This is a genomic window from Ruegeria sp. AA3 (assembly GCF_056542905.1).
Genome location: NZ_JBQGAQ010000003.1, coordinates 335,838 through 382,086, shown reverse-complemented (window position 1 = coordinate 382,086; position 46,249 = coordinate 335,838). Strand labels below are relative to the sequence as shown.

Here is a 46,249-nt window from a genome sequence, read left to right as displayed (position 1 = left end):
TCGAATGACCGGGCCGTTTCTTTATTGGGGCTATGAATTCATGCTGTACAAGTCGGACAACATGCCGTTTCAAACCTGTACAAGTCGGACGATCAGATCAGTTCCCTGAATTTCGCTCTGCCTCGATCTCGCGCCACTTTGCGACGTTGCGATTGTGCTCTTGCAGGGTCTCTGCAAAGGCATGACCACCGGTCCCGTCTGCAACGAAGAAGATGAAATCCGTGTTGTCAGGTGCCACCGCAGCCTCAAGGCTCGCAAGACCCGGATTGGCGATCGGGGTGGGCGGTAACCCCTCGATGACATAGGTGTTCCAAGGCGTCGCGCGGCGCAGTTCGCTTTGCCGCAATCCGCGACCCAAGGTGCCCTGCCCCTTGGTCACGCCATAGATCACGGTCGGGTCAGTCTGCAGCCTCATACCTTGGTTCAGACGATTAACGAAAACGCTGGCCACTTGGCCGCGCTCTTCCGGTTGACCCGTTTCTTTTTCGATGATCGAAGCCAGAACCAGCATCTCTTCAGGGCTGTTCAAAGGCAAACCGTCCTGACGCCCCTCCCACGCCGCATTAATTCTAAGCTGCTGTTTTTCCTGCATTTCAGCAAGAATTGCATTCCGATCTTCACCGGGTCTGACCTCGTAGCTATCAGGGGCCAACATCCCTTCGGCAGGCAATTCGGCCACTTCACCGGTCAGCAAATCCATCGCTTTCAGCGACTCGACAATCTGCCAACTGGTGACGCCTTCGGCCAGAGAAATGCGATAGCGCGTATCCGCTTCGCTGCGTTTTTCTGCATAGGCTTCAGGCGCTTCCTCTTCACCGACTACGAAGGATGCGACTTCGTCGAAATCCAGCGTCGCCGGGTTCAGTTCGCGCACGCGGGTCTGCATACGGGTCACACCGATGCGGTATTCGATTTCGGTCCCGCAGGTGCTGGCGCCGCTATGGGTTATGTCGTCGACGATTTGTTCCATCGACGCGCCTTCGCGAACCAGAAAACTACCCGCTTTCAGCTGCTGAGATTTGTCTGCGTAATCAGCAGCTAAGCGGAAAATCAATCCGCTGCTGATCGCACCCTGATCCTCTAGATCACGGCTGACTCTTGTCATGTTAGAGCCCGGCTTTACCTGCAGGCAGATCGCAGTTTCTAGGGGACCTTCGGACTTGTACTGCGACTGCCCCCACAGGATGACGCCACCCATCAGGAACAGGCCAACGATCAGAATAGTCAACGCGTTCGAAGCGAGCGCTCGCCACATTTAGCTGACCTTTCCGAAGATCACACTTGCGTTGGTGCCGCCAAATCCGAACGAGTTTGACAAGGCCACATTGATCTCACGCTCGCGCTTGGCATTCGGGGCCAGATCGATCGGAGTTTCAACCGCCGGGTTGTCCAGATTGATGGTCGGCGGGGCGACCTGATCGCGGATCGCAAGGATCGAGAAGATTGCCTCAATCGCGCCAGCAGCGCCCAGCAGATGACCGGTGGCCGATTTGGTCGAGGTCATGGTCGCGTTGCTGGCGTGATCCCCCAGCAGGCGCTCGACCGCGCCCAATTCAATCGTATCCGCCATGGTCGAAGTGCCATGCGCGTTGATGTAGTCTAGGTCCTTCGGCTCAAGCCCCGCGCTGCGCAGCGCTGCTTTCATCGAGCGTTCGGCCCCGTCGCCATCCTCAGACGGAGCAGTGATGTGGTAGGCGTCGCCGGACATACCGTAACCCAGCACCTCCGCGTAAATTTTCGCACCACGAGCTTTAGCGTGTTCGTAATCCTCAAGAACCACGATACCAGCGCCCTCACCCATGACGAAACCGTCGCGGTCAATATCATAGGGGCGGCTCGCCTTCTTCGGGTCATCGGCATATTTGGTCGACAAGGCTTTGCAGGCGTTGAAGCCTGCGATACCGATTTCGCAGATGCAGCCCTCGCCGCCGCCCGCGATCATCACATCTGCATCTCCGGCGCGGATGATACGGCTAGCGTCGCCGATCGCATGGGCACCGGTCGAGCACGCGGTCACGACCGAGTGGTTCGGCCCTTTGAAACCATGCCGGATCGATACCTGACCCGAGGCCAGATTGATCAGCGCGCCCGGAATAAAGAACGGTGACACTCGACGCGGACCCTTGTCACGGATCAGATTTGCTGTGTTGGCAATCGACCCAAGCCCGCCAATACCCGAACCGATCAGAACGCCCGTGCGCAGGCGGTCTTCTTCGTCCTCGGGCAGCCAATTGGCATCCTTGCAGGCCATCTCGGCAGCCGCGATCGAATAGAGGATGAAATCCTCAATCTTGCGCTGCTCTTTCGGTGGCATCCAATCATCGGGATTGAACGTCCCGTCGGTGCCATCTCCGCGCGGCACTTCGCAGGCATAGGTCGTGGTGACCCCGCTTGCCTCAGCGTCGAAATGTGTGATCGGGCCTGCACCGGACTCGCCGTCCAGCAGCCGCGACCATGTTTCCTCAACCCCACTGGCCAAAGGAGTGACCAATCCAAGACCGGTTACGACGACTCTGCGCATGAAGTGCCTCTTGCCTGCTTCCTGTTATGAGAACCGCTCATACCCCGGCCCGGGGTGCGGGGGCAAGAGCAACGGCAGAATCTGGCTCGGCATCCCCAAACCGGAAATCGTTCAAAACTCTGCCATGTAATCTAAAATGCGTGAAAAAGTGAAAACCCGACCGACATCAAGCATATAACGGCCGGGTTTTTTGTTGCGCTATGTCTACTGGAATTCAGCGACCGGCTCGTGCGCCGATTTTGCAACTTCCAACGCTTCGGACAAATCAACTGTTTTGCGGAACAGTGCGCGACCAACGATTGCACCTGAAATATTCGATATATAGGCAAGGCGCGAAATATCATCTGCAGTACGGACGACGCCGCTTGCAATGATCGGTGTGCGTGATTTCTCGGCGAGACCCGAGATCAGCCCCAGCTGCGCCTCGACATCTTCCATGTCGCTATCGATGTCAGTGACCAAAATGGCCGCAAATGGTGTATCTGCAAATGCTTCAATGAACGCTTCCGGTGTAAAGGCGCTCTGGCTTCGCCAACCTTCGGTCATCACCTGGCCTTGCCAGACATCAACTGCCAATACGATCTGATCAGGATACAGCTTAGCCAGTTCTTTAACCAATTGAGGGTCCCAGGCCGCCAACGTCCCGATTACGATTCGTCCAGCGCCTTTGTTGATCCAATATTCAACCTGCTCGCGCGTCCGCATGCCACCGGCCAACTGCACGGACATTTCGGACGAACGAATGATCTCTTCAACCAGCTCTGCATTGGTGTCACGTCCTTCGATGGCATCGAAGTCCGTCAGTTGCATCCATGCTGCGCCTGCAGCCGACCAGCTTCGCGCGGTCTCTACCGGATTCACATGCCAGATCATCGCGTCATCCAGACGCCCCTTGTCCAGCGTCACACAGCGACCGTTCTGTAGTTCCATCGTGGGATAAATTCTCATGAGCCTTTTCCTCCGCTCACTCAAATGGCAATACCACGATACCATATCTCCGCCGCCCCTCCCATCTTTTCCCGGGATCGGCAAAGTAAATGCCGTTTGCGGCATTGCTCAAGTATAAGCGTTTCAGACCCGCGCCGGGGGTCCATCACGACGAAACAAATGAACCGCCGTGTCGAGGTACTCTGCCTCACGCAGCAACTTGTAGCCCAACTTCTCAGCCAGTCGCTGAGACGCTGCGTGGTCGGCATCAATCAGCGCGACAAGCGGGCCAGGTATGACGCGGTCGAACCAGTCATGCGCGGCTTGGGCGGCTTCGTGCCCGTACCCCTGCCCTTGCAACTCTGGGTCCAGAACCCATCCTGCTTCGGGGAAGCCATCAAAATCTTCTCCGAGCTCGCGGTTGCCGAAAAAGAACCCGGCCTGCCCAATCAGAGTGCGATTCGATTGCAGCAACACACCCCATTGACCGAAACCAGTCATCTGCCAGTGGCCAGCGTTGCGCAGGAAGGAATCCCAGGCCTCGCCACGCGTCTTCGGGGTGCCACCGATATGTCGCACAACTTTCGGATCACGCCAGATCTCGGCGAAACGGTTGAAATCCTCCGGGCGCATCGCACACAAGGTCAGACGCGCAGTATTGATCATCGGGATGGATCTTATCATGCCCTTACCCGCTCATTTTTTGCCTCAAGCGCCAGATTGCGAATTCTCAACAGATCAAGGCAAGCGCGAATTACGTCAGGCACAAAAAAACGGCGCTTCCGTTGCCCGGAAGCGCCGCTTTTGTCTTAGAACGATAAGCTTAGGAAGCTTCGCTGATGAATTTGACCGCGTCGCCAAAGGTCTGGATGGTCTCGGCAGCGTCGTCCGGAATCTCGATGCCGAACTCTTCTTCGAACGCCATTACCAGCTCAACGGTGTCCAGGCTGTCTGCGCCCAGATCGTCGATGAACGAGGCGTTTTCAGCAACCTTGTCCTCTTCAACACCCAGGTGCTCAACAACGATCTTCTTTACGCGATCTGCGACGTCGCTCATGTCTATTCCTCATTTCATTTCAGGGCTGTCCGCCCGGTTCTGCCCTTGCCCGTTCGGGATGGACTGGTTTTGCCCTTTCCGGGCGGTTTGGGTCCCGGGTCCCCGGGAAATCAGAGAACCGGCCCTTGGACCGGTTCCTGCGCATATGCGCCGCCTATAACACAGACTACGCACAAGGCAAACGCTTTCGCATCCGCCCCGAATTGCGACTACAACATGGCCATACCGCCATTCACATGCAAGGTGCTTCCGGTAACATAACCTGCTTCGGGGCTTGCGAGATACAACACAGCGGCTGCGATTTCCTGCGGATCACCCATACGACCGGCTGGAACCTTGAGCAGCAGACCCTTCTTTTGCTCATCTGTCAGCTTCTCGGTCATCGCGGTGGTGATGAAGCCCGGCGCAACCGCGTTCACGGTGATCCCACGGGTTGCAACTTCATGCGCCAGCGCCTTGGAAAAGCCGATCATGCCCGCTTTGGAAGCAGCATAGTTCGCCTGACCCGGGTTCCCGATTGCCGCAACAACCGACGAGACATTCACGATCCGGCCCCAGCGCGCCTTCATCATGCCGCGGATCACACCTTTGCACAGCTTCATCGTGGCGGTCATGTTCACGTCGATCACGCTCTGCCATTCTTCATCCGACATGCGCATGAACAGGTTGTCGCGCGTGATGCCTGCGTTGTTGACCAGAATATCAACCGAGCCCATCGCCTCAGCCGCCTGTTTCGGCAGGGCCTCGACGGCTTCGGGATCGCTCAGGTTACAAGGCAGGACATGCGCGCGTTCACCGAGGCTCTCGGCCAAGGCTTGCAAAGGCTCCACGCGCGTTCCGGATAGGCCTACCGTGGCACCAGCGTCGTACAGCGCGCGGGCAATATCGCCGCCAATGCCACCCGAAGCGCCAGTGATCAGCGCATTCTTACCTGTCAAATCAAACATCTATGTTCCCTCTCTGGCCGCTGTAACCGGCGGCTGTCCTTTGTTCATGCGCCGGGGTTAACGGCTTTTTGTACGTCTTCAGGCGATCCAACCGCCGTGCAGGACAGCGCACGATCAATCTTGCGGATCATGCCAGACAAAGCTTTACCCGCGCCGATCTCCCACACCTCGGTCACACCCTGTGCGACCATGTACTGCACGCTCTCGCGCCACCGAACCGAACCGGTGACCTGTTCCACCAGCAGCTGTCGGATCACATCCGGATCGGTCACAGCATCGGCCCGAACATTCGCGACCAACGGCACGGCGGGTGCCTTGATTTCCACGGCAGCCAGAGCGTCTGCCATTACATCTGCAGCAGGTTGCATCAGCGCACAGTGAAATGGAGCACTTACAGGCAACATAATCGCGCGTTTGGCACCTTTTTCCTTGGCAATCTCGGCAGCGCGTTCAACAGCGGCCTTTGCACCCGAGACGACGACCTGAGTCGGATCGTTGTCATTGGCAGCCTGACAAACTTCTCCCTGCGCGGCCTCTTCGGCCACCAGACGCACTGCTTCTAGGTCCAGACCCAGGACTGCGGCCATTGCGCCTTCACCTACTGGTACAGCGCTTTGCATCGCCTGTCCGCGCGTCCGCAACAGCCGTGCGGTATCAGCAACCGACAAAGCACCGGCAGCGGCCAAAGCCGAGTATTCACCCAGCGAGTGTCCCGCCACATAGGACGCCATCGAGATTGACGCCCCTTCAGCCTCCAGTGCACGCATCGCTGCCATCGATGTCGCCATCAACGCAGGCTGGGCATTTTGCGTCAGCGTCAATTCAGCAATATCGCCTTCCCAGATCAGATCGCTCAGCTTTTCGCCCAAGGCCTCATCGACCTCATCGAAAATGGCGCGCGCGGCGGGATAGGCGTCGGCCAGTGCTTTGCCCATTCCGATGGTCTGGGCGCCCTGCCCCGGGAAAACGAATGCGCGTGTCATTGCAACCTCATGGATGACGTTAGATTGCGGCGGGGTGTAAACTGACTGACGACGCTGCACAAGCGTTGCATGCGTTCTGCATCAGGACACCTTGACTGTGCATTTCTCCGCCTTGTGTCCGCACAGCATCCCTTTAACTTACCCGCAACCCAGAAATGCGGAGAGCTAAACAATGCCCCTGACAAATACCCAGTCCAGCTATGGTGGTGTAACCAAAGCATTTCATTGGTTGACTGCACTGCTGATCCTGACGGCTCTGCCATTGGGCTGGTTCGCGAATGAGCTGGCCCACGCGATATATGATCCAAACATCCAAACGACCGAGGAGGATATCGCCCGCGCGGCCCGGCTATTTTCGTTGCATAAGACCGTCGGGGTCACCGTGTTCTTCGTGGCTCTGGCACGAATCCTCTGGGCTCTAAACCAAACAAAACCCGGTCTGCTCAACGCCGATAACAAGCCCGAGGCCTTTGCCGCTGAAACCGTGCACTGGTTACTTTACGGTTCGCTGATATTAGTTCCACTCAGTGGCTGGATCCACCACGCCGCCGCCGAAGGCTTTGCTCCAATTCTCTGGCCGTTCGGTCAGAACCTGCCGTTTGTTCCAAAATCGGCATTTCTCGCCGAGCTAACCGCCGCCTTTCATTGGTTATTCATCTTGGTCCTGGCCGGATCGCTCTTGCTACATATCGCGGGCGCGTTGAAACACCATGTCGTGGACAGAGACAGCACTCTGCGCCGCATGCTGCCGGGTCGGTCCGAGGCGCCACAGCCACCAGCACAGCACCATTCGACCGTACCCGCGTTTGCCGCTTTGGCAATATGGGCTGCGGTGCTCGTCGTCGGCTGGGCCACTGGCGAGTTTGACGACCACGGCAAAGCCTCGGTGGACACTGCAGAGCTTGAAGATGTCCAATCAGAGTGGGAGGTTGAGGAAGGCACCCTGTCGATCACGATTTCCCAGTTGGGGAGCCCGGTGACCGGTGAATTCGCCGACTGGACTGCGGCGATTGCGTTCGAGGACCCCACCGAACCGGGACTGGCGGGATCGGTCGATGTGACCATTGCGATCGGATCACTCAGTCTTGGTACGGTCACCGATCAGGCGATGGGTGCGGATTTCTTCGACAGCAAGACATTTCCCACCGCTCAATTCAAAGCTGATCTTTTCAAAACAGAAACAGGCTACGAAGCACGTGGGCCTCTGACGATCCGGGATAAATCGGTTGATGTTGTTCTGCCGTTCACCCTAGAGATTGCGGACGACGAAGCGACCATGTCCGGCAGTCTGGAGCTCAACCGCATGAATTTCAACGTCGGCACATCGCAACCCACTGAAGATTCGTTAGGCTTCACTGTCGCTGTCACAGTTGAATTGACGGCAGAGCGCGACCAGGAATGAAAAAACCGCCGGAGGGTTGCCTCCGGCGGTAATAGAGTTCGTCAACGTCGGATCAGTCGGCCTTCTGGGCCTCTACCGAAATGCGAACCTCGACTTCGTCGCTGACGAAGGGTGCAAACTGGCCAAGATCGAACTCGCTGCGCACCAGTGTTGTGGTGGCGTCAAAACCGGCCCAGGGTTTGCCCGCCATTGGGTGTTCGCCCACTTGGTTCAGCTTGGCGTCCAGTACGACCGATTTCGTAACACCGTTCATGGTCAGATCGCCCGTGATGTTGGCAGTGTTTTCGCCGGTAACTTCAATACCGGTAGAGGTAAACGTGATCAGGTCGCCCTCGGTCACGCCAAAGAAATCTTCGGTCATGAAGTGATCTTCGCGAGGTTTCCAGCCGGTGATCATCTCGACGACCGGCATCGATACGGTCACGCTGGAAGCGGCGGGATCTTCCTGATCGAACATGATCTCGCCCTCAAAGCCCGAGAACATGCCGTAAGTGGTAGAAAAGCCAAGGTGATTATAGCTGAAAAGAACCTGGCTGTGGCTGGAGTCCAGCGTGTATTTTTCTGCGCTGGCAAAAGCAGTCGTGGCCGAAACGGCCAGAGCAGCGGCAAGAAGGGTGGATTTCATAACAATCTCCGCAATGGTGTTGTCGCAAACCGGGTGGGTTGCTCACCAACAAAAATGTGCTGCCCAAGGGCAGCACACAAGTTTTTTTGATTCACAGAATCTGTTCCTTTTTGAACAGAATAAAATTCAGGCGAAAATTGTTACGTTTTGGCTGAGTTGACCTTTCAGCGCTGAGCTGACATCCGCCGACTCTAGCGGCAGTTTCATCAGCAGGCTGCCATCCACGTCGAACAATTCAACCTGATCATCTGCAAACCGTGCACCACCCAGCGAGTCATAGCTGCGGCGCAGAACCGTTTGCGGGCGGCCGTTTTCATTCTTTTGCAGAATGCGGACCTCGCGGCGGATCGGGTCGAAATAGGCATCTGGGCGTGAATCCATGACCTCGATGGTCAGCAGGCTGACGCCAACAATTAGGAACATCATCGATGCGGCTAGTTTGATCGGCCAAACTTCGGCCCCCATAACAGAGCCAGGCATAAGCCACATTGAAAATGCCGAGAGGATCAGAAAAGCACCTACGACACGCATAAGAACGATCCGTGCGCGCCAGTTAGGCGCGAAGGTAATCAGAACGGGAACTGATTTCTCAAATGCTGCGCGAGACGCAGATTGTTCAAAAGTGTTTGTGTTCATGACGGCCATTGTTTTGCCCTGTCTAATTTTTCCAAACTGCCGGGTACTCCGGTCTTCATGAACAACCTCGGGGCGAAAAGCGTCAGGAATTGGGCACACCAAAGGAAATTGGGCGACTTCACCAAGGCATCCATGGCAGGGCTTGCCCCGACCGCGCAAACGTGTATACGGGGCCATCCTTCGCAAAGGTTATGAATCGCGCAGCCTCTCGTGGCAGGGTCGCGAAGGACCAATGACCCCGCCTTTGAAATGCGCCTTGATATAAACAGGAGTGCACATGCCACTGTATGAGCATGTAATGATCGCGCGTCAGGATCTGTCCAACGCGCAGGCAGAAAGCCTTGTCGAACATTTCGGCACCGTTCTGGCTGATAACGGCGGCAACGTCGTCGACAGCGAGTACTGGGGCGTTAAGACGATGGCTTATAAGATCAACAAGAACCGCAAAGGCCACTATGCCTTTCTGAAAACCGATGCCCCTTCGGGCGCGGTTCAGGAAATGGAACGCCTGATGCGCTTGCATGACGACGTTATGCGCGTTCTGACCATCAAGGTCGACGAGCACAACGAGGGCCCCTCGGTCCAGATGCAAAAGCGCGATGAGCGCGAAGGCCGCCGCGAGCGCCGCTGATCAACGCCTGAGGAAAGGACATAACCCATGGCCGCAAAACCATTTTTCCGCCGCCGCAAGGTCTGCCCGTTCTCGGGTGAGAACGCGCCGAAAATCGACTACAAAGACACCCGTCTGCTGCAGCGCTACATCTCAGAGCGCGGCAAGATCGTACCTTCGCGCATCACCGCCGTTTCGGCGAAAAAGCAGCGTGAACTGGCCCGTGCTATCAAGCGCGCCCGCTTCCTCGCCCTGCTGCCCTACGCCGTGAAGTAAGGAGAGACTGACATGCAAGTTATCCTTCTGGAACGCGTTGCGAAACTGGGTCAGATGGGCGACGTCGTTGACGTCAAGCCCGGCTACGCCCGCAACTTCCTGCTGCCTCAGGGCAAAGCATTGAGCGCATCCGAATCGAACATCGCATCGTTCGAGGCCCAGAAAGCGCAGCTTGAAGCACGCAACCTGGAAACCAAGAAAGAAGCTGAAGCGCTGGCTGAAAAGCTGGACGGTCAGCAGTTCATCGTGATTCGCTCGGCGTCAGATGCCGGCGCTCTGTACGGTTCGGTCACCCCGCGTGACGCCGCAGACGCTGCGACCGACGCAGGCTTCACCGTCGACAAGAAACAGATTGTTCTGATCGCCCCGATCAAAGAACTTGGTCTTCACTCGCTGGCAGTCAAACTGCACCCCGAGGTTGAAGTAGAGATCAAGATGAACGTTGCCCGTTCGGAAGAAGAAGCCGAACTGCAGGCATCGGGTAAATCGATTCAGGAACTGGCTGCTGAAGAAGAAGCCGCCGCTGAATTCGAAATCGCTGAACTCTTTGACGACATCGGCTCGGCCGCGTCGGATGACGATGAGTTGGTCGCCGAAGAAGCTCCGGCTGAAGAAGACGAAGCCAAAGCCTGATCCGGCTGTTTCTACGAATCCAAAGGGCCGCACTTATGTGCGGCCTTTTTTGTTTTCTTATCGCCACCAGCAAGATTTAGCCCGATTGATCGTCTAGACTTGCGGACCGGCGAAGGTTTCATATCATCGCCCTTCGATATCAGGAGCATTTATATGACCCCTCTCCTTCGCCGCAGCATTTTGACCTTGTTGCTCATTGCGCCACTTGCCGCCTGTGGTGGCCCAAACGCTTCAGGTGGCACCGACACCTCCGACCCGCCCCTCTATCCCAATGAGACGCCGGAACTGCGTGCCTCGATCAACAAATGGGCCGATCACTATGAGCTTCCACGAGAGTTGGTGCACAAACTTGCCATCCGCGAAAGCACACATCGCCCCTGGGCGGTGAACCGCCCCTACTATGGGCTGCTGCAAATCCTGCCTGCGACCGCGCGATCTATGGGCTATGCTGGTAATGCCCAGGGATTGCTGGACGCAGATACAAATCTGGAATTTGCAGGTAAATACCTACGCGGCGCCTGGCTATTGTCGGACGGCGATCAACAGCGCGCTATTTTTCTCTATGCGAAAGGGTATTACCCCGAAGCTAAGAAGAGGGGTATGCTAGTTGAAACCGGTCTAGTTTCCGCCACAAAATAGACGTTATTAATGCGCATTCACCTCGTAAAGTATGCGCATAACCACTCAAACACCCGATAAACTTCGGAATGGGCACCACAAATCTGACATTGACCTAAGCAAAGGACGCCATAAAGATGTGCACCAATGGCACATTTCCCTTTAAAAGGCAGACGTTTCCCCTAGCTTCTTGTCATGATGTGGGAAATGTGGTGTCCTTGTTGACGTCAGGGAAGACAGTATCTTTTTTCCTGGAAAAAGGGATCCGCCCGCTCACTCGGGTCTAGCTGGTCGTTGCCGTATGGATATTGTTGATCTCAGCACCCTTCCAGAACAGGATACTCGGTATGACGAGTTCCTGCGCCAAGTCTGTGACAAATACGAAATGGACCATGCCGCCTATGCTGGCATGAACCCTGCCGCAGGAACCATCCACGGCCATGTGACCTATAGCGATGACTGGAAAGCTCATTATCAAGAACAAGGTCTGCATCTGATCGATCCGACGTTGCACATGAGTCAACGTAGCATCGCGCCCGTAGATTGGAGTCGTCTTGAACGGGGCAAAGATTTCCAGCGCGTTTTTCGTGATGCACATGATTTTGGCATTCCAGATCAGGGCATTACGATTCCTGTGCGCGGGCCGTACGGAGATATCGGCCTGCTCAGCGCCGTGCGTGAATGCAGCCGGGAAGAGTGGAAGAAACTGGTGCCCAACGTGATAAGTGACCTGCAATCTTTGGCCGTACACATTCATGACAACGTCATGACGTCGGATACAATCAGCCGAATGCTGTACCACCCGACCCTCTCCAGCCGCGAGTTGGAGATTTTGCAATGGGCCGCAGCAGGCAAATCACAGCAGGATATCGGCGATATTCTGTCGATATCGCACCGTACGGTTGAGGTGCACTTGCGCTCTTCTCGCGAAAAGCTTAATGCACTGACGACTCCGCAGGCCGTCGGTCGCGCCATCGGAATCGGCTTAATCTACCCAGGGTAAAGCCAAATCTTGCCAAAATTGGGCTAAAAAAAGCCAATATTACGGGAAACCCCCAATAGATTCGCTGTGGAAACCGAGTAACGTCTTATCCACAGACAGATCACTCGAAGGGGGTTAACATGATTTTGGTAGTTGATGGGCTGAACAGACATCTGTTCACCGAAGTTCTTGACGATATGTTCGAACTGCGCGCTCGGGTATTTGGCGGGCGACTTGGTTGGGACGTTAACATCCAAGATGGGAAAGAAATCGATCAATTCGATCATCTGGATCCTGCATATGTAATCGGTCTCGACGATGAGGGGAACGTCGTGGCCGCAGTACGTGCACTCCAGACCACTGGCCCACACATGCTTTCGGATGTGTTCTCGGATATCTTATGCGGCGAAGCACCAATGCGCAGTGCGACCATGTGGGAATCGACCCGCTTCTGTGTCGATACGCAGCGTTTGACTCGAGGAAAAGAGAAAAACTCGGTCTCATATGCGACTTGTGAGTTGATGATTGGATCACTGGAATATTGCCGCAGCGCGGGTATTCAAGACATCATCACCGTCATCGACCCGGTCATGAACCGCGTCCTCAAACGCTCGAACTGTGCGCCCTACGATTATGTTGGCGAAACAGTACCGATGGGCAAAGTGCCGGCGATGGCGGCCCTGCTGGATTGCTCGGAAGAAAGGATTTCGGGCCTTCGAGAATTTGCTGACATCCACCACGATGTCTTTATCGAAGAAGAAAAGGCATTGGAGTTCTTCGAGGCAAAAAAGGCAGCGACTGCCAACCCGGCAAACCGCGACCACAAACCGCTCACCGATCTTGAGAAGTATTTTGTCGAACAGATGAGTGCGGCCAAGACGGAAGTGGAAAGACAGGCAGTGCTGAAACTGATCGAAGCGCTGACCGATACATTCACCCCAGAGCAAAAGACCGCTTTGTTACAGACCCCCCGTGCTTTTGCTCATGAGGCCTGACCCCCTCACCTCATAGTACAAAGCCACCCATGCGGAGCCGTCCAATTTCCAGACGGCTCCGCTTTTTTGTGGCCCCAGGCTGGGAGAAGGAAGAGGATTATTCCTCTTCCAGTGCCTCAACGGCTTTTTGCAGGTCTTCTTTGCTGACTTCTTTGTCTGCGACCTGAGCCAGCTCGACGATGTAGTCGACAACCTTGTCTTCAAAGATCGGCGCCCGCAATTGCTGCTGCATCTGAGCGTTCTGCTGCACGAACTCAAAGAACTGACGTTCCTGACCTGGGTACTGACGTGCCTGGTTCATGATCGCCTGAGTCATCTCGGCATCGGTCACTTCGACTTCGGCCTTCTGGCCCAGCTCTGCCAGCAACAGGCCCAGACGCACGCGGCGCTCGGCCAGTTTGTTGTGCTCGTCGGTGGGCTCGATCGGATCATGATCGTGGCCTTCAACTTCAGGGTTCTCTTCGTGCCACAGCTGATGTGCAATCTGTTTGGCTTCGGCTTCCACCAACGAGGGCGGCAGATCGAACGAAACTTTCTCGTCCAGCACGTCCAATAGCGCGCGCTTCATAACCGCACGCGACGCACCGGCATATTCCGCTTCCAGGCGCTCACCAATCTGCTCTTTCAAAGCAGCCAGATCATCGGCACCAAATTTCTTTGCCAGTTCGTCGTCAACCTCGGCTGCAACCGGTTCTTTCACTTCTTTGATGGTGCAGGTGAATACGGCGTCTTTACCGGCCAGATGCTCGGCACCGTATTCTTCCGGGAAGGTGACGTTCACGTCTTTTTCTTCCTCGGCTTTTACGCCAACCAACTGCTCCTCAAAGCCAGGGATGAAGCTGTTCGAGCCCAAAACCAGCGGGTAATCTTCAGCCGAACCACCTTCGAACTCTTCGCCATCAACCTTGCCAACAAAGTCGAACACGATCTGATCGCCATCTTTCGCTTTCGAACCCTTGCGACGCGCTTTGAAGTTCTGGGCGGTTTCGGCCAGGTTGTTCAGCGCTTCTTCCACGGCTGCGTCATCAGCTTTGACAACCAGCTTCTCCAGCTCGACCGATTTCAGGTCAACCTCTGGAATTTCGGGCAGTGCTTCGTAGGACATAGCAACTTCTACGTCATCGCCTTCTTTCCAGTCTTCATTGGTCATCTTGACCTCGGGCTGCAGTGCAGGACGCTCGCCGCTGTCCTCAAAGTGCTTATTCATCGCACCGTCGATGGTTTCCTGCATCGCTTCGCCAAGCAAGCGCTGGCCAAACTGCTTCTTCAGCAGCGCCATCGGCACCTTACCTTTACGGAAGCCCTTCATCTCGACTTCGGGCTGCGCTTCGGTCAGCTTTTCGTTGACCTTGTTGTCCAGCTCGGCAGCGGTCACAACTATGTTGTACCCGCGTTTCAGACCTTCATTCAGCGTCTCGGTAACCTGCATTATGGTAGTCCCCATAGGATTCGGGGCGCGCAAAACGGGCGCGCCGGGCAAATTTGACGCCTTCTATTTGCCCTGCCGCCTGCGTGCAAGAGGCAAAGGCCTTTTCAGCCCCGTTTTGCCCATATCACAGACGAAAAAACGCCCCGGCGCAGGCCAGAGCGTTTGATCATTACTGAGTTAAGAGCTCAGAACTTCCAGCGGGCGCCCAACACCCAGGCTTCGTTGTTGTCGAACGAAGCGCCATCTTCAAAGTCGTGATTGCGGTATTTCAGGTAGGCATCTGTATTGATGCTGTCGATACGCTGAACGACAGCGATGCCCCAAGCGTCTGTGCTGGACCCGTCATCCACGAAGTCCGAACCCGAATAGTAGTCGATCCCGATACCGGTTTTGCCCCAGGAGACCCACTGATCTTCATACGCGATCTTCCCATAGAAGTAGTTCGGATCAGACGCACCGTCCGCATCATTGTCGCGCGTGCCCGCAGCGACGGTGAAACTCAACCCACTCTGCAGCAGAACGGACGCGGAACCGATCGTATCCTTGCGATCCCCTGATCCATCGTCAGCCGAACGAACCGAATAAGCAATGGCTGCAGCGAACTCGACCCCGCCACCGAAGGTGTTGTTGTATCTGAGGCCAACATCATAATAGTCATCGTCATCGCCGCTGGACAGGATGTTCTGACCATATGCCAGCCCAGCGGTGAATCCACTGAACTCGGGTGTATCATAACGAACACGGCCACGACGCGCGCCGTCAAAGTTGCTGCTGGAATCGCCTACGGTAATATCGCTGAGGAAACCGTCAGTACCGCGATAGAAAAAACCGCCGTTCTCGTCATTCGTGAAAGAATACAGCGCGGTCCCGACATAGGACAGGTCCACTTCGGCAGCACCGTCCGCCACCATGCTGCCCTGACCAGCAGAGAATTTACCCCAGTCACCCGCCAGAGCGAAATCTACATGCCGGATGTCTTCGCGAGTCCAACCGCTGAAATCAGTGCCTAGCTGGTTCCACTCGCTTGAATTCGGAAGTCCCAATCCGGTTTCCAGCCGGAATGTGAAATCGTTGTTCCCAAAAGGCTGTAACAGCTCAAGTCCGACCCGGCTATTAGAAAGGTCGTTGTCCAGCACGCGGGTCTCGGTGTCTTCTCCGTCATCGACCGAGATCAACGCAGGGTGCAGCTGCCCGTATAGCAACACATAACCACCTGTGTTGTTTTCATATTTAAGTTCGGCGGCGGCAGGTATTGCGGTTGTTGCAGCAAAAGCTGCTGCTAAGGAAGTCAGTTTACAATTCACTGTCATGTCATTCACCGTAGATGGTTCTTTAAGTTTGATACTGCTCAAATGCTCATCGGTTCCTGCATTTCCAATGACACCCGGCTCAAGTTCAGCATTCATTGCTTTATCGCCACAGGTATCTGCGTCGAAGGCAAGAATTCTGCATTAATTTCAATTCATTGATCGAGTCCCAGAGGCGACTCTAATAACCATGCAAGAAAATTGTGACGCCGATCGTTGCATACTGCAAACAGCCGCTATGCAACTGGCGGGACGCAGCGGCATAAATTCGCCGCTTTGGGCTGCGATCGGCCATTTACCGCCGATCCATTTATACTTCAATCTGTTGCAATACGGCGGGCAACTGCTCGGCTAAATCTTCGGCGATCAAGCCTGGCCCAAAGTTCCGGGCGCACTCAACATGCAGCCAGGCCGCCGTTTCTGCCGCTTGCATTGGCTCGAACCCACGGGCAAGCAATCCGGTGATGAAGCCGGCCAACGTATCGCCCGATCCGGCCGTTGCGAGCCAGGGGGCCGCCCGGTTGTAATGTGCAGAATTGACCGAGCACCGCCCGTCCAGCGTGGCAATGACCGTGTCAGGCCCCTTCACCAGTACACAACATCCAGCTCGCACCGCCGCCTCACGAGCCGCATCAACCTTAGAGAATGCCGGACCCTTGGCGGGCACTTCATTCAGCTTTTCTGCGATATCCGGGAACAAACGCGCGAACTCTCCTGTATGCGGCGTCAGCACGCATCTTTCATGCAGCAGTTCTAATAGCGCCGCCGGTTCTTCGGCAAAGGCTGACAAGGCATCCGCATCCAACACAGTCGGCCGGGCTGCGCTTAGTGCAACCGGCACCAATTCCCGAGATCGCGTTTCCCCCAGGCCCGGTCCAAGGCACAATGCGTTAAACCGCTCATCCTGCAGAGTTTCAAGTAAGTCCCCTACCCCATCAACCCGCTTCAGCATCAGAGCGGTGATCTGGCTCGCGATCTCCATTTGCGCGGCAGGTGGCGCACCCAGTGTCACCAACCCCGCCCCTATCCGCAGCGCCGCTCGGGCTGCCAAACGTGCGGCCCCGGTTTTGCCGACGCCGCCCGACAGGACAACCGCATGACCGTGCGAGTACTTATGGCTGTGCTCACTTTTGTTGAGATGAGTGCCAGATGGCGCTTCGACAGAAGTTGCTGCCTCAATCTCTCCCTCATCCCGATTCAATCCGATATCTTTCACGACCAACCGACCGCAATAAGATGAACCCTCGCTCAGAACATGCCCAAGCTTTCGCGCGTGGAATGAAACGGTCAGGGCGGACCGTGCGCAACGGCGACCATGCTGTGCAAAGGCGCCCCCAATAACTTTGCCTGAATCCGAGCAGAGACCTGAAGGCAGATCAATTGCGACTGTTCGTGGTGGTACGATATCGGTTCCACGACCTTGCCTGCGCATTTCCCATGCGTCTTCCGCATCATCATGCGCCCATAGGTATTCCCACAAAACCGGATCTTCGATTGGTCGCGTCAATCCGGTGCCAAACAATGCATCAATGGAAAGGTCAGGATGCTGAATTTCAGCCTTACCAAAATCAGCCACGCCAAGCGCCCTTCCTTCCCACCGTTCATAGTTCACGCGCGCATCTGGTGGCAATTTGGCAGGGTCACCATAGAGCAACACTTCGACTTGCCACCCCTGCCTTTGCAGCAACCGCGCGACCACAAAGCCGTCTCCGCCATTGTTGCCCGGGCCACTTAATATCACCGCGCGACCACCGGATTTCGCTAAGTCTGGCCATTCCTCAAAAATCGCGGCCACAACGCCTTGTCCTGCGCGCTCCATCAACTCAAGACCCGTCGCCTGCCCAAGACCAATCGCGGTGGTCTCGATGAGGCGCATTTGCGCAGCGGTCAGCAGTTTCGTCATCTCTGGCCCCTCAGGCGATTCAAATTTGATTACTTTTTGTGCACTGCGATCAAAATTTGATCCATTGATAGCTTTCACTGTCTCTGGCAGCGTGCAACACAGCAATCAGATTGCCGCCCAATCTTAGACGTGATCAGTGCCTTCAAGACAACCATGCAAGGTGAGCCGGAATGAAAAAGATCGAAGCGATCATCAAGCCGTTCAAGCTGGACGAAGTGAAAGAAGCGCTGCAGGACGTGGGCGTACAGGGCCTCAGCGTGATCGAAGTCAAGGGCTTTGGCCGTCAGAAAGGTCACACCGAGCTCTATCGCGGCGCTGAATACGTGGTCGACTTTCTGCCCAAGGTAAAGGTCGAGGTGGTGCTGGACGACGATCAGGTTGACGCCGCCATCGAAGCCATCGTTGGCGCAGCCAAGACAGACAAGATCGGCGACGGCAAAATCTTTGTCTCGCCCGTTGAACAAGCTATCCGCATCCGCACCGGTGAAACCGGCTCGGACGCGCTGTAACCGACTAATCTCAAATCAGAGGAATAGAGAGTATGAGCAAGGACGCAGTTCTTCAGCTGATCCGGGATGAGGACGCCGAATATGTCGACATCCGCTTTACCGACCCGCGCGGCAAGCTTCAGCACGTAACCATCATGTCCGATCAGGTCGACGAAGACTTTCTGGAAGAAGGCTTCATGTTCGACGGATCGTCCATCGCAGGCTGGAAGTCGATCGAAGCATCCGACATGAAGCTGATGCCCGATACAGACAGCGCATATGTCGATCCGTTCTATGCGGAAAAGACCATCTGCCTGCACTGCTCGGTTGTCGAGCCCGATACCGGCGAAGCCTATGAGCGTGACCCGCGCGGCACCGCGCAAAAAGCCGAAGCCTACCTGAAGGCGTCCGGTATCGGTGATGTGGCCTATATGGGCCCTGAGGCCGAATTCTTCCTGTTCGACGATGTTCGTTTCTCTAACAGTATCAACAAGGTATCTTACGAAGTTGATGCAACTGATGCATCGTGGAACACTGACACAGAATACGAGATGGGCAACATGGGCCATCGTCCCGGGGTCAAAGGCGGTTACTTCCCCGTGAACCCGGTGGACGAGAGCCAGGATCTGCGTTCCGAGATGCTCAGCACCATGAAGCGTTTGGGTATGAAGGTCGACAAACACCACCACGAAGTCGCCTCGTGCCAGCACGAGCTTGGTCTGATCTTTGACAGCCTGACCAAACAGGCCGACGAGCTGCAGAAGTACAAATACGTGATCCACAACGTCGCCCACGCCTACGGCAAATCGGCCACCTTCATGCCGAAGCCCATCGCAGGTGATAACGGCACCGGCATGCACGTGAACATGTCGATCTGGAAAGACGGCAAGCCGCTCTTTGCAGGCGACAAATATGCTGATCTGTCGGATGAAGCGTTGTGGTTCATCGGTGGCGTTCTGAAGCACGCCAAAACGCTGAACGCCTTCACCAACCCGGCGACCAACAGCTACAAGCGTCTGATCCCAGGCTTTGAGGCCCCTGTTCTGCGCGCCTACTCGGCCCGCAACCGCTCGGGCTGTGTACGTATTCCGTGGACCGAAAGCCCGAAAGCCAAACGGGTTGAGGCTCGCTTCCCCGATCCCGCCGCAAACCCCTACCTGGCGTTTGCTGCGCTGCTGATGGCCGGTCTGGACGGCATCAAGAACAAGATCGATCCGGGCGAAGCCATGGACAAGAACCTGTACGATCTGCCCGCCGAAGAACTGGCCGACATCCCGACCGTTTGCGGATCGCTGCGTGAGGCTCTGGAAGCTCTGGCATCCGATCACGACTTCCTGCTGCAGGGCGACGTGTTCACAAAAGACCAAATCGACGGCTACATCGAATTGAAGATGGAAGAGGTCGAAACCTACGAGCACACGCCGCACCCGGTTGAGTACGGCATGTACTACAGCTGTTGATCCAATAGCATATCGGACTGTCATAAGGGCGCCCTTCGGGGCGCCCTTGTTTCGTTTGGCGCGATCTTCCAAACTCGTTGAACCAGCACCAAAGGAGGAACGCGCATGCCCGTCGATGCTTCACCTTTTTCAGAGTTCGCAAATCTCGTGACCTCAGAAGCCGAACTCGAACAGATTTGCGGGCACCCCCTGCCTCAGATCATCGACAAAGAACTTCCGGCGCTGGACCAGATGTGCCGTGACTTTATCGCAACCTCACCTTTCTGCCTCATCGCGTCGGCGAACCCGTCCGGCTATCTAGATATTTCTCCACGCGGGGACCCGGCAGGGTTTACATTCATCATTTCTGACACGCTGATCGCCCTGCCCGACCGCCCCGGGAACAAGCGCGTAGATACCTTTCACAACGTTCTGAAGGACCCGCGCGTTAGTTTGATCTTCTTCGTCCCCGGAAAAATGGAAACGCTGCGGCTTCGCGGCACCGCTAGGATTTGTGCGGATCCTGAACTTCTTTCTACCATGGCTGTAGGAGGTCACCCGCCCAAATTGGCATTGTTGATCCATGTCGACACCGTCTTTGCGCATTGCCCCAAATGCATCATCCGTTCAAACCTGTGGCAGCCAGGGGAATGGCCGGATTCTTCGCATCTGCCCAATATGAACGCGATGATGGTCAAACATGCCAAGATCGATAAAACCCCGGACGAGTGGTTTGAAACCCTAAAAACCACAGGTGAACTTGATCTGTATTAAACCGCTTTGCCCGACAGCGATCAAAGCTTAGGCTGAAGCAGTTATTCTGCAATCGGATTTCCTTCATGCTTAGAATTTGCACCTGCGTTGCTATCGCTATTCTCATGCCCTCGATGGTGTTCACGGCCCCATGCGGTAATACAAGTAGCGGATTTGAGGCTTGGAAAGCCGACTTCGCCAAAACGGCCAAGCGTGCGGGCGTGAAAAAGAAAGGCCTGCAGGCATTGGCGCAGACCCAATACGCGACCCGCACCATTGCAGCTGATCGCAATCAAAAAAGCTTCAAATACTCGCTGGACAAGTTCATGAAAATTCGCGGAGCGAATACCATCGTCGCTCAGGGACGTAAGCGTAAGGCGCGAAACCCGCAATTCTACGCTGCTCTGGAGCGCCAATATGGCGTGCCCGCGGGTGTTCTGATTGCCATCCACGGCATGGAAACCGGCTTTGGTAACTTCATGGGCGACAGCCAGGTTGTTTCCGCAATCACAACATTGGCTTATGATTGTCGCCGATCCGAGTTCTTTGTCCCGCATGCCATTGGTGCGTTAAAATTGGTCGATCAAGGAAGCGTCACGATGGCGACAAAAGGGGCAAAACATGGCGAGCTGGGTCATACGCAATTTTTGCCTGGCAATGCTTTGACCTATGGCGTGGACGCAACGGGTGATGGTCGGGTCGATTTCTACAACATGACCGACGCTCTTGCCTCAACTGCAAATTTCTTACGTAAGAAAGGGTGGAAGCCAGGACGCGGCTACCAATCCGGCGAGCCGAATTTTGCGGTTATCCAACAGTGGAATGCCGCCACTGTTTATCAGCAATCCATCGCTATTATGGCCGCTCGAATCGACGGTTGAGTCGACCAACTTATCTGGCCTGGCAGATCCGATTTCAGCCACATTCTCGCCACATATATTAAAGAAAACCGCGTTTTTCTTGGTTTCCAAAGTGTAATCAATGATGGAAATCTCTGACTTTTTTGCATTTTCGTCAAAATTTGCACCATTTCGGTTGCTACATTGTTGTGAAGATTATTACGGCAAAGGAACATGCTGTGACTTCGAAGCATATGTACCACGGCGGTCTCCAGTTCGACGGCTCTGCGGATGGCGCACTTGAACGCGTTTGCGATGTCGTATCCACCACACTCGCGGATTATGGCCATCTGGTCGAGCGCAAGACGCTTCTCAGCGCGTCCGAGGCAAGCATCGTCTGCAGCCAGTATCTTGTGCGTCTGACCCTTGATTCAGAATCCAAGGCAGTTGAACACAGCCACCATGAACGGATGGATAAAACTGCGGGTCTCAGAACCAAGACGCGTCGTGTCGTAGCCCCCCCAGACAACCGGTTGACGATTACAATTTGTCCAGTTTCAAAGCTGCTTGATGATAGCGAAATTTCAGAGCTGATGCTGGTTGTGATGCTTTACCGCATGGTCGATATCTGTACGACCCGGCGGGTTGAATGGTTATCGCCCAATACAGTGCTGACGATTGAACAATTCATGAGCGCGTTCGACTCGATCAGCCCCCGCAATTCCCGAAATCGTAAACAGATTTTCGAAGCGATCAGCGGTCCATTTGCCGGGCTCGACTTGCCCGATCCCAATCCAGTGCAATTGGATACCAAAACCCAGAGCAAGCCGCGCCCAATAAAGCTGAGCGATGACCAACTCCTCAGTATCGCGTTTCGCACTGAAACCGATCCGTCGCCGTCGGCAAACCTTTCTCAGGACAGCGCTGAGGAAACCGATCGCCCAAGCGATATCCTTAGGCTGACTAGTTGGGGCATGACAGGCGCGATTGCCAGCATATCTGCCCCGGTTGCCGTTTCCTTGGCGGCTGTCAATCTGATCCGCGGTGAGGACTTTCGCCTCAACACTCAGGTGTTGGCATTTACAACCGCGATTTTCGGCCTGAACCTTACAAATGCTTTTGGCGAGGTCGCAAACGCCCTAGGCATGTAACCAAACGACCCAAGACCCTCCTTGGAAGCCCCGCCATCAGGCGGGGTTTTCCAGTTCTAAGATCTGCTCTGCCATCATCACGTATGTATGGATGGCAAATACCACCGCGCCTGTTTGTGGTAGACGCAAGAGAGTTTGTCGTTCGCTGCGCAGATACCGGGCGGTGTTTTCGTTCTGTGGCGCACGTCTTTGCGCCATACTGCGTGGCTGGAACAGTTCAGCGTCATGATACCAAAGCGCATTAAACCGCCACAGCGGACGGTTCGGTTGAATCCCATCAAACAAACGCTGAACCCTACGTGCTATGTTTGCGTCGTAGACATCCACGGGTTCATGAATTCCGGTCAGTGGGCGCATGAATTTTTCGGACAACATCCAGCTTGCAGGAAAGCACAGGATCGCGCCTGTCAGTACATGCTCATCTCCGTGCTTCTGCAATATGCAGAAATCTTCCTGTACCAATTGGCAAAGCGTTTCCAACGGGTGGTCCCAATCAATTTCGATTTTGATCCCGTCTGGCCTAACTACTTGATCGGAAGCATCCGGGTAAGCTTGCCCGAGAACCAATTCAAGCAACTCCTGCGCGGGCTTCAATGCTTCGGGGCTCTGGGCCAGAACATCTAACATCCGCTCTTCCAACAAATCTGTCCGCCGTTGCATCTGAGCCGCAAAGGCATCGTCCTGGTGCAACCAGTTGTTAGGATCAGCCGGCTTGATCCCAGGTAGCGGGTTTGTGGCAAGCGGATTGTGGGGGATGGAATGCTGCAATATCTCCGTCATGACTGAGGCATAGCATCCCAAACTGGCTTTGCCGGTCAAAAAGCGACTTCTAGACAGTCGCAAACTTTCGAGACGTATCGTCTTTGGCTTTGCAGGCTGGGTTGGCAAGCAGAAAGGCCCGCCCGTGAACACACCCTATCGCGACACCCGTAAGATTGATCCCACCAGGGGCACCACTCTCGGCGATGGAACCCCAAATGACAATGATCGGATCGAAATCGGACCGACACAGCTGGCCTTTGATGAATGGACGGCCGCAGGGCTGAGCCTGCCCAATCTCGAACGGATGCGGGAATACCGCTGGTCGCGATTAACCCAAGCCATTGTGAAACGTGGCTGGGGTGGTGTCTTGTTGTTTGACCCCCTCAACATTCGCTACGCGACCGACAGCACCAATATGCAGCTTTGGAACACTCACAATCCGTTCCGGGCGGTGTTGGTTTGCGCAGATGGCTATATGGTCATCTGGGACTACAAAAACTCTCCTTTCCTGTCGAAGTTCAACCCGCTTGTGCGCGAGCAACGCTCGGGTGCGGATTTGTTCTACTTCGACCGGGGCGACAAAATCGATATCGCGGCGGATGTGTTCTCGAATGAAGTGCGCGTGTTGATCGAGGAACATGGCGGCGGAAATAAGCGACTTGGTGTAGACAAGATCATGTTGCACGGCCTACGCGCGCTCGAGGCGCAAGGGTTTCAAGTTATGGAAGGGGAAGAGCTCACCGAGAAAACCCGCGCTGTTAAAAGCCCCGACGAAATCCTCGCCATGCGCTGTGCCAGCCACGCCTGTGAAACCGCCGTCGCTGAAATGGAGCGGTTCGCACGTGCCAATGTCGGGGATGGTAAGACGTCGGAGGATGACATCTGGGCCGTTTTACATGCTGAAAATATTCGACGCGGAGGCGAGTGGATCGAAACTCGGCTTCTGGCTTCAGGCCAGCGTACCAATCCATGGTTTCAGGAATGTGGCCCACGTATCACGAGACAGAACGAGATCATCGCATTCGATACCGACCTGATTGGATCATACGGCATTTGCATCGACATTTCGCGCACATGGTGGATCGGCGATCAAAAGCCACAGCCTGACATGATTTATGCAATGCAGCACGCGCACGAGCATATCATGACCAATATGGAAATGCTGAAACCGGGCGTCATGATCCCAGAACTGACCGCAAATGCACACCGGCTGGACGACAAATTCCAGGCACAGAAATATGGTTGCCTGATGCATGGCGTGGGATTGTGCGACGAATGGCCTTTGGTGGCTTATCCAGACAAGGCGGTGGAAGGGGCCTATGACTACCCGCTTGAACCTGGAATGGTGCTGTGCGTCGAAGCGGCGGTCGGTGAGGTAGGTGGCGACTTCTCAATCAAGCTGGAAGATCAGGTGCTGATTACAGAAGACGGCTACGAAAACCTGACCAAGTATCCGTTCGACGCACAGTTGATGGGCGCAAACTAAGTGCTATTTCGACCAGTGAGATCGCCTGACGTTACCGTGCCAATCCTCGGGCGCGGTGATGATCTGTGTTTCCTGGGGCAAGGTTCTCGGTGGCCAGTTTTGCCCAAGCGCGAAACCGATTGCGCCCGTCAGCAGGATCGCAATCAGTACTCCGGGACGAATTGCCGGACTCAAAGGTACAGGTGTCGAATGTGCCATTTTGGCCTCCACAGAGAGTCATTGGAATGACTATTAGTTGGGAGGCGAGAGCAAATAAGTAAAATGAATATTTTTACGGCAATACATCACCAATCTTGATTTGTCAGGCTCTTTGACGAAAATTGTACAAAGAACTTGGTGCCCAGATAAGATCACTTCCCGATCTCTCACCTTCCCGTGACGCGCCTGACACAAGGGTTGAGCCGCCCGCCCTCAGCGCACAGTATTGTCGAAACCTGACAACCTAGGAATAATCATGCCTACCGAACGCATTACCTTTGCCGGTCACGACGGCAGCCAACTGGCCGCGCGCTTGGATTTGCCAGACGGGCCGGTTCTGGCGACGGCGTTATTTGCACATTGCTTTACCTGCTCGAAAGACATTCCGGCAGCACGGCGAATTTCGGCGCGCCTGGCGGCGATGGGCATCGCGGTCCTGCGGTTCGACTTTACCGGCCTTGGTCACTCGGACGGCGAATTCGCCAATACGACATTCACCTCGAATGTCGAGGACCTGATCAAAGCCGCAGAATACCTTGCGGGCCGTAATATGGTACCGTCGCTTCTGATCGGCCATTCGCTTGGTGGCGCTGCCGTATTGCGAGCACGCGCAGGAATTCCGTCAATCAAAGCCGTGGTAACGCTCGGCGCACCCGCCGACCCCGGCCATGTGTCCCACCATTTCGAGGCAGCCTTGCCCGAAATCGAATCTCAAGGCAGCGCCGAAGTGTCGTTGGGGGGGCGTCCGTTCCGCATTGGCAAGGCGTTTGTTGAAGATATTTCAGCAACCGCGCTCACTCCGGCCATTGCTGATCTGAAAGCTGCCTTGCTGATCCTGCACGCACCACGCGACAGTACGGTCAGTATTGACAATGCCAGCACCATCTTCATGGCGGCAAAACATCCCAAAAGCTTTGTTACACTCGATGATGCCGACCACCTGATCACGCGTGCGCAAGATGCGGATTATGCGGCTGATGTCATCACCGCCTGGGTTTCCCGCTATGTCAAGCTGTGCCCTCCGGCCCCGCCACCTGGGGCACCGGAAGGTGTCGTCCGCGTGACCGAGACAGACCCGTCGGGTTTTCTGCAGGACATTCAGTCAGGCCCGCGTCATCACGCGGTCGCGGACGAGCCCGCATCTTATGGTGGTTCGGATCGGGGCATGTCACCTTACGGGTTCGTGTCGTCCGGGTTGGGGGCATGCACCTCTATGACCATTCGCATGTATGCCCGCCGCAAGCGCTGGCCGCTGACAGGTATCACGGTCGATGTCTGTCATGATAAAGTTCACGCGCAGGATGCCGGGCTTGCCAGCGAAGGCAAGGTCGATCAGTTTCGCCGTAAAATTCGGCTGGAGGGCCCGCTGGACACGGATCAGAAGGCCAAGCTGCTGGAGATTGCCGACAAATGTCCTGTTCACCGAACTCTTGAAGGCTCGGCCCATATCACGACTGAACTTGTGCAGTAAATTACGGTTGGATCAGGGCGCTTTCCAATCTGTCGAGTGCGTCTCACGGCGTCTGGTAGCGCCAAGACCGCGCTTGACTCCACCAACAACAGAGATCGAATAGACGCATCCCCTCTGATCGAACGAAATCTCCATAAAGGCGTCGCGGATATCCTTTCCAAACGGTCCGCGTGGATGAGCGGCAAATCCAAAGTCGCCCATATCATCTTCGATCTCGTCGATAATATCTTCGGGAATGGCCCTGGCATTCAGGTTTATGCGAAACGGGTTCGGCAGACCGATATTGGGCACAATCAGGATACCGCAGAACGCGGCTGCAATGGCTCTTAGCTGTTCTTCAGTCAGCATCGTCGACTCCTTTTGGCAAAGGTCGAGCGGGCTGTGACATTCGATGCGGTTGTTATTACGGAACTTCTAAATCAAGCCCGCCCAATTTGCACTCTATCACGGATTTGCAATTCGCATAATCTGTGGGGCCTAACGTACCAATCCCCGATCGGGTCGGGGCAGACCAATCTGCCCCGAGTTCTTCAGCGACGTCTTGGAGACGGCCGATGGATCGGCGGCCGCGCCGCCGGAGGGCGCGCCACTGGGGGATGCGGGCGCGAAGGTGGTTTGGCGACTGGAGGTTTGGGCCGCTGCGGTGGGTTCGGGCGCACTGGGCGGTCAGGCCTGTCGGGTCTGTCGGGCCGATCAATATCCACGTCCACGTCTACATCGTGATCGTGGTAATAGTCATTCCACAGCATCGAATCGTAAAATGGGTCATAGCCGACGCCATACCCTACCCCAACCGTTACGCCATCGCAGGCTGACAATGTGAAGGTTGCAGCCCCCAGTCCCAGCGCCAAAACTGAGCGTTTTATCACTTTGCGTGTCATCCAGGCCTCCTTACTGCAAAGACTGGAACGACGCGAAAACGGCGTTCAAGGCATCAACATAAGACGGATCGGCCCCGTCCCGCAGGATCGCAACCCCAATGGCCACACGGTCGCGCGGCAGGTCGATTACCGTGGCGGTGAAGTTCACCCCGCGCCCATCCCGATTGCCGGTTCCGCGAACGATATGCGCAGGCCGCCCACCAATCCTTGTATCACTGGTGCTGGTTACCGTCGGGTCTTTGACGAGGAATTTGTCGATATCCTCAAGATAGCGCAGCCCGCCCTGAATGCTTGAAACCCGCGATGGTGAGACGAATCCCATCCAGACATTATCGTCAGTCACCGGTCTGATCCCCATGACGCGCGAAATTGCACGGGCATCGCCCAGACTGGTATCCTCGATCTCACGCGGGCCACCGGTGCGCAATGTCCAGAAGTCGGGAACCTCAAAGCGGAACAGGGCGCGCCCTTCATCGGTGTAGGTCACCGGTGTGTCGGCTTGCACAGGCGTTACAGCCAACCAAGTCACGGCACTTGCAGCAAGCGCCAAGCTTAACAAAATACGCATATCTCAATAACCTGATCAGTTTTCTGGTCTCAGGTTGCCCACGCAGATTGACTTTGTCCAGTATCCTATTCTGCAGACAATAAAAAACCCGCACCCGGAAAGCTCCGAACGCGGGTGTGTCTTGCGCATGAGCGCGCTATCAGGTGCGTGCGTTGCCCAGCAGTTTCCACAGACCGGGGATCAGCAGAGCGGCCAGCGCCAGCTTGATCGCATCACCCAGCAGGAAGGGTGTCAGGCCCCATTCCAGGATCGGCTTGTCCCAGCCATACAGCTGACCCAACCACAGCAGTCCCGGCACGTAGATCAGCACGTTGGCCAGTACCAGCGCTAGCGCCAGCTTGCCGACCGAGCGGTCCCAGCCGCGCGCGGCCAGTGCGCCCAGCAGAATGGTCGCCATCAGGTAACCGACAAGATAGCCACCGGTGCCACCCATCATGTAGGTCAGGCCGAATTTTTCGGCCGAGGAACCCGCAAACACGTCAAAGCCCAGAGCGCCAACCAGCAGGTATCCCAGCATCGTGATCAGGCCAAGGCGCGCGCCATAAGCGGTGCCGATGGTCAGAACGGCGAATGTGCCCATGGTGATCGGAACCGGCCACATCGGCACTTTGATTTTGGCAGCAACAGCCAGAGCAACGATACCCAGGGCAACCAGAGCCACCTGCTTGACGCGCAGCGCCATCCCCTCACGCGGGCCAAAAGCATTGGCCAATACGTTTGCGTTCATCTCATATCTCCACATTCGGACTTATTTGCAACTGCAGCAATGCCCGTTCCGAAGCGTTGCTGCAAGATGATTACGCTATCGCAGCGCGTATTTGGTCTCCATTTCATAGGATTTTCGCGGTCCGGTCACTTTCCAACGGACAGTCCAGCGTGGCCATCCCGAGAAATCATATACTGCATCATAGCTGTCTGGCGGGCAATCGTGGTGGTCCTCGGCGCGGGGCTGACCTAGCTGGAGTGCGTGAAAAAACCGGTCATCGTCGAAGTGAATGGCAATCTGATCCCCAGCATCACGCCAAAGGTATCGACGCGTTCCCGTCATTGCAGGCTGCCCCGGGATGCGCAGCGTGACCGTCTCGTCATACACCAACCCCAGCGCATCTTGCTGCAACTCTGCTTGACCATCCGCATGAATGATCTGGCCCGCACGCTCATCCCGGATGAGGCGTGTCAGGCTCCAAACCCCTTGGAAATCCGCGATATTCCTGGGTAGGTTCACTTCACAAAGGTTCCGTCAGTCGTATTGCCTGCGTCATCTACAAACCGGATCGTATCTCCGCTTTGCGCGACATCGTAGCAAGCCCAGATATCAGATGGCGGCCAGACCGAACAATATCGATCCTCACGCACAGCCCAGCGCCCCGCACTAGGGCGACCGGAAAAGTACTGCGTGTGCATGCTGTCATCGAAGGTCTGGCTGATACCTTCACCGTAGTCGAGTTTCTTGCCCACAAGCGCCATCAGGATTTCATCCCCTGTCAGCCGCCGAAACTCCTCAGCGGATAAAATTCCCGGCCAAAGCAACAAAATCAGGGCAAACCGTCTCATCCCAGCACTCGCGCCTTGTTCCTTGGTCAATGCGCGGCTAAACCCCGCGCCAACGCCTCATCCCAATCACAAAAAGGTGCTGCCGCCAATGATTCCCCGCTATTCCCGCCCCGAGATGGTCGCCATCTGGTCGCCCGAGAGCAAGTTCCGCATCTGGTACGAGATCGAGGCCCATGCCTGCGACGCAATGGCCGATCTGGGCGTGATCCCGCGTGAAAACGCCGAGGCGGTGTGGAAAGCCAAGGACGTCGAATTCGACGTTGCCCGCATCGACGAGATCGAAGCCGTTACCAAGCACGACGTCATCGCCTTCCTGACCCACCTGGCCGAACATGTAGGCAGCGAAGAGGCCCGTTTCGTGCATCAGGGCATGACTTCCTCCGACGTGTTGGACACCTGCCTTAACGTGCAGCTCACCCGTGCCGCTGACATCCTGATCGCCGATCTCGAAGGTCTGCTGGCCGCCCTCAAGCGCCGCGCTATCGAGCACAAGAACACGATCCGCATCGGTCGCAGCCACGGTATTCACGCAGAGCCCACTACCATGGGTCTGACCTTCGCGCGTTTCTATGCCGAGATGGACCGCAACCTGTCCCGTATGCGCGACGCCCGCGCGGAAATCGCCACCGGCGCGATCAGCGGCGCGGTTGGAACCTTCGCGAATGTCGACCCGCAGGTTGAAGAGCATGTGTGCGACAAACTGGGTCTGGTGCCCGAGCCGATCAGCACGCAGGTCATCCCGCGCGACCGTCACGCGGCCTTCTTTGCCACACTGGGCGTGATCGCCAGCAGCATCGAAAACATCGCCATCGAAATCCGCCACATGCAGCGGACCGAAGTGCTGGAGGGGGCCGAGTTTTTCTCGATGGGCCAAAAGGGCTCGTCGGCCATGCCGCACAAGAAGAACCCGGTGCTGACCGAAAATCTGACCGGTCTGGCCCGTATGGTGCGTGCTGCCGTGGTCCCGGCGATGGAGAACGTGGCGCTGTGGCATGAGCGCGATATCTCGCACTCCTCGGTCGAACGCATGATCGGGCCGGACGCCACCATCACTCTGGATTTTGCCCTTGCCCGCCTGACAGGGGTGATCGACAAGATGCTGATCTTCCCCGAGAACATGCTTGAAAACATGAACAAGTTCCCTGGTCTTGTGATGAGCCAGCGGGTTCTTCTGGCGCTGACACAGGCAGGGGTCAGCCGCGAGGATGCCTATGCCATGGTTCAGCGCAACGCGCTGAAGGTCTGGGAGCATCGTACCGATTTCAAAGAGGAACTGCTGGCCGATGCTGATGTAACCGCCGCGCTGAGCCCGGAAGAGATCGAAGAGAAATTCGACCTCGGCTACCACACCAAACACGTTGATACGATTTTCGCGCGCGTGTTCGGCGAATAAACCCGGACCGGATTTAGGCAAGGCCCGGCCTGTTTGTTCAGGCCGGGCCTTGTTTCTTTGCCAGATTGGCAAAACTCGGGTAATCTGCTGGCATCTTTTCCGCGAAAGGAAAACACGATGCTAAGAATTGCTCTATGTGCAATTGCTTTGATTTGCGCAGGCACCGCCGGGCTTGCTTGCAGCGGTCATGCAAAGCAAACCCAGTCCTGTGCGGAAGGCACGACATGGGACAGCGAAAGCCAAAGCTGCATGAAAATCGTCAATAGCTGACATTTTTTTTCCTGCTTGTGAATAAAAGCGATCGGTCAATCGTTAGCTTTTTTGAAGATCACGCTATGATTGTAACAAGTCACTTTGACAACGGAGTAGGAACATGCGTCTCGTACTAGCCTCGGCCATCGCTCTTCAGGCCTTTACCTTCGCACCCATGGCAATTGCTGCGGGTGGTGGTGATAGCAGCCCACCCAAGCCGACAAATACCACCAAGAAGTGCCTGTTTGGTCGGGTTTACGACGAGTCTGCAGGGCGCTGTGTTAAACCAGACAAATCCAATTTCTCCGACGATCAGTTGTATGACGCCGTGCGTGAGTTGGCCTATGACGGGCAATATGAGAACGCACAGGGCATTCTGCGTATCATGAACCAAGATGACGATCGGGTGCAGACCTATTGGGGCTTCACCTATCGCAAAATGGGTGAATTGGAACTGGCCAACACCTTCTATCAGAAAGCCATCGAAACCAACCCTGATAACATCCTCGCCCGTAGCTATATGGGTCAGGGCTTTGTCGCCGAAGGAAAGACCGAACTGGCCATAGCGCAATGGCGCGAGATCAAGGCGCGCGGCGGCGAAGGTACTTGGGCCGAAGCATCGCTGCGCGAGGCTATTCGCACCGGGCTGACCTATAGCTACTGAGTTTCAGGGTTTCTTTACCTGAGTCTCGCTAATCTACCTGTAACGCAATATTGGCAATGCAGGCAGATGCAGGATACGAACCTAATGGTACAGATGTCGCCGGGTGCTCAGGCCCCGGCGGCAGACCAAGAGAACGACGCTCCACGTGTCGTGCCTCGCAATCTCAGCAATCGGGAAAAGGCTGCGGTTGTTGTAAGGCTTCTTCTGAACGAAGGCGCGGATATCCCGCTTGAGGAACTGCCTGACCTGCTGCAGGAGCAGTTAACCCATCAACTGGGTCAAATGGGACTGGTTGACCGAGTGACGCTCGCCGCTGTCGCACAGGAGTTTGCCGATGCGCTTGATGGTGTCGGTCTTTCATTCCCACATGGGCTGGCCGGCGCTCTGGATGCCGTGAATGGCAAAATTGCACCGGCCACCGCTGCCCGGTTGCGCAAGGTGGCGGGGGTACGCCAGATCGGTGACCCATGGCAACGCTTGCGCGAGGTATCCGCAGAAAATCTGGCCGAGATGGCCAGAGCGGAAAGCACCGAAGTCGCAGCCGTCATGCTGTCAAAACTAGAAACCGCCAAGGCTGCACAATTGCTGGGCCACCTGCCCGGCCCCACGGCGCGGCGGATAACCTATGCGGTATCGAGAACGGCCAACGTGAACCCTGAGGCGGTTGAGCGGATTGGTTGGTCCTTGGCTGCTCAATTGGATCAACGCCCCGAGCCCGCCTTTCGGGATGGACCGGGTGAGCGTGTGGGCGCGATCCTCAACCAGTCCGCTGCGGCGACGCGTAATGGTTTGCTGACCGCTCTGGATGAAGAAGACGCCGATTTTGCCAATACCGTCCGGCAATCGATCTTCATCTTTTCGCACGTGCCCTCCCGAATCCAATCCCGTGATATTCCTGCGATTCTGCGCGGCGTGGACCAACCTGTTCTTGTCACCGCACTTGTCGGGGCCAGCACCGACGAAGACCTTGCAACGGTCGAGTTCTTTCTGGCAAACATGTCCTCTCGCATGGCAGACAATCTGCGTGAAGAAATGGCCGAACGTGGCAAGGTCAAACAATCCGATACCGAGGATGCGATGTCTCAGATCGTCGCCGCCATTCGCGCCCTTCTGGACGAAGGCGCGATTACACTTGTCGAAACGGAAGAGGCTGAAGAATAATCTGGCCCGGCGCGGCTACTTGTGATCGCACGATGAGGACTGTATGTCTGAGCGCGCAGTTCACAACACTCAGGTGTCCTTCCCCATGCCCGTCGAAAAGTCGGAACTGAGCCGCTTTGAGCTTGGAAAATACTACATCACCAACTTGTTTCTGACCGGTGTGATCGGCTGTATGCGCCTGCTGCCATACGAGCGCCGTATCGGCGCAATGGGAGCAATTGTTCGCTGGCTTGCGCCTTTGGTCGGTTTCCGGACCCGTGTGCGCCGCAACCTGAAACTCACCTGCCCCGACTTACCCGAGGCCGAGGTCAAACGAATTTGCCGCGCCGTACCTGACAATGCTGGACGCGCGATCATGGAGCACTTTTCGGCCGATGGTTTCATTGATCGGCAAAGCAAGGCCAAAGTTTCTGGATCGGGTGTCCAGGCGTTTGATACCGCCGTCGCCGAGGGACGTCCGGTGATGATGATCACTGCGCATTTTGGTCATTATCTGGCGGCGCGCGTCGCTTTGCAGGCCCGCAGCGGTCGACCCATCGGCTGCCTTTATCGCCGCATGGCTAACCCGTACTTCAACGACATGTATGTCGAAGCATTCCATCAGACTGGTTCCCCCATGTTCGAACAGGGGCGCCGGGGCATGGTTGAGATGGTCAGGTCGCTCAAAAGCGGAGGTATTATCGCCATCGTATCCGATCTGCATGCGCATGGCGGCGAAGAGTTGACCTTTTTCGGCAAACCCGCCGTGACTTCGGTGCTGAACGCGGAACTTGCGATCAAGTACAAGGCCGTGCTGATCCCCTGCTATGCCGTGCGTCAGCCCAACGGGATCGATTTTGAGATCGTTCTGCATGATCCGGTCCCCCATACCGATCCCAAGACCATGACGCAGTTCACAAATGACGATCTGGAAGCGATGGTGCGTCAACACATGGGGCAATGGTTCTGGATACACCGTCGCTGGAAAGCCTGGCGTGGACTGGGCGTTCAACCTAAAGATATGCCTTAATTACTTGACTCGTGTCGCTGCGACGATCGGACCATGCTCTATACGTTGGATCAGAACTACCGCCGGTAAATCCGATGACAGTGACGCAGTAAAGCTTTGCGGTGTTTGGCCATCCCAGTGACCGGCCACCTGCCAGTTCTCAACCACATTCGCATAATCCAGTTCGTGCCCAGCCAGTTCCCCACGCCGGATTGAGGCGTGACGCATCGGTGAGTACTGCACGACCCGCACATCATAGGTTTCACCTTCCGCCAACTCGACCGGGACAACGTCCACAGTCACGTCGTTAGCCGTACGGGTGGCGCTAACCTCAGCTTCGGGCACTGCGGTCTGGTGCGCGTCGATCAGCCGTTCCAACTCAAACGACTTTGCACCCACCACGTCCTGCTGACCGTTCACAACCATCTGAGGTGTGTAAATCATCGTCCGCCCACCTTCGCGCGCATAGGCTCTCTGACGCTCCGTATGATCGGGATCGGCATATTCGTCTTTCCACCCAATATAGTCCCAATAGTCCACATGCAGCGCCAGCCCGATCACATCATCTCGCTTGGCCAGTTCATGCATGATCCGGTCTGCAGGCGGGCAGGATGAGCAACCTTGTGACGTGAACAATTCGACCACCACCGGATCGTCTTGCGCCTCAGCCGAGACAGCAAGAAAGAGCGAAACAAACGCGGATGCGGTGGCCGATCTGAGCATGGGTTCTCTCGATTTTTTGTGAGCACCAACAAGCATTAGATCGAAACTGAAAAAACTGCCAATCAAGGTTTCTTGAGACCGAAACCTTCAATCTTCGGCAAAATGTGTGCAATGGTATACAATTTTATATGTATGTGAGCCGTTGCACCTTGAAACAACGCGTGCCGTGATGCAGATAAGCCATAGCGAACTCTAGTATCCAAATCATTCGAGAGGGAGGCCAAAGATGCCCATCAAGGTCGGACAGGACACAGCCCAAACACGCCGCAGTCTGAACGTGAATGGTAAATCCATTTCCTATTACTCGATTCCAGCTGCTCAGGAAGCAGGCCTGGGTGATTTCTCGAACCTGCCTGCCGCGCTGAAAGTGGTGTTGGAAAATATGCTGCGGTTCGAGGATGACGGGTTCTCGGTATCCGTAGATGACATCAAGGCCTTCGCCGAATGGGGCGCAAATGGCGGCAAGAATCCGCGCGAGATCGCTTATCGCCCTGCCCGCGTGCTGATGCAGGACTTTACTGGCGTCCCGGCTGTGGTTGATCTGGCAGCGATGCGCGACGGCATCAAGGCACTGGGTGGTGACGCCCAGAAAATTAACCCACTCAACCCGGTTGATCTGGTCATCGACCACTCGGTCATGATCGACGAGTTCGGGAACCCGCGCGCGTTTCAGATGAACGTGGATCGCGAGTATGAGCGCAATATGGAGCGTTACCAGTTCCTCAAATGGGGTCAGGGTGCGTTCAATAACTTCCGCGTTGTGCCCCCCGGCACCGGCATTTGCCATCAGGTGAACCTTGAATATCTGGCCCAGACCGTCTGGACCGATACGGACCAGAGCGGCGAAGAAGTCGCCTATCCCGACACGCTTGTCGGTACCGACAGCCATACCACCATGGTCAACGGTATGGCGGTTCTTGGTTGGGGCGTCGGCGGGATCGAGGCCGAGGCCGCGATGCTAGGTCAGCCGATCTCGATGCTGATCCCCGAGGTTGTGGGCTTTGAACTGACGGGCTCGATGGTCGAAGGCACGACCGGCACAGACCTTGTTCTGAAGGTCGTTGAGATGCTGCGCGAGAAAGGTGTGGTTGGCAAATTCGTCGAGTTCTATGGTGAAGGACTGGACCGGCTGCCACTGGCCGACCGCGCCACCATCGCCAATATGGCCCCCGAATACGGCGCGACCTGTGGGTTCTTCCCCATCGACGGCGAAACCCTGCGCTACATGCGCAATACCGGGCGCGATGAGGATCGATTGGCATTGGTCGAAGCCTATGCCAAGGAAAACGGGTTCTGGCGGGATGAGAACTATTCGCCGATCTACACCGACACCCTGTCGCTGGATATGGGCACGATCGTTCCCGCGATCTCGGGCCCGAAACGTCCGCAGGATTATGTCGCGCTGACCGACGCCAAAGCCGCTTTCACCAAGGAAATGGCAGAAACCTTCAAGCGCCCAATGGGCAAACAGGTCGAAGTCAAAGGTGAAGAATATGGAATGGAGTCCGGCAAGGTCGTGATCGCCTCGATCACCTCCTGCACCAACACGTCGAACCCCTATGTCATGATTGGCGCAGGTCTGGTGGCGAAGAAAGCGCATGAGCTGGGCCTGAACCGGCAGCCTTGGGTCAAAACCTCGCTGGCCCCCGGTTCGCAAGTGGTGTCCGAGTATCTTGAAGCCGCTGGCCTGCAGGAACATCTGGACGCGATCGGATTTAACCTTGTTGGCTATGGCTGCACCACCTGTATCGGTAACTCTGGACCGATCCAGAAAGAAATCAGCGAAGCGATTGCCGAGGGCGATCTGGTCGCGACCTCGGTTCTGTCCGGAAACCGGAACTTTGAAGGCCGAATCTCGCCTGATGTCCGCGCGAACTATCTGGCCTCACCGCCGCTGGTTGTCGTTTACGCACTGGCGGGCACCATGGATATCGACCTGACATCCGAGCCAATCGGCAAGGACAAGGACGGTAACGATGTCTTCATGAAAGACCTCTGGCCGAGCCAAAAGGAAATCTCCAATCTGGTGCAGGAAACCGTGACGCGCGAGGCATTCCAGTCGAAATATGCCGACGTTTTCAAAGGCGACGAGAAATGGCAGTCGGTTGAGACCACCGATGCAGAAACCTACGACTGGCCACCTGCTTCGACCTACATCCAGAACCCGCCCTATTTCCAGGGCATGGGACATGAACCCGGCGCAATCTCGAATATCGACGGGGCGAAGGTTCTGGCCGTTCTGGGTGATATGGTCACCACCGACCACATCTCACCCGCTGGGTCCTTTGCGACAACTACTCCGGCTGGTAAGTACCTGATTGAACGTCAGGTTCAACCGCGCGAGTTCAATTCCTACGGGTCGCGCCGTGGCAACCACGAGGTCATGATGCGCGGCACCTTCGCCAATATCCGCATCAAAAACGAGATGCTGGACGGCGTTGAAGGCGGCTACACAAAAGGACCCGATGGCGAGCAGACGTCGATCTATGACGCCTCGATGGCCTATCAGGCAAACGGCACACCGCTGGTCGTTTTCGGGGGTGAGCAATACGGCGCGGGGTCTTCGCGCGACTGGGCGGCCAAAGGGACCGCTTTGTTGGGTGTCAAAGCGGTGATCGCAGAGAGCTTTGAGCGTATCCACCGCTCAAACCTCGTCGGAATGGGTGTGATCCCGTTCGAATTCACAGGCGGCGACAACCGCAAGTCGCTGGGTCTGAAAGGGGATGAAACCGTCTCGATCGACGGGTTGGATACGATTGAACCGCTGCAAGAAGTTCCCTGCACCATCGTCTACGGCGATAGCACAGAGAAGACCATCAACCTGAAGTGCCGCATCGATACCGCGCCTGAGATCGAATACATCGAAAACGGCGGCGTGCTGCAATATGTGTTGCGTAACCTCGCAAAATCTACATAACGCAACAGCTTACTACCCAATCTTCATCCCCGGCCCAGCGCCGGGGGTTTTGTTTTCTGGTCATTTATTCAAAAATCTGAAACTGTTGGGCGAAAGCACATCTGGAACCCAAACACTATGAAAAAACCTAACGCCTTGCTGGTTTGCTCGCTCAGCGTCATCTCGGTGATCGGGATATGGGGCGTGATAGATATCCAAAGCCTGGTGACTTGGGCCAACGGCATCGTGCAGCAAACCTTCCACAGCCGTGGCTGGTTCGTGATGCTCGCGGCCTCGGGCATGTTGATCGGGTGTTTGGTTCTTGCATTTTCGCCCTATGGCAACATTCGTTTGGGCCGGGATGATGAAGAGCCCGAGTTCTCGACCGCCACTTGGATCTCGATGCTGTTCTCGGCCGGAATGGGCGTAGGCTTGCTGTTCTGGGCCGTCGCCGAGCCGCTAACACATTTCAACTTCATCTCAGGCATGGCCCCCGATTATGTTGCCGCGCAGCAGGCGATGCTGGCGACGAACTTCCACTGGGGGCTGCACGCCTGGGCGATTTACGGCTCCACCGCTCTGACCATCGCTTATTTCAGCTTTCGGCGCGGGACGGGTATGATGGTCAGCGCCCCGATCAAAAGCCTGTTCCCCGGAGAACGCTGGGCCGAGCGTGTCGGGTGGCTGTCGGATTTCATGGCCATCGTCGCAATCGCCATTGGCGTTGGCGGCTCCATGGCCATGGGCGTGTTTCAGGTTGCGGACGGGATCGCGGTTCTGGGTGGTCGGGAAACGGTTGGCGCCCTTCTGATCGGCGTTGTTTTTCTGGCGATGGTCGCAGCCTACATCCCTGCGCTGTTGATCGACCTAGGCCAAGGCATGGCACGCTTGTCGAATGCAGCAATGCTGATCGCGATCTGCCTGGTGGCCTACACAGTGGTCCTCGGCCCCACCGAGTATCTGTTGAACACCGTGGTTCAGGGGTTCGGCGATTACGTCACCAACGTCATCCCTCGGGGCTTTCAGACCTTCACGTTCTTCGGCGATGACGTCACCAAATGGTTCAGCGACTGGACCCTCACCTACATGGTCTGGTGGATCGCCTGGGGGCCATTTGTCGGCGTGTTCGTCGCGCGTATCTCTCGCGGTCGCACGATCCGAGAATTCGTGATCGGAGTGCTCTTCGCACCCACACTGTTCTCGATCCTCTGGTTCGGCGCCTTTGGCGGCATCGGTCTATTTGAGGCGCTCAACGGTGCCGGAGAATTGCTGGCCTATACGCAAACAAACATCGAGCGTGTGACCTTCGCCCTGCTCGACCGTTTGCCCTTGTCGTTGATCACAACACTCGCAACCGTAGCCGCGGCGTTTCTGTTCATCGTAACCAGCGTCGTCAGCGCGGCCTTTGTGCTGGGCACATTCTCGACCGAGGGGGATGAGAACCCACCCCCGCGCGTGCGCCTGATCTGGGGCGCATTACTGGGCCTGTTGAGCGTCGCGATGATCCTGTCGGGCTCGGTGGACTCGGTCAAAGTCCTGATCTCACTCGGGGCGTTGCCCTTTGTATTTATTTCGGTTCTGCTGATGGTCTGCCTGTTCCGAGGGTTACGAGAGGAGGGGCTGAGCCATGCTGATCGGTGATCTGACAGATACCCTTATGAATCTGACCACCTTTGCATTCATCGGCGCGATGATCTGGATTTTGGTCCGCAAGTAACTGCTTGAATCTCAGCTGCTTTGCCGATTTTCTAAAACCATGGACAAAGTTGCACTGATAACCGGCGGCGCGCGGGGGATTGGACGCGCGATTGTCAAAGATTTCCGCCGTGATCACCGCGTCGCGTTTACGTGGCTGTCGAGCAAACCTGCGCCAGAGCTTCTGCGTGGGGATGTTCTGGCCATACGTTCTGATCTGTCTGCGCCAGACCAGCCAGCTAGCGTGATTTCGCAGGTGATCAAGAGGTTTGGACGGCTTGATGTGATCGTCAATAATGCCGGCCTTGTGAAATCCACACCCAAAGAGGAATTTCGGGCCGAGGACCACCGCGCCATTCTGGATTTGAACCTGCTGGCCCCTGCTGCATTGCTGACGGCGGCGCTGCCACATCTCAAACGCGACGCCTCAATTGTCAGCATCTCATCTATGAACGCAGTCTTGCCGCCTCGGGATGCGGTGACTTATGGGGCCAGCAAGGCCGCCCTGAATCTATGGACCCACGCCATGGCCAAGGAACTTGGGCCAGAGGGTATACGCGTTAACGCGGTCGCACCGGGTGCGATCAACATTCCCGAAGCGCCCCGGTCCGAGGAACTGACCGCGTTGTTTGTCAAAGAAACCGCTTTAGGTCGCGCGGGAAAGCCCGAAGATATCGCCAAAGTCGTCAGGTTTCTGGCGTCCGATGCCGCATCCTTCATCACCGGTGAGGTTCTGAGCGTCACCGGTGGTTATCGCTTATGAGCTGCCCGCGGCTTTCTCAAGTGCCGGGCGGATCGTGCTTTCGATCACGCGCTGCGTAATCGGCCCAGCCCAGCGCAGGATAATCGTGCCTTCGCCATCGACCACGTAGGTCTCGGGCACGCCATAGACGCCCCAATCCAGCCCCATACGTCCCTGTTCATCCTGTCCGATCCCGGCATAGGGATCGCCAAGCTCGGTCAGAAAAGCCTCGGCATTGTCCAGTTGGTCTTTGTAGTTGATGCCGTAAACTGGAATCCCTTCGTCTGACAGAGCCTGCAGATTGGGGTGTTCAACGCGGCACGGGGCGCACCAGCTGGCCCAGTAGTTAACCAGCTTAACCTCGCCATCACGCAGGGTGGCATCGTCGAAACCCGGTTTACCCGCGAATTCTGTCAGAACGACAGGCGGAGCAGGCTGCCCTTCGCGCGCCGAAGGCAAGGCATTGGGATCGTCGCGGAACATACCAATGCCAGCAAGCACAGCGAAGGCTCCGAAAATCAGAGGAGGCGCGATCATCAGGGGCGAAATCTTAGCCATTGCGCGACATCCTCTGTTCGACTTTCTCCATCTCAGCCCGCACCTTGCGGCCTCTGATCACGCTGAATCCCACCAGCGCAATCAGAAGCCCGATGGATACAACATAGGACCACAAAACAGTATCGGCATATTTTCCAAGATCAGGGATCATCCGTTCACCCTTTCCCGCGCCATCAGCGCCTTGGTTCGACGGGCTCGGATTTCGGTGCCCGTGCGATAGAAGACCAGCGCGATAAACAGAAGCACAAAGCCGATAATACACAGGAGCAGCGGATAGAAGTAGATGTTGCTAACCTTCTCCTCGGTATCCGTACCTGTGATCGCCCCTGCACGCATCACGGAAGCCCCCTGATGCAGCCCCTGATTCCAGAAATTCACCGCATACCGGCTGAGGAATGCAAAGACCGAGCCCACCAGGCAAAGGACCGAGGTCAGATCAGCCGCCGTGTCCGGATCTTCGATCGCTTCCCAAAGCGCGACATAACCTAAATAAAACAGGAACAGGATCAGGAACGAGGTCAGGCGCGGATCCCAGGCCCACCATGTGCCCCACATGGGCTGACCCCAGATCGCTCCGGTGGCCAATGCGATCAGCGTCATCACGATGCCGATGGGCGCAGCGGCACGGGCGGCTAGCGCACTGACATGGTGGCGACGCACCAGCCAGACGAGCGAGGTTGCCAGCATCATGATCCAGCAATTGATCGCCATCAGCGCGGCAGGCACGTGCAGGTAGATGATCTTTACGGTCGAGCCTTGTTTGTAGTCATCAGGGGTAAAGAAGAAACCCCAGATCAATCCTACGACCAGACACAGACCTGCGCCGATCCAGAAGAACGGAAGGACCCGCTCGCTGGTGGCGAGGAACTTGCGCGGATTGGCGTATTCCCAAAGGGCGTTGGCTTTGGCTGCGATTGTCATGGGCCCTATCTAGTCCGAGTCGGCATGGTTCTCAATTGACCTCAGTCAAGCTTTGTTCCCATCACCTAAGATTGATGCGCAGCACGGCGGCGCTGGCAAAGGGTAAAAGTGCGACCGTAGCGGCGGTAATCCCTGCCAGCATAAGCAGGGGCGTTTGCGTCTCCATGCCTGTCGCACCGCGTCGGGCAACCTCGGCCCCGAAGATCAATGTCGGCACGTAAAGCGGTAAAACCAGAAGCGAAAGGAGCAGACCGCCCCGTTTCAGGCCCACGGTGAGGGCGGCGCCGAAGGTACCGATAACGCTCATCGCCGGAGTGCCAAGCAGCAGTGAGATCACCAGCCACGAAAACCCGGGCACAGGCAGGTTTAGTAAAACGCCCAGAAACGGAGCAGCCAACACCAGCGGCAATCCTGTGGTCAACCAATGGGCTAGCGCTTTGATGGTGACGACCGACTCCAGTGGCAGCGGCGCGGTGGCAAGCAGATCAAGCGAGCCGTCTTCCCAATCCAGCGCCAGCAGACGGTCCAGCGAAAGCAGGCACGCCAAAAGCGCGCCCAGCCAAAGAACTCCCGGCGCGATGGTCGAAAGCAACGAGGATTGCGGGCCAACCGAGAATGGCACCAGAACGGTGACGATCAGGAAGAAAGCAAGACCGAGGCCAAAGCCACCCCCTGCGCGGAAGGCCAATTTCAGATCACGCAGCAATAAAGCGATCACAGGAAGCCTCCGTCGAAATCGTCGAAGGGTTTGGGTTTTGCCTTGTTGGGGCCAACGTCCAGAACCTCGCCGTCCAATCCAAGATCGATATGGGTCGCGATGAGGGCCGAACCACCCTGCCCCAGATGCGCGCGTACCGCATCCGCGAACATCTGCACGGCGTGACGATCCAGCGAGACCGTCGGCTCATCCAGCATCCAGATTGGACGCCCGGTAACCAGCATTCGCGCCAATCCCAGACGCCGTTTCTGCCCCGCCGAGAGGCTGCCCGCATGACGGTCAGCCAACTCATTCAGCTCAAATGCATCCAGAGCATGCTGGATATCACGGGTGCCAAAGACCGACGCCCAGAAGTTGAGATTTTCGACCACGGTGAGGGTCGGCTTTAACCCGTCAGAATGGGACGCATAAGCGATCCGGTCTTCTGCCCCTTCGATCTGTCCCACCAGCGGCGGCTGCAGGCCCGCAAGCGTACGCAGTAATGTTGTCTTTCCGATCCCGTTCGGCCCCCGCAGGATCAGCGCATTTCCGGCCTCAAGCGAGAAGCTCAGCCCTTCGAGCACGGGGACACCGCCGCGTGCGATGGCCAGGTCGGTTACTTTCAAAGTCATGAAGCCCGCTTAGCGGATTGTGCGTGTAGGCAAAAGGTCGGAATTGCCGCAGAGCGGCTGGTTGGATCGCAGTGAGGGGCCAGCCCCTCACACTCCCCGGGTTATTTTTAGCCAGATGAAGAACAGATCCTCAGACCGGGATCAACGCAAGCGCAACGCGGCGGCCTTCGGAAAGCAGCACGTTGTAGGTGCGGCAGGCAGCCGGAGAGTTCATGATTTCGACACCCAGCCCCACCTCTTCTAGCCTAGTGCGTAGGTCGATGGGGATGTGGGTCAGGTCTTTGCCCGTACCGATGAACAGAACGTCGACATGTTCGGACAAGGCCAAAAGCGGATCCGCCTCCGAGAATCCTGCCCAAATCGAAGTTCCGGTGGGGCCGGTCAAGACTGCCCCTTTATGAACCTGCCCACCGATCCGAAAGAACCCAGGGCCATAGCCATCGACGGGTTGAGCGTTTGTATATGTGATCTCATTTAAGCGCATGCGGAGGGTTCTAGCCCCAAAGCGGCAGGCCGGACAAGGCCGCTGTTGCGATAACCAGATAGGCTGCGGCGCGGTAGGGCCTTTCGTGTTCGGGTCGGAACATCCAACCCCCTAGCCAGTTACCGGCGATGTTGGGAACCGCCAGCGCGAGGCCCAATCCTATGCTTGCCATCGAAAGACGCCCCATCTCGCCGAGGTATCCAAGGATCAGCAAATCGAAAACAAACAGGAACAGCAGGATCGTCGCGCGGATTATCTCAACCGGCAATGGGCGCGACATGTAGAACAGGATGACAGCTGGTCCCGGTATCCCGGCCACTCCACCGAGCAGCCCCGCTGCCCCGCCAATTGCCACAACCATGCGGCGCCGCACCGTCCCGCGATAGCGCAGACCAAATATCAGTACGACAAGCATCGACAACGAGATCACACTGACCAAATAGCGAAATACTTCGGGTTGCGTACGCGTCAGCAGCCATAAGCCGACCGGTAGAACTAATGCGCATCCGAGTAGAAGGCGCGCCAAATCTCCTTTGTCGACGACAGACCATGCGCGGCGTAGGTTTGGGATGGGACCGAATATGTCCATAACTGTCAGCGCGATGATCGCGCCGAAAGGTCCAAGATAGGGGCTGGCGATGGGCAAGAATATCAGGGCTGTGCCAAAGCCGGAAAAGCCGCGCACGATGCCCCCAACAAAAGCAGCGAAAATGAGTACGGCCAGACCGGTTGGGGTCTGGCCGAAATACTCAGGCATCGATGTTGGCAAATTGGTTGCCCGCCGTATTCGACGGTTTCGACCAGTCGCGTTTGACCCCCAGCCACAGCAGGATGGTCGAGGCCACGAAGACTGACGAATAGGTCCCGACAATCACGCCCCAAATCATCGCGAAGACGAAGCCGCGGATCACGTCACCGCCCAGCACGTAAAGCGAGATCAGCGCCAGCAGCGTGGTCACCGAGGTCATCACTGTCCGGCTGAGCGTTTCATTGATCGAGATATTCAAAACCTCTTTGAGGTCTTTCTTCTTGTATTTGCGAAGGTTTTCGCGAACGCGGTCAAAAACAACCACGGTGTCATTCAGCGAATAGCCGACAATGGTCAGGAGCGCTGCGATGATGGCCAGGTCAAAGCGAATTTGCAGTTCCGAGAAGATACCAATGGTCAGGATCACGTCATGCACCAGCGCGGCGACCGCACCCAGAGCAAACTGCCATTCGAACCGGAGCCAGATATAGACAAGCACCGCGCCGATGGCCAAGGCGACAGCAATCACTGCGGTCTGGATCAACTCGCCCGAGACCTTGGGGCCCACAGATTCGACCGAAACGAACTGAATGTCCGGCGCGGCAACAGTCAATGCTTCTTCAACGGCGGTAACGATTGCTGCAGACACAGCTTCGGCTCCATCCTGTGCCTGAATACGGATCATCGCGACGTTTTCATCCTCGCCAAATGTCGGATCGAAAATCTCCGTGATGGTCACGTCGCCAAGTTCCAGCGGCGCGATGGCGTTGCGATAGGCGCCTACGTCGATCTCTTGCGCGGACTGCGTGCGGATCGTGGTGCCCCCGCGGAAGTCGATTCCGAAGTTCAGCCCCTGCAGCAGGAACGACGTGAAGGCGATCACCATCATCAGGCCTGAAATACCCAGCCAGATCTTCCAGCGGCTGAAGAAATCGAACGAGGTGTTTTGCGGTACGAGTTTCAGTCTCATGTCAAACCTCGATCGTTTTCGGACGGCGGCGTTCGAACCAGATTACGATCATCAGGCGCGTTACAAAGATCGCGGTGAAGACCGAGGTCAGAATACCCAGACCAAGTGTAATGGAGAACCCGCGTACCGGCCCGCTACCCATGGCAAACAGAATGGTTGCGGTGATGAATGTGGTTACGTTCGCGTCCAGAATGGCCGAAAGCGCCTTTTCATAGCCCAGCTCGATTGCGCGCGCAGGGCCTTTGGCAGATTTCAGTTCTTCGCGAATGCGTTCAAAGATCAGCACATTGGCGTCCACAGCCATACCGACCGTCAGTACGATCCCAGCGATCCCTGGAAGGGTCAGCGTCGCACCGATCAAAGAGAGCAGTCCGAAGAGCAAGCCCACATTCAGGATCAGCGCAATATTGGCGAAGATGCCAAACAGGCCATAGCTGAGCGCCATGAACACCAATACTGCGACAAACGCCACAATGGTTGCGACTTTACCCGCATCGATGCTGTCTTGCCCCAGCTCCGGGCCGATGGTGCGCTCTTCAAGAAATTCCAGGCCCGCAGGCAAGGCCCCCGCACGCAGCAGGACCGCCAGATTGGTGCTTTCCTCAACCGTAAAGTTACCGGTGATGATGCCGGAACCGCCAGGAATATGGCTTTGGATTACGGGGGCCGAGATCACCTCATCATCCAAAACAATGGCGAACGGCGCGCCGATATTTTCTAGCGTGTAGTCACCAAACTTGCGGGCACCAGAAGTATTGAAACGGAAGCTGACCGCAGGGCGTCCGTTCTGATCGAATGACGGTTGTGCGTCGACCAGCTCTTCCCCGGTTACCACCGGCGCTGATTCCAAGGTGTAATAAACCCCGTCCTCATCGATCGAAGGAACAACTTCTTCACCCACACCCGCGATGGCGTCAGGATCAGTACCGCGCCCCACCACGGGGTTGAACGTCAGCTGAGCCGTGGTGCCGATAATGTCTTTCAACTCACCTGCGCTACCGATGCCCGGCACCTGTATCAGTATCCGGTCAGCACCTTGGCGTTGGATTGTCGGTTCTCGCGTGCCGACTTCGTCGATGCGGCGACGAATAATCTCAAGCGCCTGACGCACCGTACGGTCATCCGAGGCAAGCTTTTCAGCCTCGGACAATTGTACGACAATGGTATCTCCTTCAGCGCGGGCTTCGATGTCAGTGGCCCCGACCCCGGTCAGTGTTTGCACCTGACGTGCCAGACCGCGCACGACTTCCAACGCGCGCGACATACCTTCAGGCTGACTGATGC

At 56.3% G+C, this 46,249-nt stretch carries 51 protein-coding genes (1 of these 51 running past the window's edge); 21 read left to right on the top strand and 30 right to left on the bottom strand.

All coding sequences use genetic code 11. From position 1 onward, the window contains the following. Positions 1-97: 97 nt before the first annotated feature. From mltG to fabD, 7 genes are all read right to left on the bottom strand, one after another. Positions 98-1,255 (bottom strand): endolytic transglycosylase MltG, encoded by a 1,158-nt coding sequence (gene mltG / locus ACR0JR_RS08495; RefSeq protein WP_170773193.1) that lies wholly within the window; start codon positions 1,253-1,255, stop codon positions 98-100. Further along, entirely contained in the window at positions 1,256-2,521 is a 1,266-nt protein-coding gene (gene fabF / locus ACR0JR_RS08490; RefSeq protein ID WP_170540584.1) for a beta-ketoacyl-ACP synthase II, read from the bottom strand. It abuts the gene before it with no gap. Between the two features lie 204 nt (positions 2,522-2,725). Continuing rightward, positions 2,726-3,469, bottom strand: a complete 744-nt coding sequence (locus ACR0JR_RS08485; protein WP_010442089.1) for a 1-(5-phosphoribosyl)-5-[(5-phosphoribosylamino)methylideneamino]imidazole-4-carboxamide isomerase — start codon at positions 3,467-3,469, stop codon at positions 2,726-2,728. 123 nt (positions 3,470-3,592) lie between these two features. Beyond that, positions 3,593-4,132 (bottom strand): GNAT family N-acetyltransferase, encoded by a 540-nt coding sequence (locus ACR0JR_RS08480; protein WP_170779888.1) that lies wholly within the window; start codon positions 4,130-4,132, stop codon positions 3,593-3,595. A 139-nt stretch (positions 4,133-4,271) separates the two neighbouring features. Beyond that, positions 4,272-4,505 (bottom strand): acyl carrier protein, encoded by a 234-nt coding sequence (locus tag ACR0JR_RS08475; RefSeq protein WP_008756330.1) that lies wholly within the window; start codon positions 4,503-4,505, stop codon positions 4,272-4,274. A gap of 209 nt (positions 4,506-4,714) precedes the next feature. Beyond that, complete coding sequence (fabG, locus tag ACR0JR_RS08470; protein ID WP_170585173.1) at positions 4,715-5,452, bottom strand: 3-oxoacyl-[acyl-carrier-protein] reductase; 738 nt, start codon at positions 5,450-5,452, stop codon at positions 4,715-4,717. 44 nt (positions 5,453-5,496) lie between these two features. Continuing rightward, positions 5,497-6,435, bottom strand: coding sequence for an ACP S-malonyltransferase (gene fabD / locus ACR0JR_RS08465; protein ID WP_170472247.1), 939 nt, complete (start codon positions 6,433-6,435; stop codon positions 5,497-5,499). Positions 6,436-6,607: 172 nt separating this feature from the next. Here fabD and ACR0JR_RS08460 point away from each other — a divergent pair, with 172 nt between their 5' ends. Beyond that, the gene (locus tag ACR0JR_RS08460; RefSeq protein WP_170773183.1) at positions 6,608-7,837 is read left to right on the top strand and encodes a cytochrome b/b6 domain-containing protein; all 1,230 of its coding nucleotides are present in this window, start codon (positions 6,608-6,610) and stop codon (positions 7,835-7,837) included. A gap of 52 nt (positions 7,838-7,889) precedes the next feature. Here the strand turns inward: ACR0JR_RS08460 and ACR0JR_RS08455 are convergent, their stop codons facing one another. After that, a complete protein-coding gene (locus ACR0JR_RS08455; RefSeq protein ID WP_170779883.1) occupies positions 7,890-8,462 on the bottom strand; it encodes a YceI family protein in 573 nt (190 codons plus the stop codon). A gap of 126 nt (positions 8,463-8,588) precedes the next feature. Further along, positions 8,589-9,098 (bottom strand): hypothetical protein, encoded by a 510-nt coding sequence (locus ACR0JR_RS08450; RefSeq protein ID WP_480455804.1) that lies wholly within the window; start codon positions 9,096-9,098, stop codon positions 8,589-8,591. A 277-nt stretch (positions 9,099-9,375) separates the two neighbouring features. Between ACR0JR_RS08450 and rpsF the strand changes: the two genes are divergently transcribed. The 6 genes from rpsF to ACR0JR_RS08420 all read left to right on the top strand — a co-directional run bounded on the left by rpsF (position 9,376) and on the right by ACR0JR_RS08420 (position 13,212). After that, entirely contained in the window at positions 9,376-9,729 is a 354-nt protein-coding gene (rpsF, locus tag ACR0JR_RS08445; RefSeq protein ID WP_029622013.1) for a 30S ribosomal protein S6, read from the top strand. Positions 9,730-9,756: 27 nt separating this feature from the next. Then, the gene (rpsR, locus tag ACR0JR_RS08440; protein ID WP_005608650.1) at positions 9,757-9,984 is read left to right on the top strand and encodes a 30S ribosomal protein S18; all 228 of its coding nucleotides are present in this window, start codon (positions 9,757-9,759) and stop codon (positions 9,982-9,984) included. Positions 9,985-9,996: 12 nt separating this feature from the next. Beyond that, positions 9,997-10,617 (top strand): 50S ribosomal protein L9, encoded by a 621-nt coding sequence (gene rplI, locus ACR0JR_RS08435; protein WP_010442081.1) that lies wholly within the window; start codon positions 9,997-9,999, stop codon positions 10,615-10,617. Positions 10,618-10,770: 153 nt separating this feature from the next. Beyond that, complete coding sequence (locus ACR0JR_RS08430) at positions 10,771-11,256, top strand: transglycosylase SLT domain-containing protein (protein ID WP_480455802.1); 486 nt, start codon at positions 10,771-10,773, stop codon at positions 11,254-11,256. Positions 11,257-11,536: 280 nt separating this feature from the next. Then, positions 11,537-12,238, top strand: a complete 702-nt coding sequence (locus ACR0JR_RS08425; protein ID WP_010442079.1) for an autoinducer binding domain-containing protein — start codon at positions 11,537-11,539, stop codon at positions 12,236-12,238. Positions 12,239-12,357: 119 nt separating this feature from the next. Beyond that, positions 12,358-13,212, top strand: a complete 855-nt coding sequence (locus tag ACR0JR_RS08420) for an acyl-homoserine-lactone synthase (protein ID WP_480455800.1) — start codon at positions 12,358-12,360, stop codon at positions 13,210-13,212. A gap of 97 nt (positions 13,213-13,309) precedes the next feature. Here ACR0JR_RS08420 and tig read toward each other — a convergent pair whose 3' ends face one another. The 3 genes from tig to ACR0JR_RS08405 form a co-directional block, all read right to left on the bottom strand. Next, positions 13,310-14,641 carry a trigger factor gene (tig, locus tag ACR0JR_RS08415; protein ID WP_480455816.1) on the bottom strand — a complete coding sequence of 444 codons (1,332 nt, stop codon included), beginning with the start codon at positions 14,639-14,641 and terminating at the stop codon, positions 13,310-13,312. Positions 14,642-14,826: 185 nt separating this feature from the next. Continuing rightward, positions 14,827-16,047: a porin gene (locus ACR0JR_RS08410; protein WP_480455798.1), complete on the bottom strand. Its 1,221-nt coding sequence runs from the start codon at positions 16,045-16,047 to the stop codon at positions 14,827-14,829. Between the two features lie 211 nt (positions 16,048-16,258). After that, positions 16,259-17,851, bottom strand: a complete 1,593-nt coding sequence (locus tag ACR0JR_RS08405; protein WP_480455796.1) for an NAD(P)H-hydrate dehydratase — start codon at positions 17,849-17,851, stop codon at positions 16,259-16,261. 170 nt (positions 17,852-18,021) lie between these two features. Here ACR0JR_RS08405 and ACR0JR_RS08400 point away from each other — a divergent pair, with 170 nt between their 5' ends. From ACR0JR_RS08400 to ACR0JR_RS08380, 5 genes are all read left to right on the top strand, one after another. After that, on the top strand, positions 18,022-18,360 hold the full coding sequence (locus ACR0JR_RS08400; protein WP_074734010.1) for a P-II family nitrogen regulator: 339 nt from the start codon (positions 18,022-18,024) through the stop codon (positions 18,358-18,360). Between the two features lie 32 nt (positions 18,361-18,392). Then, entirely contained in the window at positions 18,393-19,799 is a 1,407-nt protein-coding gene (gene glnA, locus ACR0JR_RS08395; protein ID WP_170472262.1) for a type I glutamate--ammonia ligase, read from the top strand. Positions 19,800-19,904: 105 nt separating this feature from the next. Beyond that, positions 19,905-20,552, top strand: a complete 648-nt coding sequence (locus ACR0JR_RS08390) for an MSMEG_1061 family FMN-dependent PPOX-type flavoprotein (RefSeq protein WP_480455794.1) — start codon at positions 19,905-19,907, stop codon at positions 20,550-20,552. 65 nt (positions 20,553-20,617) lie between these two features. Further along, positions 20,618-21,412 carry a lytic murein transglycosylase gene (locus tag ACR0JR_RS08385; RefSeq protein WP_480455792.1) on the top strand — a complete coding sequence of 265 codons (795 nt, stop codon included), beginning with the start codon at positions 20,618-20,620 and terminating at the stop codon, positions 21,410-21,412. Between the two features lie 167 nt (positions 21,413-21,579). Then, complete coding sequence (locus ACR0JR_RS08380) at positions 21,580-22,521, top strand: hypothetical protein (protein ID WP_480455791.1); 942 nt, start codon at positions 21,580-21,582, stop codon at positions 22,519-22,521. Between the two features lie 36 nt (positions 22,522-22,557). Here ACR0JR_RS08380 and ACR0JR_RS08375 read toward each other — a convergent pair whose 3' ends face one another. Next, a complete protein-coding gene (locus ACR0JR_RS08375) occupies positions 22,558-23,301 on the bottom strand; it encodes a heme-dependent oxidative N-demethylase family protein (RefSeq protein WP_480455789.1) in 744 nt (247 codons plus the stop codon). Positions 23,302-23,425: 124 nt separating this feature from the next. On the opposite strand from ACR0JR_RS08375, the gene dddP reads away from it, so the two are divergent. After that, a complete protein-coding gene (dddP, locus tag ACR0JR_RS08370) occupies positions 23,426-24,769 on the top strand; it encodes a dimethylsulfonioproprionate lyase DddP (protein ID WP_480455787.1) in 1,344 nt (447 codons plus the stop codon). A gap of 3 nt (positions 24,770-24,772) precedes the next feature. On the opposite strand, the gene ACR0JR_RS08365 is transcribed toward dddP, so the two are convergent. Then, positions 24,773-24,967: a hypothetical protein gene (locus ACR0JR_RS08365; protein ID WP_480455785.1), complete on the bottom strand. Its 195-nt coding sequence runs from the start codon at positions 24,965-24,967 to the stop codon at positions 24,773-24,775. 256 nt (positions 24,968-25,223) lie between these two features. Here ACR0JR_RS08365 and ACR0JR_RS08360 point away from each other — a divergent pair, with 256 nt between their 5' ends. After that, positions 25,224-26,438 carry a bifunctional alpha/beta hydrolase/OsmC family protein gene (locus tag ACR0JR_RS08360; protein WP_480455783.1) on the top strand — a complete coding sequence of 405 codons (1,215 nt, stop codon included), beginning with the start codon at positions 25,224-25,226 and terminating at the stop codon, positions 26,436-26,438. A gap of 12 nt (positions 26,439-26,450) precedes the next feature. Here ACR0JR_RS08360 and ACR0JR_RS08355 read toward each other — a convergent pair whose 3' ends face one another. The 6 genes from ACR0JR_RS08355 to ACR0JR_RS08330 all read right to left on the bottom strand — a co-directional run bounded on the left by ACR0JR_RS08355 (position 26,451) and on the right by ACR0JR_RS08330 (position 29,441). Next, the gene (locus ACR0JR_RS08355) at positions 26,451-26,786 is read right to left on the bottom strand and encodes a hypothetical protein (RefSeq protein ID WP_170779859.1); all 336 of its coding nucleotides are present in this window, start codon (positions 26,784-26,786) and stop codon (positions 26,451-26,453) included. 182 nt (positions 26,787-26,968) lie between these two features. Next, a complete protein-coding gene (locus tag ACR0JR_RS08350; RefSeq protein WP_010442064.1) occupies positions 26,969-27,319 on the bottom strand; it encodes a hypothetical protein in 351 nt (116 codons plus the stop codon). Positions 27,320-27,329: 10 nt separating this feature from the next. After that, positions 27,330-27,887 carry a hypothetical protein gene (locus ACR0JR_RS08345; protein ID WP_480455781.1) on the bottom strand — a complete coding sequence of 186 codons (558 nt, stop codon included), beginning with the start codon at positions 27,885-27,887 and terminating at the stop codon, positions 27,330-27,332. Positions 27,888-28,026: 139 nt separating this feature from the next. Next, entirely contained in the window at positions 28,027-28,614 is a 588-nt protein-coding gene (locus ACR0JR_RS08340) for a biotin transporter BioY (protein ID WP_480455780.1), read from the bottom strand. Between the two features lie 75 nt (positions 28,615-28,689). After that, positions 28,690-29,112: a DUF6314 family protein gene (locus ACR0JR_RS08335; RefSeq protein WP_480455778.1), complete on the bottom strand. Its 423-nt coding sequence runs from the start codon at positions 29,110-29,112 to the stop codon at positions 28,690-28,692. Next, entirely contained in the window at positions 29,109-29,441 is a 333-nt protein-coding gene (locus ACR0JR_RS08330; protein ID WP_480455776.1) for a hypothetical protein, read from the bottom strand. Before ACR0JR_RS08330 ends, ACR0JR_RS08335 begins: the two co-directional genes overlap by 4 nt. A gap of 88 nt (positions 29,442-29,529) precedes the next feature. Between ACR0JR_RS08330 and purB the strand changes: the two genes are divergently transcribed. From purB to ACR0JR_RS08310, 4 genes are all read left to right on the top strand, one after another. Further along, positions 29,530-30,834 (top strand): adenylosuccinate lyase, encoded by a 1,305-nt coding sequence (gene purB, locus ACR0JR_RS08325; RefSeq protein ID WP_480455774.1) that lies wholly within the window; start codon positions 29,530-29,532, stop codon positions 30,832-30,834. A gap of 373 nt (positions 30,835-31,207) precedes the next feature. Beyond that, positions 31,208-31,750 carry a tetratricopeptide repeat protein gene (locus ACR0JR_RS08320; protein WP_480455773.1) on the top strand — a complete coding sequence of 181 codons (543 nt, stop codon included), beginning with the start codon at positions 31,208-31,210 and terminating at the stop codon, positions 31,748-31,750. 66 nt (positions 31,751-31,816) lie between these two features. Then, entirely contained in the window at positions 31,817-32,911 is a 1,095-nt protein-coding gene (locus ACR0JR_RS08315) for a flagellar motor switch protein FliG (protein WP_480455771.1), read from the top strand. An 85-nt stretch (positions 32,912-32,996) separates the two neighbouring features. After that, positions 32,997-33,920, top strand: coding sequence for a lysophospholipid acyltransferase family protein (locus ACR0JR_RS08310; RefSeq protein ID WP_480455814.1), 924 nt, complete (start codon positions 32,997-32,999; stop codon positions 33,918-33,920). Here the strand turns inward: ACR0JR_RS08310 and ACR0JR_RS08305 are convergent, their stop codons facing one another. Continuing rightward, a complete protein-coding gene (locus ACR0JR_RS08305; RefSeq protein ID WP_480455769.1) occupies positions 33,921-34,622 on the bottom strand; it encodes a DUF1223 domain-containing protein in 702 nt (233 codons plus the stop codon). It abuts the gene before it with no gap. 226 nt (positions 34,623-34,848) lie between these two features. Between ACR0JR_RS08305 and acnA the strand changes: the two genes are divergently transcribed. The 3 genes from acnA to ACR0JR_RS08290 all read left to right on the top strand — a co-directional run bounded on the left by acnA (position 34,849) and on the right by ACR0JR_RS08290 (position 39,976). Next, entirely contained in the window at positions 34,849-37,539 is a 2,691-nt protein-coding gene (gene acnA, locus ACR0JR_RS08300; protein ID WP_480455767.1) for an aconitate hydratase AcnA, read from the top strand. A 117-nt stretch (positions 37,540-37,656) separates the two neighbouring features. Then, complete coding sequence (locus ACR0JR_RS08295; protein ID WP_480455766.1) at positions 37,657-39,159, top strand: BCCT family transporter; 1,503 nt, start codon at positions 37,657-37,659, stop codon at positions 39,157-39,159. 115 nt (positions 39,160-39,274) lie between these two features. Next, entirely contained in the window at positions 39,275-39,976 is a 702-nt protein-coding gene (locus tag ACR0JR_RS08290; RefSeq protein WP_480455764.1) for an SDR family NAD(P)-dependent oxidoreductase, read from the top strand. On the opposite strand, the gene ACR0JR_RS08285 is transcribed toward ACR0JR_RS08290, so the two are convergent. From ACR0JR_RS08285 to secD, 9 genes are all read right to left on the bottom strand, one after another. Continuing rightward, positions 39,971-40,513, bottom strand: a complete 543-nt coding sequence (locus tag ACR0JR_RS08285) for a DsbE family thiol:disulfide interchange protein (RefSeq protein ID WP_480455762.1) — start codon at positions 40,511-40,513, stop codon at positions 39,971-39,973. The genes ACR0JR_RS08290 and ACR0JR_RS08285 overlap by 6 nt on opposite strands. After that, a complete protein-coding gene (ccmD, locus tag ACR0JR_RS08280; protein WP_010442050.1) occupies positions 40,506-40,664 on the bottom strand; it encodes a heme exporter protein CcmD in 159 nt (52 codons plus the stop codon). Before ccmD ends, ACR0JR_RS08285 begins: the two co-directional genes overlap by 8 nt. Further along, positions 40,661-41,434 (bottom strand): heme ABC transporter permease, encoded by a 774-nt coding sequence (locus tag ACR0JR_RS08275; protein WP_010442049.1) that lies wholly within the window; start codon positions 41,432-41,434, stop codon positions 40,661-40,663. The genes ccmD and ACR0JR_RS08275 overlap by 4 nt, the downstream gene beginning before the upstream one ends. Before the next feature lie 61 nt (positions 41,435-41,495). Continuing rightward, positions 41,496-42,152, bottom strand: coding sequence for a heme exporter protein CcmB (gene ccmB / locus ACR0JR_RS08270; protein WP_074733966.1), 657 nt, complete (start codon positions 42,150-42,152; stop codon positions 41,496-41,498). Beyond that, positions 42,149-42,763 carry a heme ABC exporter ATP-binding protein CcmA gene (gene ccmA / locus ACR0JR_RS08265; RefSeq protein ID WP_480455760.1) on the bottom strand — a complete coding sequence of 205 codons (615 nt, stop codon included), beginning with the start codon at positions 42,761-42,763 and terminating at the stop codon, positions 42,149-42,151. Before ccmA ends, ccmB begins: the two co-directional genes overlap by 4 nt. A gap of 130 nt (positions 42,764-42,893) precedes the next feature. Next, on the bottom strand, positions 42,894-43,247 hold the full coding sequence (locus ACR0JR_RS08260; RefSeq protein ID WP_480455758.1) for an Mth938-like domain-containing protein: 354 nt from the start codon (positions 43,245-43,247) through the stop codon (positions 42,894-42,896). A gap of 10 nt (positions 43,248-43,257) precedes the next feature. Further along, entirely contained in the window at positions 43,258-44,004 is a 747-nt protein-coding gene (locus tag ACR0JR_RS08255) for a sulfite exporter TauE/SafE family protein (protein WP_480455756.1), read from the bottom strand. Then, the gene (gene secF, locus ACR0JR_RS08250) at positions 43,997-44,965 is read right to left on the bottom strand and encodes a protein translocase subunit SecF (protein ID WP_170779829.1); all 969 of its coding nucleotides are present in this window, start codon (positions 44,963-44,965) and stop codon (positions 43,997-43,999) included. The genes ACR0JR_RS08255 and secF overlap by 8 nt, the downstream gene beginning before the upstream one ends. A 1-nt stretch (position 44,966) precedes the next feature. Further along, on the bottom strand, positions 44,967-46,249 hold the 3' portion of the coding sequence (secD, locus tag ACR0JR_RS08245; RefSeq protein ID WP_480455754.1) for a protein translocase subunit SecD. Its footprint extends 379 nt past the window's final position; 1,283 of the gene's 1,662 nt are visible here — the last part of the coding sequence; its start codon lies off the right edge, out of view — the gene reads right to left on this strand; the stop codon is at positions 44,967-44,969.

Excerpts from the sequence above, each read along its gene's own strand:
- mltG (WP_170773193.1), bottom strand. The coding sequence starts at position 1,255 with ATGTGGCGAGCGCTCGCTTCGAACGCGTTGACTATTCTGATCGTTGGC.
- fabF (WP_170540584.1), bottom strand. The coding sequence starts at position 2,521 with ATGCGCAGAGTCGTCGTAACCGGTCTTGGATTGGTCACTCCTTTGGCC.
- ACR0JR_RS08485 (WP_010442089.1), bottom strand. The coding sequence starts at position 3,469 with ATGAGAATTTATCCCACGATGGAACTACAGAACGGTCGCTGTGTGACG.
- ACR0JR_RS08480 (WP_170779888.1), bottom strand. The coding sequence starts at position 4,132 with ATGATAAGATCCATCCCGATGATCAATACTGCGCGTCTGACCTTGTGT.
- ACR0JR_RS08475 (WP_008756330.1), bottom strand. The coding sequence starts at position 4,505 with ATGAGCGACGTCGCAGATCGCGTAAAGAAGATCGTTGTTGAGCACCTG.
- fabG (WP_170585173.1), bottom strand. The coding sequence starts at position 5,452 with ATGTTTGATTTGACAGGTAAGAATGCGCTGATCACTGGCGCTTCGGGT.
- fabD (WP_170472247.1), bottom strand. The coding sequence starts at position 6,435 with ATGACACGCGCATTCGTTTTCCCGGGGCAGGGCGCCCAGACCATCGGA.
- ACR0JR_RS08460 (WP_170773183.1), top strand. The coding sequence starts at position 6,608 with ATGCCCCTGACAAATACCCAGTCCAGCTATGGTGGTGTAACCAAAGCA.
- ACR0JR_RS08455 (WP_170779883.1), bottom strand. The coding sequence starts at position 8,462 with ATGAAATCCACCCTTCTTGCCGCTGCTCTGGCCGTTTCGGCCACGACT.
- ACR0JR_RS08450 (WP_480455804.1), bottom strand. The coding sequence starts at position 9,098 with ATGAACACAAACACTTTTGAACAATCTGCGTCTCGCGCAGCATTTGAG.
- rpsF (WP_029622013.1), top strand. The coding sequence starts at position 9,376 with ATGCCACTGTATGAGCATGTAATGATCGCGCGTCAGGATCTGTCCAAC.
- rpsR (WP_005608650.1), top strand. The coding sequence starts at position 9,757 with ATGGCCGCAAAACCATTTTTCCGCCGCCGCAAGGTCTGCCCGTTCTCG.
- rplI (WP_010442081.1), top strand. The coding sequence starts at position 9,997 with ATGCAAGTTATCCTTCTGGAACGCGTTGCGAAACTGGGTCAGATGGGC.
- ACR0JR_RS08430 (WP_480455802.1), top strand. The coding sequence starts at position 10,771 with ATGACCCCTCTCCTTCGCCGCAGCATTTTGACCTTGTTGCTCATTGCG.
- ACR0JR_RS08425 (WP_010442079.1), top strand. The coding sequence starts at position 11,537 with ATGGATATTGTTGATCTCAGCACCCTTCCAGAACAGGATACTCGGTAT.
- ACR0JR_RS08420 (WP_480455800.1), top strand. The coding sequence starts at position 12,358 with ATGATTTTGGTAGTTGATGGGCTGAACAGACATCTGTTCACCGAAGTT.
- tig (WP_480455816.1), bottom strand. The coding sequence starts at position 14,641 with ATGCAGGTTACCGAGACGCTGAATGAAGGTCTGAAACGCGGGTACAAC.
- ACR0JR_RS08410 (WP_480455798.1), bottom strand. The coding sequence starts at position 16,047 with ATGAATGCTGAACTTGAGCCGGGTGTCATTGGAAATGCAGGAACCGAT.
- ACR0JR_RS08405 (WP_480455796.1), bottom strand. The coding sequence starts at position 17,851 with ATGACGAAACTGCTGACCGCTGCGCAAATGCGCCTCATCGAGACCACC.
- ACR0JR_RS08400 (WP_074734010.1), top strand. The coding sequence starts at position 18,022 with ATGAAAAAGATCGAAGCGATCATCAAGCCGTTCAAGCTGGACGAAGTG.
- glnA (WP_170472262.1), top strand. The coding sequence starts at position 18,393 with ATGAGCAAGGACGCAGTTCTTCAGCTGATCCGGGATGAGGACGCCGAA.
- ACR0JR_RS08390 (WP_480455794.1), top strand. The coding sequence starts at position 19,905 with ATGCCCGTCGATGCTTCACCTTTTTCAGAGTTCGCAAATCTCGTGACC.
- ACR0JR_RS08385 (WP_480455792.1), top strand. The coding sequence starts at position 20,618 with ATGCTTAGAATTTGCACCTGCGTTGCTATCGCTATTCTCATGCCCTCG.
- ACR0JR_RS08375 (WP_480455789.1), bottom strand. The coding sequence starts at position 23,301 with ATGACGGAGATATTGCAGCATTCCATCCCCCACAATCCGCTTGCCACA.
- ACR0JR_RS08365 (WP_480455785.1), bottom strand. The coding sequence starts at position 24,967 with ATGGCACATTCGACACCTGTACCTTTGAGTCCGGCAATTCGTCCCGGA.
- ACR0JR_RS08360 (WP_480455783.1), top strand. The coding sequence starts at position 25,224 with ATGCCTACCGAACGCATTACCTTTGCCGGTCACGACGGCAGCCAACTG.
- ACR0JR_RS08355 (WP_170779859.1), bottom strand. The coding sequence starts at position 26,786 with ATGCTGACTGAAGAACAGCTAAGAGCCATTGCAGCCGCGTTCTGCGGT.
- ACR0JR_RS08350 (WP_010442064.1), bottom strand. The coding sequence starts at position 27,319 with ATGACACGCAAAGTGATAAAACGCTCAGTTTTGGCGCTGGGACTGGGG.
- ACR0JR_RS08345 (WP_480455781.1), bottom strand. The coding sequence starts at position 27,887 with ATGCGTATTTTGTTAAGCTTGGCGCTTGCTGCAAGTGCCGTGACTTGG.
- ACR0JR_RS08340 (WP_480455780.1), bottom strand. The coding sequence starts at position 28,614 with ATGAACGCAAACGTATTGGCCAATGCTTTTGGCCCGCGTGAGGGGATG.
- ACR0JR_RS08330 (WP_480455776.1), bottom strand. The coding sequence starts at position 29,441 with ATGAGACGGTTTGCCCTGATTTTGTTGCTTTGGCCGGGAATTTTATCC.
- purB (WP_480455774.1), top strand. The coding sequence starts at position 29,530 with ATGATTCCCCGCTATTCCCGCCCCGAGATGGTCGCCATCTGGTCGCCC.
- ACR0JR_RS08320 (WP_480455773.1), top strand. The coding sequence starts at position 31,208 with ATGCGTCTCGTACTAGCCTCGGCCATCGCTCTTCAGGCCTTTACCTTC.
- ACR0JR_RS08315 (WP_480455771.1), top strand. The coding sequence starts at position 31,817 with ATGCAGGATACGAACCTAATGGTACAGATGTCGCCGGGTGCTCAGGCC.
- ACR0JR_RS08310 (WP_480455814.1), top strand. The coding sequence starts at position 32,997 with ATGCCCGTCGAAAAGTCGGAACTGAGCCGCTTTGAGCTTGGAAAATAC.
- ACR0JR_RS08305 (WP_480455769.1), bottom strand. The coding sequence starts at position 34,622 with ATGCTCAGATCGGCCACCGCATCCGCGTTTGTTTCGCTCTTTCTTGCT.
- acnA (WP_480455767.1), top strand. The coding sequence starts at position 34,849 with ATGCCCATCAAGGTCGGACAGGACACAGCCCAAACACGCCGCAGTCTG.
- ACR0JR_RS08295 (WP_480455766.1), top strand. The coding sequence starts at position 37,657 with ATGAAAAAACCTAACGCCTTGCTGGTTTGCTCGCTCAGCGTCATCTCG.
- ACR0JR_RS08290 (WP_480455764.1), top strand. The coding sequence starts at position 39,275 with ATGGACAAAGTTGCACTGATAACCGGCGGCGCGCGGGGGATTGGACGC.
- ACR0JR_RS08285 (WP_480455762.1), bottom strand. The coding sequence starts at position 40,513 with ATGGCTAAGATTTCGCCCCTGATGATCGCGCCTCCTCTGATTTTCGGA.
- ccmD (WP_010442050.1), bottom strand. The coding sequence starts at position 40,664 with ATGATCCCTGATCTTGGAAAATATGCCGATACTGTTTTGTGGTCCTAT.
- ACR0JR_RS08275 (WP_010442049.1), bottom strand. The coding sequence starts at position 41,434 with ATGACAATCGCAGCCAAAGCCAACGCCCTTTGGGAATACGCCAATCCG.
- ccmA (WP_480455760.1), bottom strand. The coding sequence starts at position 42,763 with ATGACTTTGAAAGTAACCGACCTGGCCATCGCACGCGGCGGTGTCCCC.
- ACR0JR_RS08260 (WP_480455758.1), bottom strand. The coding sequence starts at position 43,247 with ATGCGCTTAAATGAGATCACATATACAAACGCTCAACCCGTCGATGGC.
- ACR0JR_RS08255 (WP_480455756.1), bottom strand. The coding sequence starts at position 44,004 with ATGCCTGAGTATTTCGGCCAGACCCCAACCGGTCTGGCCGTACTCATT.
- secF (WP_170779829.1), bottom strand. The coding sequence starts at position 44,965 with ATGAGACTGAAACTCGTACCGCAAAACACCTCGTTCGATTTCTTCAGC.